General features: G+C 52.0%; 35 protein-coding genes (2 of these 35 running past the window's edge). 14 read left to right on the top strand and 21 right to left on the bottom strand.

The window, feature by feature from the left end; genetic code table 11:
• On the bottom strand, positions 1 to 1,461 hold the 5' portion of the coding sequence (locus tag ACYVAD_RS13395; RefSeq protein ID WP_461140004.1) for a hypothetical protein. 21 nt of this gene lie to the left of the window's left edge; the window shows 1,461 of its 1,482 coding nt (coding positions 1–1,461); it begins with the start codon at positions 1,459 to 1,461; its stop codon lies beyond the left edge, outside the window.
• Positions 1,462 to 1,771: 310 nt separating this feature from the next.
• Here ACYVAD_RS13395 and ACYVAD_RS13390 point away from each other — a divergent pair, with 310 nt between their 5' ends.
• From ACYVAD_RS13390 to ACYVAD_RS13380, 3 genes are all read left to right on the top strand, one after another.
• Positions 1,772 to 4,336, top strand: coding sequence for a TonB-dependent receptor (locus ACYVAD_RS13390; protein ID WP_461140003.1), 2,565 nt, complete (start codon positions 1,772 to 1,774; stop codon positions 4,334 to 4,336).
• A gap of 172 nt (positions 4,337 to 4,508) precedes the next feature.
• Complete coding sequence (locus tag ACYVAD_RS13385) at positions 4,509 to 5,222, top strand: LolA family protein (RefSeq protein ID WP_461140002.1); 714 nt, start codon at positions 4,509 to 4,511, stop codon at positions 5,220 to 5,222.
• A 292-nt stretch (positions 5,223 to 5,514) separates the two neighbouring features.
• Complete coding sequence (locus ACYVAD_RS13380; RefSeq protein ID WP_461140001.1) at positions 5,515 to 5,682, top strand: hypothetical protein; 168 nt, start codon at positions 5,515 to 5,517, stop codon at positions 5,680 to 5,682.
• Positions 5,683 to 5,711: 29 nt separating this feature from the next.
• Here the strand turns inward: ACYVAD_RS13380 and ACYVAD_RS13375 are convergent, their stop codons facing one another.
• Together ACYVAD_RS13375 and ACYVAD_RS13370 are read right to left on the bottom strand one after the other, a co-directional pair.
• Positions 5,712 to 6,464 carry a hypothetical protein gene (locus ACYVAD_RS13375; protein ID WP_461140000.1) on the bottom strand — a complete coding sequence of 251 codons (753 nt, stop codon included), beginning with the start codon at positions 6,462 to 6,464 and terminating at the stop codon, positions 5,712 to 5,714.
• Between the two features lie 85 nt (positions 6,465 to 6,549).
• On the bottom strand, positions 6,550 to 6,996 hold the full coding sequence (locus ACYVAD_RS13370; RefSeq protein ID WP_461139999.1) for a response regulator: 447 nt from the start codon (positions 6,994 to 6,996) through the stop codon (positions 6,550 to 6,552).
• A 607-nt stretch (positions 6,997 to 7,603) separates the two neighbouring features.
• Here ACYVAD_RS13370 and ACYVAD_RS13365 point away from each other — a divergent pair.
• Positions 7,604 to 10,612, top strand: a complete 3,009-nt coding sequence (locus tag ACYVAD_RS13365) for a SusC/RagA family TonB-linked outer membrane protein (RefSeq protein WP_461140037.1) — start codon at positions 7,604 to 7,606, stop codon at positions 10,610 to 10,612.
• 62 nt (positions 10,613 to 10,674) lie between these two features.
• A complete protein-coding gene (locus ACYVAD_RS13360) occupies positions 10,675 to 12,348 on the top strand; it encodes a RagB/SusD family nutrient uptake outer membrane protein (RefSeq protein ID WP_461139998.1) in 1,674 nt (557 codons plus the stop codon).
• Positions 12,349 to 12,449: 101 nt separating this feature from the next.
• Here ACYVAD_RS13360 and ACYVAD_RS13355 read toward each other — a convergent pair whose 3' ends face one another.
• The 6 genes from ACYVAD_RS13355 to kdpB form a co-directional block, all read right to left on the bottom strand.
• Complete coding sequence (locus tag ACYVAD_RS13355; RefSeq protein ID WP_461139997.1) at positions 12,450 to 14,222, bottom strand: sensor histidine kinase; 1,773 nt, start codon at positions 14,220 to 14,222, stop codon at positions 12,450 to 12,452.
• A 99-nt stretch (positions 14,223 to 14,321) separates the two neighbouring features.
• Complete coding sequence (locus tag ACYVAD_RS13350; protein ID WP_461139996.1) at positions 14,322 to 15,452, bottom strand: sensor protein KdpD; 1,131 nt, start codon at positions 15,450 to 15,452, stop codon at positions 14,322 to 14,324.
• A gap of 79 nt (positions 15,453 to 15,531) precedes the next feature.
• Positions 15,532 to 16,692, bottom strand: coding sequence for a porin (locus tag ACYVAD_RS13345; RefSeq protein ID WP_461139995.1), 1,161 nt, complete (start codon positions 16,690 to 16,692; stop codon positions 15,532 to 15,534).
• Between the two features lie 60 nt (positions 16,693 to 16,752).
• The gene (gene kdpA, locus ACYVAD_RS13340) at positions 16,753 to 18,480 is read right to left on the bottom strand and encodes a potassium-transporting ATPase subunit KdpA (protein WP_461139994.1); all 1,728 of its coding nucleotides are present in this window, start codon (positions 18,478 to 18,480) and stop codon (positions 16,753 to 16,755) included.
• Between the two features lie 55 nt (positions 18,481 to 18,535).
• Positions 18,536 to 19,099 (bottom strand): K(+)-transporting ATPase subunit C, encoded by a 564-nt coding sequence (locus ACYVAD_RS13335; RefSeq protein ID WP_461139993.1) that lies wholly within the window; start codon positions 19,097 to 19,099, stop codon positions 18,536 to 18,538.
• A gap of 108 nt (positions 19,100 to 19,207) precedes the next feature.
• Positions 19,208 to 21,262: a potassium-transporting ATPase subunit KdpB gene (gene kdpB / locus ACYVAD_RS13330; protein WP_461139992.1), complete on the bottom strand. Its 2,055-nt coding sequence runs from the start codon at positions 21,260 to 21,262 to the stop codon at positions 19,208 to 19,210.
• 31 nt (positions 21,263 to 21,293) lie between these two features.
• Here kdpB and ACYVAD_RS13325 point away from each other — a divergent pair, with 31 nt between their 5' ends.
• Together ACYVAD_RS13325 and ACYVAD_RS13320 are read left to right on the top strand one after the other, a co-directional pair.
• Entirely contained in the window at positions 21,294 to 21,590 is a 297-nt protein-coding gene (locus ACYVAD_RS13325) for a hypothetical protein (protein ID WP_461139991.1), read from the top strand.
• Positions 21,590 to 21,931, top strand: coding sequence for a toxin-antitoxin system TumE family protein (locus tag ACYVAD_RS13320; protein ID WP_461139990.1), 342 nt, complete (start codon positions 21,590 to 21,592; stop codon positions 21,929 to 21,931). The genes ACYVAD_RS13325 and ACYVAD_RS13320 overlap by 1 nt, the downstream gene beginning before the upstream one ends.
• Here the strand turns inward: ACYVAD_RS13320 and kdpA (ACYVAD_RS13315) are convergent.
• From kdpA (ACYVAD_RS13315) to ACYVAD_RS13300, 4 genes are all read right to left on the bottom strand, one after another.
• Entirely contained in the window at positions 21,924 to 23,639 is a 1,716-nt protein-coding gene (gene kdpA / locus ACYVAD_RS13315; RefSeq protein ID WP_461139989.1) for a potassium-transporting ATPase subunit KdpA, read from the bottom strand. The genes ACYVAD_RS13320 and kdpA (ACYVAD_RS13315) overlap by 8 nt on opposite strands.
• Positions 23,640 to 23,688: 49 nt before the next feature.
• On the bottom strand, positions 23,689 to 23,769 hold the full coding sequence (locus ACYVAD_RS13310) for a potassium-transporting ATPase subunit F (RefSeq protein ID WP_106138070.1): 81 nt from the start codon (positions 23,767 to 23,769) through the stop codon (positions 23,689 to 23,691).
• 357 nt (positions 23,770 to 24,126) lie between these two features.
• Complete coding sequence (locus ACYVAD_RS13305; protein WP_461139988.1) at positions 24,127 to 26,079, bottom strand: KUP/HAK/KT family potassium transporter; 1,953 nt, start codon at positions 26,077 to 26,079, stop codon at positions 24,127 to 24,129.
• 116 nt (positions 26,080 to 26,195) lie between these two features.
• Complete coding sequence (locus ACYVAD_RS13300; protein WP_461139987.1) at positions 26,196 to 27,560, bottom strand: sigma-54-dependent transcriptional regulator; 1,365 nt, start codon at positions 27,558 to 27,560, stop codon at positions 26,196 to 26,198.
• Between the two features lie 434 nt (positions 27,561 to 27,994).
• Between ACYVAD_RS13300 and ACYVAD_RS13295 the strand changes: the two genes are divergently transcribed.
• From ACYVAD_RS13295 to ACYVAD_RS13275, 5 genes are all read left to right on the top strand, one after another.
• Positions 27,995 to 29,185 (top strand): glycosyltransferase family 2 protein, encoded by a 1,191-nt coding sequence (locus ACYVAD_RS13295; RefSeq protein ID WP_461139986.1) that lies wholly within the window; start codon positions 27,995 to 27,997, stop codon positions 29,183 to 29,185.
• 250 nt (positions 29,186 to 29,435) lie between these two features.
• Complete coding sequence (locus ACYVAD_RS13290) at positions 29,436 to 30,230, top strand: TolC family protein (protein WP_461139985.1); 795 nt, start codon at positions 29,436 to 29,438, stop codon at positions 30,228 to 30,230.
• Between the two features lie 7 nt (positions 30,231 to 30,237).
• On the top strand, positions 30,238 to 32,415 hold the full coding sequence (locus tag ACYVAD_RS13285; RefSeq protein ID WP_461139984.1) for a GumC family protein: 2,178 nt from the start codon (positions 30,238 to 30,240) through the stop codon (positions 32,413 to 32,415).
• A 129-nt stretch (positions 32,416 to 32,544) separates the two neighbouring features.
• Positions 32,545 to 39,348, top strand: a complete 6,804-nt coding sequence (locus ACYVAD_RS13280; RefSeq protein ID WP_461139983.1) for an amino acid adenylation domain-containing protein — start codon at positions 32,545 to 32,547, stop codon at positions 39,346 to 39,348.
• A 6-nt stretch (positions 39,349 to 39,354) separates the two neighbouring features.
• A complete protein-coding gene (locus ACYVAD_RS13275) occupies positions 39,355 to 43,443 on the top strand; it encodes a non-ribosomal peptide synthetase (RefSeq protein ID WP_461139982.1) in 4,089 nt (1,362 codons plus the stop codon).
• Positions 43,444 to 43,689: 246 nt separating this feature from the next.
• Here ACYVAD_RS13275 and ACYVAD_RS13270 read toward each other — a convergent pair whose 3' ends face one another.
• From ACYVAD_RS13270 to ACYVAD_RS13260, 3 genes are all read right to left on the bottom strand, one after another.
• The gene (locus ACYVAD_RS13270; protein ID WP_461139981.1) at positions 43,690 to 44,241 is read right to left on the bottom strand and encodes a hypothetical protein; all 552 of its coding nucleotides are present in this window, start codon (positions 44,239 to 44,241) and stop codon (positions 43,690 to 43,692) included.
• Positions 44,242 to 44,503: 262 nt separating this feature from the next.
• The gene (locus tag ACYVAD_RS13265; protein ID WP_461139980.1) at positions 44,504 to 45,202 is read right to left on the bottom strand and encodes a GAF domain-containing protein; all 699 of its coding nucleotides are present in this window, start codon (positions 45,200 to 45,202) and stop codon (positions 44,504 to 44,506) included.
• Positions 45,203 to 45,470: 268 nt separating this feature from the next.
• A complete protein-coding gene (locus ACYVAD_RS13260) occupies positions 45,471 to 46,337 on the bottom strand; it encodes a winged helix-turn-helix domain-containing protein (RefSeq protein ID WP_461139979.1) in 867 nt (288 codons plus the stop codon).
• Between the two features lie 240 nt (positions 46,338 to 46,577).
• On the opposite strand from ACYVAD_RS13260, the gene ACYVAD_RS13255 reads away from it, so the two are divergent.
• The gene (locus tag ACYVAD_RS13255) at positions 46,578 to 47,741 is read left to right on the top strand and encodes a ligand-binding sensor domain-containing protein (protein WP_461139978.1); all 1,164 of its coding nucleotides are present in this window, start codon (positions 46,578 to 46,580) and stop codon (positions 47,739 to 47,741) included.
• Between the two features lie 156 nt (positions 47,742 to 47,897).
• Here ACYVAD_RS13255 and ACYVAD_RS13250 read toward each other — a convergent pair whose 3' ends face one another.
• Positions 47,898 to 48,467, bottom strand: coding sequence for a PPC domain-containing DNA-binding protein (locus ACYVAD_RS13250; RefSeq protein WP_461139977.1), 570 nt, complete (start codon positions 48,465 to 48,467; stop codon positions 47,898 to 47,900).
• Positions 48,468 to 48,707: 240 nt separating this feature from the next.
• Positions 48,708 to 51,347, bottom strand: a complete 2,640-nt coding sequence (locus ACYVAD_RS13245) for a glycosyltransferase family 2 protein (RefSeq protein WP_461139976.1) — start codon at positions 51,345 to 51,347, stop codon at positions 48,708 to 48,710.
• Between the two features lie 252 nt (positions 51,348 to 51,599).
• On the opposite strand from ACYVAD_RS13245, the gene ACYVAD_RS13240 reads away from it, so the two are divergent.
• Complete coding sequence (locus ACYVAD_RS13240) at positions 51,600 to 52,931, top strand: glycoside hydrolase family 2 TIM barrel-domain containing protein (RefSeq protein WP_461139975.1); 1,332 nt, start codon at positions 51,600 to 51,602, stop codon at positions 52,929 to 52,931.
• A gap of 1 nt (position 52,932) precedes the next feature.
• On the opposite strand, the gene ACYVAD_RS13235 is transcribed toward ACYVAD_RS13240, so the two are convergent.
• The 3 genes from ACYVAD_RS13235 to ACYVAD_RS13225 form a co-directional block, all read right to left on the bottom strand.
• A complete protein-coding gene (locus ACYVAD_RS13235; protein ID WP_461139974.1) occupies positions 52,933 to 54,372 on the bottom strand; it encodes an MOP flippase family protein in 1,440 nt (479 codons plus the stop codon).
• 24 nt (positions 54,373 to 54,396) lie between these two features.
• On the bottom strand, positions 54,397 to 56,718 hold the full coding sequence (locus ACYVAD_RS13230; protein ID WP_461139973.1) for a T9SS type A sorting domain-containing protein: 2,322 nt from the start codon (positions 56,716 to 56,718) through the stop codon (positions 54,397 to 54,399).
• Between the two features lie 80 nt (positions 56,719 to 56,798).
• Positions 56,799 to 57,671, bottom strand: partial view of a T9SS type B sorting domain-containing protein gene (locus tag ACYVAD_RS13225; protein ID WP_461139972.1) — the 3' portion only. It continues 129 nt past the right edge of the window; only the last 873 of its 1,002 coding nucleotides appear in the window; its start codon lies beyond the right edge, outside the window; it ends in the stop codon at positions 56,799 to 56,801.

The raw sequence follows: 57,671 nt of genomic DNA, 5'->3' as shown, positions 1-57,671 counted from the left end.
CTTAATCAGCTTTTTCAGCTCGTCGATTTCGGCCTGCTGCTGTTGCCGGGTTGTCTTGAGTTCTTTTTCTAGTTGAATACTGTACAAGGTCAGTTCTTCGATTTTTTCTAGCAGCTTTGCATCCATTTTGGCCACATCTACCCCCTGCTCCATCACTTCAGTGGCTGATGGAACGCCGGGTAAATGGCCCTTTTGCTGGATGTGCTGTTCAACCTCAGCTAGAGGGGCCAGCTTATAACCCTTCTCAAAGACGTAGTCACTCCAATCACTGGCATTCTTGACAGCTACCTTCACTTTCTCGGTCAAAATACCATCCTGCACGTAAAGCCGGTAGCCAGCCGGCGTTTTGTTTACGTCTTCACCAATTACCACACCATTACCCGACGTGCTTTGCAGGTAGTTGCCCTTCTGTTGCCACAGATCAACGCCTAATCGACCACCACTGGTGGTGCTACCCAGTACAACATTGCCCGAGCCGTCGACGGTGAGAAACTTGCTTTGACTGGTTGCGCTGGCTGGTGAGTTACTAGTCAGTTTCTCCAGCCGTAAGCCAGACTGGTTATCCGCATCAGCAACCAGGTGCAATTTGTTACTCGGTGACGAAGTACCGATGCCAACGTTCGCACCATTGCCCAGCACTAGACTATTACTCACGTTTACCCGCGTGCCGTTTCCAATGGCTGCGGCATTAACTAGTGCCTCGGAGCCAACATTGGCTCCGAAGCCAATAAGTGTGTTATTAGTCCCAACTGTATTGGTGAAGCCACTATTCACGCCCAGAAATACGTTGAATCGACCGGTTGTATTACTGCTGCCAGCATTATCACCAACAAAGAAGTTAGCAGTACCAGTCGTGTTGTTGCTACCCGCATTAGTACCCAACATAAAGTTACTGCTACCAGTCGTGTTACTAGCCCCTGCCTGTACTCCCACAAAGGTGTTAAATACGCCCGTCGTGTTATTTCTACCCGCATCGGCCCCAATAAAGGTATTCGCTCTACCCTCTGTATTGAACACCCCTGCATTGGTCCCAACAAACGTATTTTGGGACCCAATCGTGTTATTTGACCCTGATCGATCACCGGTAAACGTGTTGCTGCTGCCAGTCGTGTTAAATCGACCAGACGTAGCGCCTACAAAGACATTGCTGCCACCTTGGTTATTCTGTCCAGCCTGAGTTCCTATCGAAACACTGGTACCTCCATCGCTATTCTGTCCGGCCTGGTAGCCGACAAAAATGTTATTGCTGCCTGCCTTTGCGTTGCTCCCCGCCTGACCTCCCAGGAAGACACTGCTATTCCCGGCGTACTGATTACTGCCTGCCTGCGGCCCAATGATTGTGTTATCTCCACCTGGCGTAAGGCTGTTAGGCGTGGTTACTACGTAATTCGATTGGCCCAGTAGATGGGTTGACGTTGCTACTAGCGTGATCATCCACAGAGTAGAGTATTTTTTTTTCATGGCTATTCACTACGGTTTAGGGGTAAATTATTGGGTTGTAAGATAGTCAAATAAGTAATGTCATTATTTTATTTGGTGACATAAACTAATTGGGTGGATGCCCCTTAGCTGGGGCACTAGACGCTGAGTCCAGTAAACCTAATACCGTACTAGCTATTTTAGTCGTCAAGATGGATTATCCATATACTTGCTTCTTTACACCGTTCATCGGGCTTTAACCGATGTCCATCCTCTCATTTACGTCGTCCATCCGGTTTTCTTTTTATGCGGTCGAAAGTGATGCCAGTTTTGTCGTGTCCAAAGCACATCTATGAAAACGAACGCTTTACTTTTTGTTAGCACCTTGTTGGCAGCTGGTGTTCTCTCCACCGCCCAAGCTCAATTCCCCGCCATGGGTGGAGCTGCCCAACCAAAAGCCCTGCCCGGCACAGCCGGTGATCAGAGTCCAAAAGGTACCGCCAAGATCACCGGATCAATTATTGATTCTACCCAGGCAAAAGCCGTCGAATTTGCCAGCATTGCCTTACTTGATAAAGCGACTGGTAAAACGGTAGACGGTACCGTAGCCGATGAGAAAGGGAAGTTTACACTGGCTAAACTCGTCGCCGGCGAGTACCGCCTGCTGATCAGTTTTGTTGGTTACCGCAATAAAACCATCGATAATGTTAAGGTTGGTAACGGACAGAGTCTGGATCTGGGGGTTGTCAAGCTCAGCTCCAACGTTAAGACTCTCGATGAAGTGACGGTAACCGGTCAGGCGGCCCTCATTGAGGAGAAAGTTGACCGTTTGGTTTATAACGCCGACAAGGATATTACGGCAAAGGGCGGTGATGCCACCGAAATCTTACGTAAAGTGCCCCTCCTGACGGTTGACCTGGACGGTAACGTATCGCTGCGAGGTAGTTCGAACATCCGGGTACTGATCAATAATAAGCCATCGACCATTGTGGCCAGCAGCGTGTCGGACGCCCTCAAGCAGATTCCTGCCGACCAGATCAAAACGGTGGAAGTAATCACCAGCCCATCGGCCAAGTATGATGCAGAAGGTTCGGGGGGGATTATCAACATCATTACCAAAAAGAACAGCCTTCAGGGACTGAACCTCAACGTCGACGGCGGGGTGGGTAACCGGGGATCACAACTTTCGCTTAACGGTAACTACCGCAAAGGAAAAGCGGGCTTCACGCTGGGCGGTTTCGGCCGGGCCATGTACAATGTCATTACCAAGACGAACCTTGATCAGACCAGCAACGTAAATGGCGTTACCACGCTGACCCGCCAGTCGGGCGATGGCTACAGTTCGGGGCAGTTCGGCCAGTACAACCTGGGCTTTGACTACGATCTAGCCAAGAACCAGAGCATAACGGCGGGCGTTCGGTACGGCGTGCAAAACATGATCAGTCAGCAGGACCTCGTTACGCGTCTGTTTACTAATGGTACACCCGGTTCGGTCTCTAACCGGGACGTCGATGCCAAAAACCTGTCGGGTACGGTTGACGTAAACGTGGATTACCTGCACACCTTTAAGCCCCAGCAGGAATGGAGCATTTCGACGCTGTACAGCCGGAATGATCTGACCAACAACTTTGACGCGAACCTGCTGAATGGATCCAACGAATTAACGGCCCGTCAGCGGAACCTAAACAAAAACGTCAACCAGGAATTCACGCTGCAAACGGACTACCAAACACCAATCAAGAAAAACCAGCTTCTCGAATTCGGCGGGAAAGCCATCTTCCGGGAAGTAAACAGCGACTATCGGTATCTGCTGGCTGGACCAACGGGTGGTTTTTCGACGGAACGTAACGGTACGCTGGGTGCCCTGACCTACCATCAGAACATTGCGGCTGGCTACACTTCGTACACATACACCACCAAGAAACGCTACACGTTCAAAGGAGGTCTGCGCTACGAGCGTACGTTCATCGACGCTAGCACCCGCGAAGACGGTAGCCTGGGCGTTGGTAACTACGGCGTCCTGGTTCCCAGCGTCAACGCATCGAAAACGTTCAAAGGAACGACGGTAAAGCTGGGCTTTAACCGCCGGATTCAGCGGCCTGGTCTCCAGCAGCTCAACCCAAACTTTAACGCGGCCAACCCACAGAACATCACAATTGGTAACCCAACGCTGAGTCCTGAACTGACCAACAACGTCGAGCTGGGGCTGAGCAAAACGATCAAGAAAACATTTATCAACGCTACGTTATTCGGTCGGATCACCAACAACGCAATCACGCAGGTACGCCAGCCCTCCGATACACTGCCGGGAGCTATCGTAACGACGTATCAGAACATTGGTCGCCAGCATACGTACGGTACTAACCTGTTCTCGAACATCGCCATCACCTCTAAAATCAGCGTCGGTCTGTTCCTGAATGCCTTCTACACGAGCTTAACCGGCCAGGCCATCACGGCGGACGGTCTCTCAGAAACGCTGACGAATACGGGCTTTACAGCCAGTGGCGGATCGTTTTTCTCGGCGCAGTTTAAGAACGGCTGGGGTGCTCAGGCATTCGGTTTCCTACAAGGATCGCAGGTGCAGCTACAGGGACGCCAGGGCGGCTTTGGCTTCTACACGATTGGCGTGAAAAAGGAATTCAACAACAAGAAAGCGAGCCTTGGCCTGGCCGCGGAGAACTTCCTGTCGAATCGCTTCAATATTCACACAACGCTGAACTCGGCGCAGTTCAACCAGGTGAACGACGTATATCTGTACAACCGGGGCGTTCGTCTGACGTTCAGCTACAAAATTGGCAAGATGAGTATGGATGCCCCTCGCAAAAAAGCACGTTCTGTAAACAACGACGATGTTAAGAGCGAAGGTAGCGGTCAGGCGCCAGCCGGTGGTGGCACCGGTACTGGTCAACCCCGGTAACAAGTAGCAAAAGAAGATAAGCTAACGCTTCTCTGACAGGCCGCTCAGAAAATCACAGGAGGAATCTTACTCTATCCTTGCCGGAAACGTTAAGATTCCTCCTACCTTCGGAGCGACAAAAAATAGCCTTACACGCAAGTAAACCTAAACTAGCATCAAACTATAGTACCTGATGAAAGCGAATCAATTTCTGGTAGCCACGGCCGCCTTCTTCCTGTCAATTGGCGCATACGCCCAAACCGTCGATGAGATTGTCGACAAACACGTTAAGGCGCTGGGTGGCATGGACAAAATTAATAATGTCAAAACGATCGTAACCGACCGTTCTCTATCAGTACAGGGCATGGAAATCCCGACCAAATCGACACTGGTTGTTGGCAAGTCGCTCCGTACGGAATCCACGGTAATGGGCAACTCGATGATTCAGGTCGTTGATGGCTCTACCGGTTGGATGGTCCGCCCCGCGATGATGGGTGGCACCGGTGATCCAGAAAATATGCCGGCGGATGTACTAAAATCGCAGGTTTCGCAGCTTGATGCGTTTGGCCCCCTGGTTAACTACAAAGAAAAGGGCAACAAAGTCGAGCTGGTTGGCAAAGAGAAAGTAGACGGAAAAGAAAACTTTCACCTCAAGATCAACACCAAAGAAGGTCAAACGCTGGACGAGTTTGTTGACGCCAATTCGTACCTGGTAAGCAAAGTTAAAATGTCCGTCAACGGGCAGGATAACGAAATCGGCTACTCGGATTACAAAGAAGTAGAGGGCGTAAAATTCCCGAATACGCTGGAAATTACGAGCCAGATGGGAAACCTCGTTATGACAACCAACAAAGTTGTGGTTAACGGTCCGGTAGACGACGCTATTTTCAAGAAGCCAAGTAAGTAAGTATCCCCATTTATAGCCACGAAAAAAGCCACTCCGTACGGGGTGGCTTTTTTCGTTTCCAGTCTGACCTTTTACGTCGGTCACGATCTCGGGCCATGCGACAGTGCGTCTCTTTTTAACCTTCTCCAACTCTTTATCAAGGGAGCTTGTGGCACTTACACTCCGTTAAGTCAACAAACTAATTAGTGTCGTTCACATACAAAGCTCAGCAGTTCACAAACAAATGGTAAATTTCACGTAGCAATACGCTCAGAGATGCATTATGTTCGAAGCCTAATCCATACTTCATACTATGTTTATCAAGATCCTATTCCTCTTCAGTTTGCTGTGGGCAGTCTTTTTCTGCGTGTCTGCCTGGAGAATTCCAGCCGACAAACCGTCGCGCCGATCAAGTGTCGGTATCTTACTCGGTACATTTCTGTCGCTGGCAGCACTCTATGAGCTCTGGGTAATTATGTAGCCCATCATCAATCAGCTCGGTCCTCGCTTTCAGCTGATTTTACTAACCGCCACGCTGATTAGTAAGTTGGCTAGCAGCGCCAACGAAAAAGACATCGCAATCGATAGTTCCGGCAGCAGGAAGGCCTGTAAAAACAGAAAGGTCGTATATCCCAGGAACCCTAGTAAACTTCCTCTTAGCATAGCTATGACCGCCGAGCTTCCCTGTAGGTAGTGGGTAAACACAGCTAGTATCGACGTAATAACGGGAAAGGGCGTCAGGATGCCACTCCAGGTCGGTCCCACACGGTGCGCCAATTCCGTAATGGCGATGACAAACAACGTGGCAACCAACATCCGAAGTAACATATCGTAGGGTAAGCGTCGGACGGACGAAGCCTGTGCAGCTGGCGTCGGGAAGAAACGAAGGCACAGTAAAATACTTCCCATGGCTATCCCGTAACCAATCCACAGGCCAACGCGGACGTGGTTCAGCAGCAGAGCCACCATTACGTATATGGCGTACGAAAAGAGCAATGTAGGCAGCCAGCTCCACCGGCTTGACAGCCGAGCGTAGCTATAACAGAAACAAACCAGAGAAACAATTCCGGTCAGGATACCCGGCACTGACCGAATACCAAAGGTTTTCCCCTGTTCCAGAATGAAAAATAAAAGGATAGGTCCGGCAATCCACGGCATACTGGCGATCAGCCCACCAATCTTGTTCCCCCATTTTCGGCTAGCCTGCGTTACGATGGCCATCACCACAGGCATCAGCGTTACTTTGATCAGGAGTGTATTCATGTGGACTATAATGGGCCGCGCCGGGCGTCGTTTCAACCAGTAGGGGACGAGTTCTGGTTGTTAGCTCACGTGCGAGATACGTTTGCTATAGATCAATTCCGTCCTCCAGCCACAACGTAGGTATGGTTACCGTCTGGAACCAGTACTGCCGCAACTGGGAAACCAGATCCTTCCACTGCTGGTACGAGTAAGGCTTACTGATAAACGACGACGCCCCGTATTCATACGCCCGCTTTAGTTTAGCGGAGTGACTGTGACTAGACAGCATCACCACCGGTAGCAGACGCCCCGACGGATGGCGACGCAGTAGGTTTAAGAGTTCCAGTCCATCTTTCCCGGTATGGAGGTCAATGTCCATCAGGATAAGTTTCGGCGGGCGACCACCCATGTGTTCCAGGTAGTTTACGGCCCCGTTAAAATCACTTAGGTGCGTAAAAGTAGCCTCGGGAAAAGTAGTCTTGGCTACCCGGTTCAACACATCGGCAATGGCAGGTTCGTCGTCGATAACCAGAATGGGGAATTGTATTGGCATAGGTACTATAATCAGATAAAGCCGGGCCAACACATACAAAGCCACATAGCCATCGAGTGGACGAAATCCGGTACTGGAATAACAAAAAACAGCAGGGATGGTGCCAAACCACGTAAAAATGTAATAACACACAGATTACGGTTCGGACCGAAGCACACAAAGTCCGCTTTAAAGCCTCTCAGCCCGTTAATTCATGCTCTGTTTCATTTCTTAACATATACGTAACAAACAACCGTTTCAACTTTCCATCAAATTGTTTTGCCTCTACTCATAACGGCCAGCAGGCGAAACAGGCAGAACTACAATAAATTCAATTCGAATCGTCTCCAGCGAAGAGGCACGACAAAACACGGGTAAACTATAACTTACTGTCTATAAAGTATCTTAATATTACCATAAAGACAAGTGAATGCGTTACACTCATCCGGATGGCATGCATCAAAGTCTGCTCTTCTCGCTTTTATACCATATTATTTTATTTTTAAATCTTACTATCAGTTTCTTTCGATAAGTTAGCTACGTGAATTTTGTACTAAAAATTACACGCTGCACTATGACATTTTGCTACGTATCATCCCCTCCTCTTACCAATTTAAGGAGGCTATTCATGCCGCTGGTCGTCGTCCTTTCGACAACTGTTCAGGGCGCCCCAATTCCATCAACTCCCGGTAATAAGTTCTTAGTAATTGGTCATAGTGCTACCGCTGATATTACCATCAGTGGGCGCGTTACCGATGCTACGACGAACGAAGCGCTCGCGGGTTGTAGCGTTGTCCTGAAGGGTTCCACGCGTGGTACTACCACCGATGCCAACGGCGAATACCGCCTTACGGTCCCTAGCAACGGCTCCCCCGTTCTGGTATTTGGTTTTATTGGTTTTGTCGCGCAGGAAGTTCCAGTCGGCAACCGTACGGTTATTAACGTAGGGCTCAAGGCATCGGCTTCCGAACTGAATCAGGTAGTGGTTATCGGTTACGGAACCACCACGAAGAAAGACGCAACGGGCGCGCTAACGACGGTCAAAAGCACCGATTTCAACCGCGGTATAATCAACTCGCCGGAACAACTGCTGCAGGGCAAGGTAGCGGGGGTTAACGTTACGTCGGCTAGTGGTGAACCAGGTGGTCGGCAGACGATTACAGTTCGGGGACCAGGTGGTGTCAGAACGGGTAGTACGCCATTGTTTGTACTTGACGGCATTCCGCTTGATAACTCCAGCACGAGTGGATCAACCAGCCCGCAAAATCCGTTGAACTTCCTAAACCCTCAGGATATTGAGTCGATTGACGTTCTGAAGGATGCGTCAGCTACGGCCATTTATGGTGCTCGTGGCGCCAACGGGGTCATTCTGATCACCACCAAGAAAGGCAAAGCGGGGGCGTCTAACCTCACGGTTTCTGCCAACGTTGGCATATCGAATATGTCCCGTCCACTGCCCGTTTTCTCCGCTGACGAGTTTCGTCGGCAGGTTGTAGCCGCCGGAGGAACGTTAGACGACCAGAAATCATCAACCGACTGGCAGCGTCTGATCAGCCGGACCGCCGTAACGCAGGATTACAACATCGGTCTGAGCGGTGGCACGGAGAAGCTCACCTACTACGGGTCGCTGAGCGTACAGAATCAGGAAGGTATCTTGAAAAATAGCCTGTTTCGACGCTATACGGGTCGCTTCAATGCCTCGCAGAAGTTCCTCGAAGATCGGCTTACGGTGGACGTCAATCTGACGGCTTCGCAAACAACCAACAGCCGCCCCCCCATCGAAAGTATCGTTGGCGCAGCGCTTTCGGCCAACCCAACCTACCCGGCCTATGACAGTACAGGCGCCCCTATCAAATACCAGGCGTTTACGAATCCACTGGTAACGCTGAATCTGCAAAAAGACCTCACGACAACCAGCCGCATTGTTGCTAATATTTCGCCCTCGTATAAATTCACGAAGGACCTTGTTTACAAGATGAATTTGGGTGTCGATAATTCCAGTTCGACGCGGGATATACAGTCGCTGGCGAATCTGGTTCCGCAGCAGGATGGACGGCTCGAAAGCATTTACGCTAATAACCAGAACGTACTGCTCGAAAACTATTTTACTTACACCCGCGGCTGGGGTAATCACAACCTGACGGCTTTAGTGGGGCACTCCTACCAGAAGTTTCAGATTCGGGAGCGGGGCTGGAGTATCAATAAGTTTCCAATTTCGCCCGTTGAACCGATCAACAACCCTGGCCAGGGCCAGGACCTGTCGCTGGCGAACAACCGGCCCTACGGATCAGCGATTGACAACGAACTGCAATCCTTCTTCTCGCGGGTAAATTATCAGTTCCGGGACCGGTATCTGTTCACCGCAACTGTGCGGGCTGACGGATCGTCGAAGTTCGGTTCTAACAACAAATACGGGGTTTTTCCGTCGTTCTCGGCGGGCTGGCGTTTGTCGGAAGAGCCCTTCCTGCGGTCGGGTCCGTTCTCGGATCTGAAACTCCGAGCGGGCTGGGGTCAGACGGGTAACCAGGAGATTCCGTCGAAAATTACCCAGGCCCTGTTTACCTCAACCGTAAGCGCTACAACCAGCTATCCGCTTGACGCGTCAACGAACTATCCCGCTGGCACCACCTACACTCGGCTGGCAAACCCGGACATTCAATGGGAAGTATCGACTCAGACTGATTTGGGACTTGACTTTGGTTTGTTAAACGGTGCACTGACCGGTACGGTCGATTATTTCCGCAAAGTATCTGGCAAAATTCTGCTTGAGGTAATTCCAGCCGATCCGATTCAGCCAGCCTCTACCTACTGGACGAACGTACCTGCCATGACGATCACCAACCAGGGTGTAGAACTGGGTTTGAACTATCGTTACGCTAGTAAGCAGGGCTTCAGGCTCGATCTGGGTGGTAACATTACGTTCATCAAGAACGTAGTGAATAATTCCCCTTACTCAGTTATCACATCGGGTTCGGCAACGGGATCGGGGCTGACGTCGGCAACCATCAATGGCTACGTAAACGGCCAGCCGATCGGTACGTTCTACCTGCGTGAGTATATCGGCATCGATGAGAAAGGGGTGAGTAAGTACAACGACATCGACGGTGATGGAAACGGTGGTACCGACAAAGACCGTATTGCCGCGGGTAGCGCGCTGCCAACCAAGCAGTTTAACTTCAATGCCACCGCGGCTTACAAAGGCTTTGACCTGACAGCCAACTTCAACGGTGTATCCGGCAACAAAATCTATGACAACACGGCCAACGCACTCTTCTACAAAGCCCGGTTGGTTAAAAACCTGAACACGACTCCCGAAGGCATCGGCGAATCAACCGAGTCCATCAACAACTCAGCGCCGGTATCAACCCGCTTCCTGAAAGATGGCTCGTTCTTCCGTTTGAACAACCTCACCCTGGGCTATAATCTGAATCCTCGTCTGATCGGCATGAACCGGTGGATCTCAAACGTTCGCTTCTCGGTAACGGGCCAGAACCTATTCGTCATCACCAAATACAACGGCTACGATCCCGAGGTTAACACGGATCGGACGGTCAATGGTGTTTCGTCGTACGGCATCGATTATCTGAGCTATCCCAAAGCCCGTTCGGTTGTCTTTGGCTTAAATGTGACATTCTAAACAAGCTATAAAGCGCAGCTTATTTACCAAGAAAATGGTCTGTGCTTCTTCTCTCCTTCAACATGAAACGGACACTTTTGTCAACCGTAGCGCTCGCCGGGATCATGATCCTGAACAGTTGCACGAATCTGAACGAAAACGTACTGGACGAATCGTCGGCGACTGGCCTGACCGACCGCCAGGCTGCCGATGGCAATCTGGCCCCGGTTTACGCCCGGCTGCCGGACATTTTTCTGCATACCAACTATTTCACCATTCAGGAAATCTCCACCGACGAGGCTATTCTGCCTTATCGTGGGGGTACCGACTGGGGCGACAACGGGATCTATCTGGCCTTGCACCAGCATACGCCGACCAGCACCGATCCGAACCTGCGTAACACCTGGGTCCTACTGACGCAGGGCATCTCGCGGTCGGTGACGGCGCTGAATACGTTGCCAACCATCAACGATTCGAACACGAAAACGTACATTGCCGAAGCACGGGGCATGCGGGCGTATTACAACATGGTGCTGCTTGATCTGTTTGGGCTGGTGTTCGTCAAAGACGATCCGCAGGGAGTGTCGCAGATTCTGCGGGGCGAACAGGCTCTGGAATACGTAAAAAGCGAATTTCTGGCTGCTGAGCCAGACTTGGCCACCAACGTCGGACCCGGCCGTCTGACCAAAGGGGGAGTTTGGGGATTACTGGCCCGGCTGTATCTGAATGCCGCCGTTTACCAGGATCGGTACGCGACGCAGTTCACGTTCCAGTCAGCCGACATGGATAAAGCTGTCGAGTATACGGACAAGATTATCAACTCGGGTCAATACCAGCTGTCGACGGATTATTTCTCTATTTTCAACGCCGACAACCACACGAACAAGGAGCTGATTTTTGCCGTTGACCAACGCTCTGAATTGAACGGTCATAACCGGTTGGCATACTTCTCGATATCGGGCGACCAGTTTCCACTGCCAGCGTTCACGGGTGCCAACGGTACCGACGGGCCAGCGATTACGCCCGACTTTTACCGGACCTGGACCAGTGCCTACACGCAGGACCCGGCGGGCGTTGACCCACGCTTCTACAAGAAGAATCAGACCATTCCGGCTGATTCGTGCGTGGCGGCATCCAATGTCGTGATGGACCGGGGTATTCTTCGCGGGCAGCAGTATGGTCTGCTACGGGTAAACGGTGCGTTTGCGCGCTGCGGCAGCAATTACCGGGTTGGTAAGCTGTTTTACGTCACCCGCAACCGGCCAACGTTCCCCGTAAACTTCACGGAGCAGGTGGACTTCAGCGTAGCGGGCAGCAACTACAATACCGGCTACCGGGTATTGAAGTATGAATTCAGCCCGAAATCACAGTCCGGCCGGAACCTCGGCGATGTGGACATTCCAATCGTGCGTCTGGCCGACGTGTACCTGATGCGGGCGGAAGCCAAGCTGCGTAAAAGCAACGATGCTGCCAGTGCCCTGGCTGATGTAAACAAAATTCGGTCGGCCCGTACGTCCAGTACGCCAGCCCCCGCGCTGACAAGCATGACCCTGGACCTGCTATACCGCGAGCGTGGTTTTGAACTGTACTGGGAAATGGTTCGCCGGACCGACATGATTCGCTTTGGTAAGTACGAAGGCACATGGACCGAGAAGACGAACAACAATCCCCAGAAACGGATATTCCCGATTCCGCAGACGGCCATTGACGGAGCTTCTAACATACCAGGTTATCTGGCTCAAAACCCTAGCTACTAGTAACAAAGCGTTTTCTAGATAAACAGTAAGCCCCGCCCGAACAATATATTGTTCGGGCGGGGCTTACTGTTTATTACGTATCGTTTATTGATACTATCGGTTTAGGCAGCGCTCAACCGAAAATAGAACGAAGCGCCGGGTTGAACGTCATCATGCAAACCAATATGGCCACTCATCGCCTGAATAAATTCTTTGGAGATAGCCAAACCAAGTCCCGTACCACTCACCTGCCCATTGAGGCCTGGTGCGCGAAAGTACCGATCAAACACACGGTCGCGGTGTTCAGGACGCAAGCCCGGACCATAGTCGCGAACGGTAAATTCGACCTGCTTACCAACGGAGCGCGCGCTGATATCAATGACGGCATTCGTCGGACTGTGCCGTACCGCGTTGGACAGGAAATTAACCAGTACCCACGACGCCTTATCCGGGTCGGCGCATACGGCGGGCAGCTTGGGTGATAAATCGACCGCAAAACGAATCTGCTTTTGCTCTGCCTGCGCTCGTAACGCGTAGGTGGCCATCTGAACCAGTTCGGCCGGAGCGACAGCCTGAATTTGTAGTTGGATCTGTCCGGATTCGACCTGCGCCATGTTCAGCAATTCGCCGGTAAGTTTCAGCAATCGGTCGGCATCGTCCTGCACGTGTGTCACCAGCCCCTGCTGCTCTTCGTTTAAACTTCCTAGCCGCTTGTCCTGCAAGAGTTTCAGACTCATTTTAATGGCTGCAATGGGCGTTTTCAGTTCGTGGGAGACGGTCGCAATAAAGTTTGTCTTGGCCAGATCCAGCTCTTTATACGGCGTTACGTTCTGCAACACAATCACGTAGCCAGCGGGCACGGTATCCGTTTCACCGGTTGGCGTTACGTCCACCGTGTGAATTTGCTTCGTGAAGTAGCTTTCCTTCCCCTTCTCCCCCTGGCTGGCATCGTAAATTTTCAACAAATTAGCCGTCTGGTCTATTGATTCAGCCAGCGTCAGTTCCTTATTCACCTCAGGCCGCATAATGTCCTGAATTAGTTTCCGCATCAGGTCGTTACCCGTGGCTACGTCGGGAGCGTACTGCCCGATGATCCGGTTCCGATCAATACCCAATAACCGCTCAGCAACGGAGTTCACGAATAAAACACGGCGCTTTTCGTCTAGTCCAATAATGCCGTCAGCCATGATTTCCAGCAGCGTATCCAGTCGTTTTTTCTCGAACAATACCCGGGCCAGATTCGAGTGTTCGTACTCGTCGAGTTTCTGCGCCATTGAATTGAATGACTGAGCGAGTTCGCCAAATTCATCGCTGGACCGGAAGTGCAGTCGTTCCTCAAAGTTGCGACTGGCAACCTGCTTAATTCCCCTTGTCAACTCACGTAACGGATTGGCGATATAACTGGGAATATTGATAACGAACGAGAGTACCACCAGAAAACACAGTGTCCCGACGGAAGCCAGCCAACCTAGCGCGTCTTTGGCAGTTTGCTCAGCAATCCGACTCTTTCGCATGCTCGCCTGCCGGTTCAAATCATCCAGAGCGAACAGATTCTGTCGTATTTTATTGATGGTCGACGGCTCATACTGTCCCGTTTGCAACCGTTTGAATTCCTGCCGGAGGGAACTGGTCAGTTCCTGTTCTCCTATCTCAGTCTCATTAGCCTCCTGCTTCCGCAAGTTCTGATCAAAATCCGCCAGTGCGTCGGGGTCATCCAGGTCGGTCAGCGCCTTCTCCATATTGCTGACGTACTCAAGCGATATGTAATTATCTTTCAGAATGGCCTGCGAATCCGCAGACAATCGGTTCAGATAATACGCTCCCAGCCCGCCCAGTACCAGACTAATACCGAACAGAAAGACCAGTGACAGCGATATTTTTGTTTTGAGAGACATAGGCTAATGGTGAATGAGTGATTGAGCGAATGAGTGATTGAGCGACTGGTCTGCATTAACCATATTCACTCAATCACTCATTCGCTCATTCACAATTTGCTAGGATAGAATGATCAGGTCCGTGTCAGAATCGGCGAGTTTATTGAGCAGTTGATTGAACGCACTCGTGCGTAAGATAATTTGAATCAGGCTGAAATGCGGTTTGCCGATGCAGAGGGTCGTTACGTTGCGCTGTTTGAGTTCATCCATGATGCTGTTGACAATGTGATCGCTTTTGACCTGAATCACTTCCGCGCCCAGTTCGGTAGCCAGTTTTAGGTTGTTGATTAGGTGCCGCTGCACGTCGAGTTTAATGCGATCGGCGCTCTCCGACGGTGTCTGCACGTACAACACAAACCAGCGCGAGTTGTAATAAGCCGCCAGCCGGGCGGTTTTTCGGATAACGCGTCGGGCCATCTGGTGATTGCTGCTGATGGCCGCTAGGAACCGTTCGTTCTTGGGTAGCGTGCCCGGCGGCAGGATCGTATCAATTTTTCGTTCGACGGCCGACGCTACTTCGCGCAGAGCCAGTTCGCGCAGCTGCAAAATTTTCTCCGACTGGAAGAAGTTGGCCAGCGCCGTCTGCACCTTACCGGGGTCGTAAATCTTACCCTCCTTGAGCCGGGTAATCAGCTCGTCGGCCGTCAGGTCGATGTTTACCACCTCGTCAGCGGTTTGCAGCACACGATCAGGCACCCGTTCCGTTACGTCGACGCTCGTGATGGCGTGAACTTCATCGTACAGACTTTCGATATGCTGAATGTTAACCGCGCTGATGACGTTGATGCCCGCGTCGAGAATCTCGAATACGTCCTGCCAGCGCTTCTCATTTTTTGAGCCGGGAATGTTCGTATGCGCCAGTTCATCAACGATCACGATCTCGGGGTGCCGGTTCAGCACCGCCTGCACGTCCATTTCTTCCAGCTCGCGTCCTTTGTAGAACAGTGTCCGGCGCGGAATGATCGGCAAACCGTCGATCAGCGCGTGCGTTTCGGCCCGGTTGTGCGTTTCGACAAATCCAATCTGTACGTCGACACCACTTCGCAATAGCGCGTGGGCTTCCTGTAACATCCGGTAGGTCTTACCCACACCCGCACTCATGCCGATATACACCTTGAATTTCCCCCGTCGCGACTGTTGGATAAGCCGGAGGAAATTGTCAGCCGATTGATCGCGTTGGTCAGGGAGCATGGCGGTTTACAGGAATCGATTTACAGTTTACAGCGGGCGGTCTAGGTGTTGGTACAGTGACACCCAGACCGCTTATACCTTAAAAACTAATGGCCAGGCTGGTTGTCAACGAAATATTGGTTCTGCTGGCCCCTGAGTCGGTTGAAAAAATAGCGTCTTTGCTGTCGTACACTTTACCTTCGATGCGGAACAGGGCGTTGGGTAGGATTCCGTAATCGTAACCCAGCGAGTAACCCAGCGTCTGGAATCCGTTGGCCGTATTCGTGGCAATGATCACCCCATTTTTATCATCGTAGTACTCGACGCGACCGTTGAGGTAACTCTTGTCGGATGTTTTGTAGCGGGCAATGATAACGGGTGAATACCAGACATACGAGCCACTGCCTACCCGCTGATCGGTCATTGCGTTGATCACCGGTTTGCGGTCGGCACCGATATCGAAGCCGAGGATTATCCCAAACTTACCCGTAGGGTTGATGATGGCGTACAGGTTGTTGAAAAAGCGGCCCTGCTTCAGTGAATCCGGCCGGTCGCTGCCCAGGAAGCTACTCCAGTTCAGCGTCACCATCGATGACGGGCGATATTGCACCTGCGTGCTAACGGCCATGCCACTGTAGCCCGGCAGTTTGGCGATACGCTGCCAGCCGTTGAGTACCGACCCCAGCAAGGTCCATTTGCCATTTGGGCTGTTGTAGGTCAGTTTCGCGCCCGACAGGTAGTAGGGTGAGTTTTCGGCCAGTATACTGCGGGTCAACGTCCAACAGTCTTTCGAAATAGCACTTTCAAAACCGATGTGCGACGAGAAAATACCGGCGTCGAGCCACAGATTGCGGTTCTTTGCCAGCTTTACCCCCGCGTTCGCTTCGAACACGTTTTTCAGCAACCCCTGTTCAGCGGCATAGTTATACTGCGCGTAGGTACCCACCTGCACCGCCAGATTCGCCCGCACCCGCTCCGTTGCGTAGGCGGCTTTCAGAAACGCCAGGTTGACATTGACTTCCCGGTTCCGTTTGTGATTGTACAGAAAACCAGGCCGCTCCTGATCGGTTTTCGGGGCTGTAAAATCGTGGGTGTAATACGCTTCCACATAACCCGACATTGTCAGGCCGGAATTTGGCGCAGCTACTGTCGCAGCCTGCGTTGGTGCCGACGTGGTAGTCGTGTCGGTAGTTTGGGCGATCGCCGAGACCGTCAGCAACGGTACGGCAGCAAGGGAGAAAAATTGGGCAATACGTTTCATGGTTGTTGGTCCGCACAGGACAGACTCGTTGGTTTTGTTGTATTCAGTAATCCAGTAAACTTATCTCGGCTGCGTCAGGTACTCGGCAATCGGACCGATGGCCAGTGCCGGAAAGAAACACAACGCGCCGATAATAACAATGACGATAAACAGCAGCGCGCCGAAGGTATACGATTCCGTAGGCAGTGTACCGGATGAACTCGGGACAAATGGCTTTTGATACAGTTGCGCACCAATCAGCAGTGTGCCAACGATCGGAATAAACCGGCCCAGTAGCATCGCCAGCGCCGTCGTCAGGTTCCAGAACGGCGTGTTATCGCCCAATCCTTCAAAACCTGACCCGTTGCCCGCCACCGACGATACGTATTCGTACAGCATGGTGGTGAACCCGTGGTAACCGTTCGGACCAGCAGTCCGACTGCTAAGCCACCCCAGCGCTACACCGCCGTTAGGTGCCTGACTAACGATCAGTACGGCAACGGCTGTCAGACCCAGGTAGATCAGTGGCTGCGCGACGATAACGCCGACAGCCAGTTGAATTTCGGTCTGTCCGACTTTCTTGCCTAGTAACTCGGGGGTCCGGCCAATCATCAGGCTACCAATGAAAATGGCGATGATGATGTACAAAAATAGGTACATGAACCCCGTTCCGACCCCGCCGTAAAAGGCGTCGATCTGCATCCCCAGCAACATAAATAGTCCTGACAAGGACGTATAGCTATCGTGCATCGAGGTGAGTGTTCCGGCTGGAATAACGACGTTGACGCCACACCAGAAGGCCGACGCCAACGTGCCGAACCGCATTTCCTTCCCTTCCAGACTCCCCGCCGACTGATCGATTCCCAATGCGCTGAGGGCCGGATTACCCGCCCACTCCTGCTGCATGATCGGAATCGTAAGCAGAAGCCAGCAACCGGTCATCAACGTGAAGATGATGACACCCAGTTTCCGCCGGTTCAGGTAGTCCCCAACGAAGCAGACAAACGCCATCGGCAGCAGAAACACGGTAATCAGGTGCAGGCAGTAGGTTACCATCCCCGGATTCTCGAACGGATGCGCCGTGTTCGTGCCGAAGAACCCGCCCCCGTTCGAGCCCAGGTGCTTGATCGGCAGCATAGCCGCGACCGGTCCACGCGCAACGGATACCAGGTCGCCCTGCAACGTCTGGATGGTGTCGTAGGGCGCAAAGGTCATCGGTACACCCGCAAACACCAGCCCGACGGCAATCAGCAACGATAGAGGCAGTAACACCCTCGTGAGAGAACGCACCAGATCGCCGTAGAAATTACCGGGGCTCGCTCCCGACTCGCTCCGTAATGACCGCACCAGGGCTACCCCTACCGTCAGGCTCGTCGCGGCCGACACGAATTGCAGGAACATCAGCACCACCAGCTGTGAGAAGTACGTCGCTCCGCTTTCGCCCGAATAATGCTGCAGGTTCGTACTGGTCAGAAAGCTGACCGCCGTATTCAGCGCCAGCGTCCAGTCCATCGGCGCAATCCCACCCTGATTCCAGACAGGAATCTGCGTCTGTGTCATGAGCAGGGCGACGGCCAGTACCAGCCAGACCATGCTCGTTACCGCCACTGCCCCCAGGTACTGCGACCAAGGCATCGGCCGGGTAGGGTCGACACTGATCAGGCGGAACAAGAGTCGTTCAAGCGGGGCCAGCCCATCGAGTAAGCTCGCTTCGTGTCGGAACACCCGACTCAGGTAGCGCCCGATCAGCACGGCCAGACCAACAGCCGTACCGAACAGGAGCGCGAAGCCAATTAATTCACTCGTCATTTCCGATTCACCCCGGCACTGTCCGGTGAACCACCGGACAGACCGGTACGTTAGGTTAGTTGAGTTGGTCGAGCGCGACGTTCAGTTTCAGCACGTTCACGGTTGCCGGGCCGAACAGTCCCATTAATGGCCCATTCGTGTTGGCATCGACCAATTGGTTCAGCCGTTCTGCCGACAGGCTACGTACTTTCGCGATACGGGCGACCTGAATTTTAGCCGCTGCGGGCGACAGATCGGGATCAAGACCGGAGCCAGACGCCGTAACCAGTTCGGCCGGAATATCGGCTTTCTTCACCGTGGGGTTGTGGACCAGGAAGGTGTCGATACGAGCCTGTACGGTTTTCAGGTAGTCGGGGTTCGACGGGCCTTTGTTCGAGCCGGCCGAGCCAGCCGCGTTATAGTCGACCGCCGACGGACGTGAGTTGAAATAGCGATCGTCGGTAAACTTCTGCCCGATCAGCGCGTAGCCGACAACCCGGCCTTTTGCTTCGACCGTAACGCCTTTGCCGCCACCGGGTGCCAGTTTGGCAATGCCCGCCACCAACAGCGGATAGATAACGGACGTAAGAATGAGCATGACCACAGTCAGGCGTATAGCAGGAATGAGATTCGTTTTCATGACTATTGGGATGAAAGAAGAAAGATGCTTGACGAAAGAGGGGTGCATTTTACCCGCTCTTTCAGCGACAATCTTTCTTCTTTTGTCTATTTTCTTTCTTCTACGTTTTTACACAAACAACCCGACTACCATGTCAATCAGCTTGATACCGATGAAGGGAGCAATGACGCCACCGACGCCGTAGAGCAGCAGGTTCTGCCGCAGCAGCGCCGATGCACCGATGGGTTTGTATTCGACACCGCGCAGGGCCAGCGGAATCAGCATCGGAATGATGATTGCGTTGAAAATAACTGCCGACAGGATGGCCGACTCGGCGCTGTGCAGTCGCATGATGTTGATGGCCTGGAGCGCCGGAATCGACGTAATAAATAGCGCCGGTACGATGGCGAAATACTTGGCCACGTCGTTGGCGATACTGAAGGTCGTCAGGGTACCACGCGTGATGAGCAGCTGCTTGCCAATTTCAACGACTTCGATCAGCTTGGTCGGGTCGTTGTCGAGGTCGACCATGTTGCCAGCTTCCTTGGCCGCCTGCGTACCCGAGTTCATGGCCACACCTACATCGGCCTGAGCCAGGGCAGGCGCATCGTTGGTACCGTCGCCCATCATCGCCACCAGCTTACCGCCGGTCTGTTCGTGGCGGATATACTGCATCTTATCTTCCGGCTTGGCTTCGGCAATGAAGTCATCAACGCCCGCTTTCTCCGCGATAAACTTGGCCGTCAGCGGGTTGTCACCCGTTACCATCACCGTCTTAACACCCATCTTCCGCAGGCGGTCGAAACGTTCGGCGATACCGGGTTTGATGATATCCTGTAATTCGACTACGCCTTTCACTTCCTCGTTTTCCGTCACGACCAGCGGTGTACCACCGTTAGCCGCAATCTCCTTGGCTTTCGCCTCTGTCTCCGCCGGAAAGTGATTACCGGCGCGCTCAACGATGTTCCGAATCGAATCGGTCGCCCCTTTACGGATACGCTCGCCGGTTACTAGATCAATGCCTGATGAACGCGTTTCGGCGGTAAACTTGATCAATTTTGACCCTTCCGTATTCAGATGCCGCGTGACATCCTGTCCGGCCAGTTCGACAATCGACTTCCCTTCGGGGGTTTCGTCGGCCAGCGAACTCAAAGCCGCAATCCGTACCATATCCGCCTGCTTGACACCCGGTGCGGGGTAGAAATTGGTCGCTTTCCGGTTACCGATGGTAATCGTCCCCGTTTTGTCCAGCAGCAACGTATCAATGTCACCCGCCGTTTCTACCGCCCGTCCCGACTTCGCAATTACGTTGGCCCGCAGTGCCCGGTCCATACCGGCGATACCGATGGCCGACAGCAGTCCACCGATGGTGGTGGGGATCAGACAGACGAACAGGGAGATCAGGGCTGCGATGGTGATGGGCGTATTGGCGTAGTCGGCGAACGGTTTGAGCGCGACGCAGACGATGATGAAGATCAGCGTGAAGCCCGCTAGTAAGATGGTCAGCGCGATCTCGTTCGGCGTTTTCTGCCGAGACGCGCCCTCGACCAGCGCGATCATCTTGTCGAGAAACGACTCACCCGGCTGCGTCGTCACCTGTACTTTAATCCGGTCCGACAGCACTTTCGTACCACCCGTCACCGACGATTTGTCACCACCCGCTTCGCGAATAACCGGAGCCGATTCACCCGTAATCGCCGACTCGTCAATGGTAGCCAGCCCTTCGATAATTTCACCGTCCGACGGGATGATATCACCCGGCTCGCACAGGAAAACGTCGCCTTTTTTGAGCTGCGCCGACGAAATTGTCTGGACCTCATTCGTGTACATATTACCCACGGGCCGAATTACCTTGGCGGGCGTTTCCTGCCGGGTTTTGCGCAGCGATTCTGCCTGTGCTTTCCCACGTGCTTCGGCAATGGCTTCGGCGAAGTTGGCGAACAGCAGCGTCAGCAGCAGAATCAGCGTAATGGTGATATTATAGACCAGCGAGCCCTGCGTCTGATCGCCCGATACGCCGATGTATATCGTCACCAGCACCATGATCAGCGTGCCGACTTCGACGGTAAACATAACCGGGTTCTTGATCAGAATTGCCGGGTTTAATTTGACAAATGACTCCCGGATGGCCGTTCGAACGAGGTCGCCCTGGAACAAACTGGGAGAAGAAGATTGGGTTGCCATTTTAGTTATCTTTGAAAAACAGATTTTGGATATGACCGTCGAACAGGCTTCTATCGAGCAGGTATTTCAGAAAGCAGGGTACTCATCGAGCACTGATTATGCCATCAAAAAGATGCAGGAAGAGTTACTGCGAGAACTCAAAGTCTGCAGCGACCGGATCGACGCATTTGAAGCGAAATACGGGATGCGCTATGAGGAGTTTGACAAGCGTTTCAACGACCTGACCCAGTTTGGTTTGTTTGAACGGGAAGACGACATCATGGACTGGCGGGCTGAACTGGCTGAACTTCGCGAAATCGAAAGACGGCTGGCAAAAATTGTATCCTGATGCACGACCTTTCTCCATTTGATCAGCTTATTGCGTTCTCAACTGACCAACAGATTCAGCAGGGACGAGCCACTCGTAGGCTTCGTATGTCGATTACCTTCAAAGATTCGTCGGTGCTCCACGTGCGCGAGAACTACGTAACGCTGTCTAGTTGGATCGATTATTCTTACCATTGGCAAACCGCCGATAACCAGCTTATTCACCGTTGGGATAACGCCCATGAAGTTCCCTTTCCCACCTCGCCCCACCATCAGCATGTCGGCTCGGAAGATAATGTGCAGCCGTCGGAGCCGATGACGCTGACCGACGTGCTGACCATTATCGAACAGCGCATCACTTAAGGCTGAAATACTCGGCCAGCGGACCCAGCGTAAGGGCCGGGAAGAACGACAGCGCTGTGATAATCATGATGACTGCGAAGACCATCAGCCCAAACGTACCATTGTCCGTTGGCAGCGTACCACTCGACTCCGGTACGTATTTCTTCCGGGCCAGCAAACCCGCAATCGCTACCGGGCCGATAATGGGTAGGAAACGACCCAGCAGCAAGACAATTCCCGTCGCGTAGTTCCAGAAAAAGTTATTGTCGCCCAGTCCTTCAAAACCCGATCCGTTGTTGGCATTGGCGGACGTGAACTCGTAGAGCATCTCCGAGAAGCCGTGATAGCCGGGGTTGTTCAGCCAGGCCGACGGCTTTACTGCCCAGTCGGCATTCGGGTAATTAACGAATATCCAGGCCGCCAGCGCCGTACCACCTTTGACGAGCAGCGTGCTGACAAGTGCCACAATCGACGCGATCTTGATTTCCCGCGCTTCCACTTTTCGACCGAAAAATTCCGGCGTCCGGCCGACCATCAGACCCGAAATAAAGACCGCGATTATCAGGAAGTAATAGAAGTTCAGAATACCGACCCCGCAGCCACCGTAGAACGCGCCGGTCATCATACCCAGCAGTTGCATCATACCCGATACTGGCATCGACGAATCGTGCATGGAGTTGACTGAACCCGTCGAGATAACAGTCGTCAGGATACTCCAGTAGCCCGACGCCACCGGTCCAAAGCGAACTTCCTTGCCTTCCATCGCGCCGGTTGGTTGCGCCACACCCATACGGGCAATCGCCGGGTTGCCGTGTAATTCACTGATAAGCGTCGGCACCAGTAGCATCAGCACACCGATGGTCATGACGCCGTAAATCATTAGGGCAAATTTCTTTCGGTTGATCAGGAAGCCCAGTGCGAAAATCATCGCAATCGGAATGATGACCTGCGCGACCATTTCGGCCATGTCGGTCAGGTAGTTGGGGTTCTCTAGCGGGTGTGCTGAGTTGGCACCGAAGTAGCCGCCACCATTGGTACCGATGTGTTTAATACCGATCATAGCAGCCGCTGGTCCTCGCGATACACCGACGGTATCACCCTGCATCATGACAATACTATCTTTCCCGTCGAAGCTAGCGGGCGTACCATTGAACACCAGCACAAGAGCTAACACCAATGACAGCGGCAGCAAAATCCGGGTGATGGCTTTCACGAAGTAGACGTAAAAGTTACCAACCGTTTCAACGCTTTTTGGGAGAAACGACCGCACAATTAGTATTAGCGCGGCAATACCCGTTGCAGCCGACACAAACATCAGGAAGTTAAATACCCCAAGCTGTGTCAAATACGTAGCGCCCGATTCGCCGGAGTAGTGTTGCAGGTCGCAGTTGACCAGAAAACTGATGGCCGTGTTGAACGCCAGATCTGGAGACATCGATGGGTTACCATCGGGATTGAGCGGTAGGCTTCCCTGCACCAGTAATAATACAAAGGCGTAAATCAGCCATACAGCGTTGATCGTCAGCAAAGCCAGCAGGTTGGCCTTCCAGCTCATGTCTTGCGTTTCGTCGATACCACCGAGCCGGTAAATCAGCCGTTCGACGGGTCGCATAAAGTCAAGTATAGTAGGCTTATCAGCGAACACGTTCGCGATGAATTTGCCCAGTGGAATCGCCAGCAGCACGGTCAGTCCGTACATCACTGCGATACCTATCCATTCAGAAAACATATTGAGCGAATGAGTGAATTGTGAATGAGCGAATTGATAGCTTCACTCGTTAGAATTGTTCAGGTTTGATGAGGACGTAGAGCATGTAGGCGAATACCAGCAGGGCTACGACAAACAGGAGCGTGATCATGGGATGTCAGATTTGCAATTGACTTAGATATGCTCGAACCACTCAATGGCTTTATAGAACGCGATAAAGCAGAGCAGTGCCGAACCAATCAGAATCAGAAGAGTACTCATTGTTTTGAGCTTATTAGTTTGATTTGCTCTGGTAATGCCAAAAAGTAGTCCATCTTTTCACCGACCCTGAATTTCACAGATAATACCCTAACTAACAAATACTTACAAATAAGCTAGTCCTTCTCAGGAGGCCAAAATGAAAACGGACCTTACCATTTTGGTAAGGTCCGTTTTCATTTTGGCAAACCAGATTGGTATCTGCCTCCGGTGTTTCAGGTTGCTGAACTGCCTTATCTTGATCAAATGATTACTGCAGGTGAGAGGGAATCCGACTCATAGGCAAGTGTTTGGGCGTACGAATGACGAGTGGAACGGCTTCGGTTACGACATTACTAGTGTCAAGCCCGTACGCTTCCTGAGTCGACAGCGCGATGCGTTTCAGCAACAGATAACCCGTCATGATCAGGCGTTGCACGATTGTTAGGTCATTGTCGTACGAAATAAACTTGCGAAATAAGACAAACCGGAAATCACCACCGATGCGGTGGATGTTTAGCGAGCGGTATTTGGTTTCAATAGTCACCTCCTTGTTGGCTACCATGTCCTGTACTACCTGTCTGAACAACAAGTTCAGTCGGGGTTCGATCCGAAAACCAAGGTAGAACGTAACGAAATACGCATCCTCACGGGCCAGCGTATCAACCTTGTACCGCATTCCGTAGGGTTCATCTTCGACGCAAACGTGAATAAACCAGTACATATCAGCGCGTTTGGGAGCGCGATTCAGGATAGAAAACAGGGTTTCGTTCTCTATCTGGTTGTAGTCGTCAGCGGAAGTCAAATACACCAGATGCGTTGAATACTTAGGAATGCTGGTGTCGTTACTTAGTTCTTTGAGTGCAGGCAAGTTGCCCGGTAACGTATCGTACCGTGTCAGGCTGCTGGTCAGCCGTTCGCCCTGGTACCAGAATACCATCATGGTCATCAGCAGCAATCCCAACGTAACCGAAATCCAGCCTCCCTCCTCAAATTTGACCAGATTAGCAATCAGGAACGTAATTTCAACGGTCAGAAAGACAGCCGTTATAGCTATGATAGCTACTTTGTCTACCCGTTTCACGAGCAGATACGCGCTGATCAGGAGCGTTGACATAAGCATAGTCAGCGTCACCGCCAGCCCGAACGCAGCTTCCATATTTTTCGACTCGCGAAAGTGAAGCACGATCAGGATACAGCCTATCATCAGCCCCCAGTTAACAAAAGGAACGTACAATTGCCCCCGCTCGTCGGACGGATAGGCCACGCGCTGTCGGGGCCAGAAATCCAAACGCATGGCCTCGCCCACCAACGTAAAAGCCCCGCTAATCAGCGCCTGCGACGCGATGATTGTCGCCAGTGTGGCGATGATGATACTGAATATTGTCAGCGAAGGTGGTACGGTACTATAAAACGCACCCGACTCGCTGATCTTTCCCCCCAAGTGCTGCATCAGGTAAGCGGTCTGTCCAGCGTAGGATAACACCAGTGTCGTTTTTACGTACACCCAGCTCACCCGGATGTTACCCCGGCCACAGTGCCCCATATCCGAATAAAGTGCTTCGGCCCCCGTCGTACACAAGAAGACACTACCCAGTAGCCAGAAACCGCCTGGATAGTCGTGCAGAAACCGGTAGCCATAGTAGGGATTTATTGCTTTCAGGACCGAAGGTTCGCTGAGCAGCGCGTACAGCCCAATGGCTCCGATAAACGTAAACCAGACCAGCATGACAGGACCGAATAACCGACCAAGCTGCTGGGTGCCAAACTGCTGCCCTACAAACAAGGCAATCAGAATACCAACAACGATGGGTACCGTGTCGAGCTTGGGATAATAGATGAGTAGTCCTTCAATGGCTGATGCGACGGAAATAGGCGGGGTGATCAGCCCATCGGCCAGCAGGAAAGCGCCCCCCACGATGGCCGGCACCATAAGCCAGCGCCCCGAATACCGCCGAACTAAAGCGTACAGCGAAAAGATGCCTCCCTCCCCTTTGTTGTCAGCCCGTAGCGTAATAATGACGTATTTAATTGTCGTCTGTAGGGTTAGGGTCCAGATAATGCAGGACAAGGTTCCCAGCACCAGGGTTTCGGATAACGCGTGACCGCGAACAACGGCAGAAATGGTATAGAGTGGCGACGTTCCAATATCGCCGAACACAATACCAATGGCAATCAGCAATCCCTGGGGTGATACTTTATCAACTGTGTGATGCGAAGTCATATGGGGAATTTTTCCTTACGTACTACTTCCAGCACAGCTTTGTGTTCAAAAAAATGTGACAGGCGGTTCGGTAGGTTTGTATTCCCCGTAAAGGATCAGGTGGCGGGCCTATTGTGCTAGACTTGGGAATTGTTATCGGCCAGCTTGCGATACAGGCTCGTCAGACCAATACCCAGTAGCCGGGCTGCCTCGGCTTTGTTGCCCTGCGTGTGTTGCAAAGCCCGTTTGATCTGCCGCTGTTCCAGCTCAGCCAAATTGAAGGTATTTTCATCCGATGTTCCTTTTCCCTGCCTTTCTCCCGACAGATCCTTCCGTTGCATGTCGTACGGCAGGTCATCGGGCAGTAGCGTCGACTCATCAGCCAGGATAACAGCGCGTTCGATGACGTTTTTCAATTCCCGGATGTTTCCTTTCCAGGGTTGTCGCTGCAAAACCTGAACGAACTCGGGACTAAGTTGCAGGTTTCGCTTGCCTAGCTTAGCGGCCTGCTGTGACACAAAGTAGCGGACTAGTTCCGGAATATCGTTTGGGCGACTACGTAACGGCGGTAGCTCAATCGTGAAAACGGACAGCCGGTAATACAGATCCGAACGAAATAGCCCCGCATCGGCCTCCTGGGCCAGCCCCCGATTGGTAGCCGCCAGCACGCGTACGTCCACCTTTGTCGGCTTGGTGTCACCTACCCGCAAAAATTCGTGGGTTTCCAGCACCCGCAGCAGCTTGGCCTGTAGTTCGAGTGGCATCTCACCGATCTCGTCCAGAAATATAGTGCCCTTGTTCGCTTCAGCAAACAAGCCTTTCTGATCGCGACCAGCCCCCGTAAACGCCCCCGCCCGGTGACCAAACAGCTCACTCTCCAGAATATCTTTTCCCAACGCCCCACAGTTAATTGCCACAAAGGGACCGGTTCGACGCGGACTGGCGTAGTGAATCGCCTGCGCAAACACTTCTTTTCCTGTCCCGGTTTCGCCGGTTAGCAGCACCGTGGTGTCCGTACTGGCCACTTTTCGTGCCAGATCAATAGCGCGATGAATCGCCGGTGAATCGCCAAGAATACGGTCAAATCCGTAGCGCTGGCTGACCTGAGCCTCTAGCTGCTGAATCCGGAATTGTAGGTTGGCTTTTTCGACCGCCCGACTCACCAGCGGAATGATCCGGTCATTATCGTCTCCCTTGGTGATGTAGTCGAACGCGCCATTTTTGATAGCCGTCACGCCGTCGGCGATGGTTCCATAAGCGGTCAGCAGGATGATTTCAGTAGCAGGGTGGAGTTGCTTGATCTGCGCCGACAACTCAATCCCGTTCTTGTCCGGCAGTTTTACGTCGCAGATAACCAGCTGTACTTCCGACTGCTCCAGCAGTTTCAACCCGGACTTCGCGTCGCCGGCTTCCAGAAGCGTATACCCTTCCAGTTGTAGAATGCGCGCCAGTAATTGTCGGAGCTTGGTTTCGTCGTCGATAATCAGAATAGTAGCAGGCATAGCCAATCACTCAGTACGTGGGCGACAAACTTACACCAAACCGGCCTTGTCTGTTCGCCAATCGACAAATTGATCACCGGTGCAGTGTCCTTTCTCATCGATGTCGGCCAGGAAGTATCTCTGCGCATACCAGATCAGGCGGTCGCAGAACGCCATCGGATCCCGACGAGCCGGTGGCGTTTTAGAAAAAATTTAAAATATAAGTATACTTGCCTTTCGAAAACCCTTAAACGGCTAACAGTCACATACTGAGCATCAATGATTAGTCTGTTTTGAATCCGACAGCCGATTAATAAACATACCAACAATCAACCTACTCATTATTTTTCTCAATCCAGCCCGCACCGAAAGACCTAAAGTAACTTTATGCGTCTAACGTAATACGTAACGCGATTGGGTAAACAGCCCGTTCGATCTCGTTCTCTATTGCAGCTATGTATATACTATACGTATTCTACCTCCTGTTCCTTAGTTACATTGGCCTTACGGTTCTGTACGTAGCCATTTTTTCCGCAGCCAGCCACACAGGTGGCACGGACGATAATTATCCGGCCCCAGTCCAGACGTTTCGTAAAATAGGCGTGCTGATACCAGCTTATAAGGAAAATGCGGTCATTGTTGATTCGATCCGGACAAACCTACAGCAAACGTACCCAAATGATCGTTATGATCTGATTGTCATTGCCGACTCCATTCACCCCGACGTACTGGCCCAGTTGGCTACGTATCCCATCCGGATCTTTGAGGTGTCATTTGCGGTATCTACCGTTGCTAAGGCTATTAACGAAGCCTTGTCGCGCATTACGGATAAGGAGTACGACATCATTGTCGTTTCTGACGCTGACAATCACATGGCTCCTGATTTTCTGGATCGCATCAACACGGCCTTTTCACAGGGTTGGCGAGCGGTGCAGGGCCACCGGGTAGCCAAGAATACCAACACCAGTGTCGCCGTGCTGGACGCCATCAGTGAAGAGATCAACAATACCATCGTTCGGAAAGGCAGCCGGGCGCTGGGTCTTTCAGCCTCAATTATTGGTTCGGGCATGGGCATTGAGCCGACTCTGATGAAGGAAGCGATGGCTCATCTACGGACGATGGGCGGTTACGACAAAGAGCTGGAAATGAATCTGATCTTGGCCGGCCACACGATCGGCTATCTGGAGCAGGCGTTTATCTACGATGAAAAAGTAGCGCAGAAAGCCGTTTTCGAAAATCAACGCACCCGCTGGATTGCCGCTCAGTGGCAATTTCTGCGTTTTTACTTCCGCCGGGGTATGTCGGAGTTTGCGAAAGGGCGGCTGGCCAGCGGCTTCAAATACGCACAGGCTTTTGTCCTTCCCCGGGTTCTGCTAATCGGCATACTGGCTATCTGCACCGCTCTGGGTTTGTTCAGCAGCAATCCAGTAATCTGGGGGTTTCCGCTGGTACTCCTGACCATCCTGATGATTAGTTTGATAACAGCGGTACCATCTTATCTACGAAAACGCTTAACGGTACGAGAATTGCTCCTAGTCCCGGTACTTATGTTCAGCTTTGCGAAGGCGATTTTCAACATGCGCAAGGCGTTCAAAAGCTTTTTACCAACTCCTCACACCAGTTCCCCCGACCGGCAGGTGCCCTGAGGAACCATTTTTTTCAATCGAGTTAAGTTTACTTTGTGACAAAGAGAGGAAATACTAGTCAAAAGATAGCACTCATTTGACGACAAGAAGGGTAAAAGACAGGACAAACAGTATTCTCAAACTGATAAAGTTACATAAACCGTTCAGGAATACCATACTTGTTACCCCCAAATTGTGTCTGATGGCTATCTGGCTGTTACGCCCTCTGCAAACGGCAACAAGGATGCATTTTTTCGTTTACGCTTGTACCATGTTTAGTACTATTCGGATTAACCTACTGGTTCTGGTCGTCGTTCTTTCCACGGTGGTAAGTTTCGGCCAGACGCGGAGTGCCAGGGGGTTAGTTTCCTTTGGTCAGTCTTCTGGAGTAGGGAATGACTCGCTGTTTCTCGATATCGATAAAGATATTGCCGTCCAGTTGATGCCCTTCGACGATCTGGTAAAGATTGCCGTATCGTCTTCGCCCCTCATCAAGTATCAGAACGAAATAGTAAACTCCCTCGACGCCGTTAAAACACTGGCTAAGTTTCAGGTTTTGCAGAACGTATCGGGTTACGCCAACTATTCGGGAGGTAACCAATCGCTGATTTCGTCCTCGGCGACGTTGCCACAGGGTGACTTTCTGGGACAGATTGCCAACGGATACCGGGTCGGGGTGGATGTCCGCGTTACGCTTTACGATATTTTTGGTCGTAAGTATCAAGTTCGTCAGGCTCAGTCCAACCTGAAAGCGGCCGCCGTACAGAAAGATATTATCGAATTACAGATTCGTCGGGAAATGATCACGATCTACCAGGACATGATCACGGCGCAGCAGATGCTGAAAATTCGCCTGCTCGACGAACAGTCATCACTCACCGCCTTACGGGTTGCCGAAGCTGAAAGCAAAAAGGGGAATGCCTCGGCAGAAATCTTGGCGAGTGCGACAAACAGATACGTGCAGACAAAATCTGTATCGGAACAGGTTAAGGGTGATTTTTTGAAAAGCGTACATCAATTTGAGGCACTAGTCGGTGTCCCTATCCAACGACTGAAACGTTATTAAGAGCCTTATGAATCTTGAGGTCTTTCTTCGTCTGCTGAAGCAGCACATAGTTTGGTTTATCGTTATCCCCTGCGTCACCGCTGGCACGGCCTGGTATTTTACCCGGAACGAAGTAAAGGTCTATAAATCACAGGCGACCATCTACACGGGGCTGGTTTCCCGTCCTTCTCTCCTGTCCGATCAGCAAAACAGTTTCATGGATCGGTCGTCCGTTGCGCTGGATAACCTGCTGACCACACTTACGTCGAAAGAAACGCTCACCCAGATTAGTCTGAGCTTGCTGGCGGACCACCTACTGCTACAGCAGCCAGATAGTTTGGTGCTATCGTCAGCCGGTTTTGAAGCGTTACGTAACGATATTCCGTCAGAATGGCAACCATTGCTGATGGACGAAAGTGATCCTGTCAAACTACGTAAGACGCTGGATAGTCTGGCAAAATCTCAGTTTGACAATCCAATCAAATCTCTATTGCACACCTCGGATTCGTATTATTCGCTGCAACGCATCAACGACAATCTGAAAGCAACGCCCCGCAAAGCAACCAACGACGTCCTTTTGATGGAGTACGAAGCTGGTGATCCAGCCGTGGCAAAGCAGACCCTCTCCTACGCCATTGAAGCACTTAACAAGCGGTCGTCATCCTTCAAGACATCAGAGAGTAATTCCGTAGTTACCTACTACGAAGACAAACTGAAAGAAGCCAAACAAACGCTTGATCAGGCCGAGGCCAACCTGCGGGCTTTTTACGTAAAACACAAAGTACTGGACTACGACGAAGAAGCTCGAAACGTAGCCTCCTCGCGCGAAGAAACCATCACCGAGTACAACCAGGAGCTTATGCGCAGAAATGCGGCTAAAGCGTCGCTGGATGCCCTCGACAAGAAACTTAGCCAGCAGGGCAACCTAGGCTCGGCGAACTTCGATCTGAACGAGAAACAGCGCAAGCTCACCGAAGCGGAGAGCAAACTGGCCAATGCCCGCGCCTACGGCCAACCTCGCGTTGTGATCAATCGGCTGCAGGCCAGCGTTAATCAGGCTTCGGAAGAGCTAAAAGTCAGTGCGCAGAAGTACGACGCGGCTTCTACCAATCCTGACGCCCTGCCCGTACAGACCCTGGCCAACGACCGGCTGGAGAAATCGCTGGAATTCGAAGAATCGTCGGCTCGTTTGGAATTGTACAAAAAGCGGATGGACGAGTTTCAGGCTAAAACTGACGAGTATAGCCCACTGGGTTCGCAGTTACGCCAGCTTAACCGGGCACTAAGCGTAGCCGAAAAAGAATACATGGCGCTGCTTGATAACGTTGATCAGTCCCGTACCCGCCAGCAGGATATCTCGGTAACAGGGTCGATGGAAATCGTCGATGCCCCGGACTTCCCGACGGCCCCCCAGCCCTCCAAGCGCACCCAGCTGATCATCATTGGCTTTGGCGTAGGGTTGTTCCTAGCGCTGTTGCTGACGGCTCTGCGGTTCTGGCTTGACAAGCGGATCTACTCGCCGGAGCAGGCCGAACAACTAATCGGTTTACCCGTTACGGCAATGTTCCCAACGGTTCGAAAGCCACTGGTTTACTCAAAAATCACGCGGGCTGCGCAAAGCATGTTCGAGCAACTGTTCAACGCGATCAACGTCGAGATTGCGCAGGTGACAACCAAACCGTATCCGCCCATTATTACCTTGTTCAGCATCCGTCCGAAACAGGGAAAGACCTGGGTAGCCAGCGGCCTTATTCACTTGTACACCGGTGCCGATCAACAGGTAGCTTACTGCTATCCCAAGACGACCGGCCGGGAACGGCGCGAGGATCGGATTGGTATTACGTTCTTTCCGTACACGATTCGGCCCGATTTCATGAACGTAACGAGCGTAGACTACCTGATCGATCACGAAATGGGTTTCGACTCGTCACAATATGACCGAATCATTCTCGAACTGCCCCCGCTCATCAACAATCAGGTACCCACGTTCCTGCTAAAAGGAAGTGCGTTGTCGTTGCTCGTTGTTGACGCGAATAGTACCTGGGCGCGAGCCGAGAAGCAATTATTGAGCCTGTACATCCGGATAACGAAACAACCGATTCTGGCTATTTTGAACCGGGTAAGCGTCAATCTGATCGACACATCGGGGCAACCCACAAAAGGAGGACCAGAGCCTGTCCGGCCAGAGCGTTCACTTCAGCAATAACCATCGACTGAATCTGGCCTGCTGAGCATCCGACAACCATCATGACCGGTAATCGGATGGACTATCCTATCTATTGGTGGGGTAGTTTAGCTTTTACGTAGTCGAACTGATCCGTAAACGAGAAGTAGTATGCAAACCGTTAACAACCATGACTTAGGGACGGAGTTCACCACTCCATTACTTCATCATCTCGTTGACGAAGTGGCCCGGCGCTATCCTGAGCAGACAGCGGTTGTGCACGGTGATCAGTCATTGACGTACCAACAGTTGGTTACGCAGTCAGATGCGTTAACCCAGACTATCCTGCATCAGGACACTGCCAGTCCGCTTGTCGGCATCAGTACCACCCGCGATTTGTCCATGATCGTTGGTGTGCTGGCCATTCTGAAATCGGGCAAAGCCTACTTGCCGATTGACCCTGCCTACCCGATTGCCCGCCTGAAGCAGATTGTTGAAAGCGCCGGTATTCAAACCGTCCTCACTACAGATGGTGACGACCAAGTACTAGAAGCATTACCCCTTCAGCGTTTATACCGTAATCAGTCGCACTCTCTTTCGGACAAACCGATCCATCACCAATACAGTACGGCTTACGTGCTGTTCACCTCGGGCTCGACGGGTACGCCCAAAGGAGTTTGCCTCGGCCATAGCGCCCTGATTAATTTGTTGAACTGGCAGAAAGGTCAGTCAAGTGCTGGTGTCGGTACGCGCACGTTACAGTTTGCTCCACTCACGTTCGACGTATCGTTTCAGGAAATTTTTGCTACCCTCAGCACCGGCGGCACCCTCGTCCTGATTGACGATAGCCAGCGTCTTGATCTGAATAATCTATTGCCGTTCATTGGCAAGCAACAGATTAATCGGCTCTTCCTGCCCTTCGTTGCCTTACAGTATCTGGCCGAAGCAGCCGTTACGACCAACTATTTCCCCGCCAGCCTACGCGAGGTTATGACGGCAGGTGAGCAGTTGAAAGTTACCCCGCAGGTCGTTACGTTCTTCTCCAGTATACCCGATTGCCTCCTGTTCAACCAGTACGGTCCGACTGAGTGTCATGTCGTTACCCAGTTACGACTGGATGGCGACCCGGCTCTATGGCCAGCCTTACCGTCCATTGGTTCTCCTATTGACAATGTACAGGTGCATGTGTTGAATGACCAATTAAAGGCCGTTCCCGAAGGAGAAGTTGGAGAGCTCTGTTTCAGTGGTGCTTGTCTGGCCGAGGGGTACCTAAATCAGCCTGATCTAACCGCCGAAAAATTCACTTATCTATCAGTACCGGGCGAGTCTCATCCCGTCCGTATCTATCGCACAGGCGACTTGGGCCGTCTGTTACCCGATGGGAGTATTGATTTTCAAGGTCGCCGGGACGATCAGGTTAAAATCCGGGGGCACCGGATTGAACTGGGCGAAATTGAGGTTGTTCTGAACCAGACTCCAGGCATCAAACAGGCGGTAGTTATGGCCCGTAATAGCGTTGCGGGTCAGCAGCTAGTGGCCTATTTGATTTCGTCGGACGGCCAATCCGATACGCTGGCGGTTCGTAAAGCGATCGACCAGCGGTTACCGGATTATATGCTCCCATCAGCTTTCGTCTGGCTGGACGATTTCCCCAAAACGAGCAGCGGAAAGGTCGACAAGAAACGCCTTCCCGCTCCCGAGCGGAAACGCCCGGAGTCGGCAGGTCCTTACCGAAAGCCCCGAACGGAGCTGGAAAAGGCCATCGAACGTATATGGGTGTCGTTGCTGGAGCTGGACAGCATTGGTCTGGACGATAACTTTTTCGAGTTAGGCGGAAACTCGTTGCTTGCTCAGAAAACCGTGGTCGGCCTGAAGCAGGTAAACCAAACATTACCGATTACGAAGCTGTATCAGTTTCCTACCATCGCGGGAGTAGCCAACTTTCTGCAACCCGCCCCTGAGCCAACGCTAAAACCACAGATAAATCAGCCGAGTAACACCACTGATGCATCGTCAGACATTGCCGTTATCGGTATGTCCGGTCGGTTCCCGGGTGCTGGCAGCATTGACGAGCTCTGGCATATTCTTAGTCAGGGTATCGAAACAGTTCGGTTTTTCACGGAGGATGACTTGGACCCAAGTGTTCCGGATAGTCTTCGCAGTGATCCGCGTTACGTAAAAGCACGGGGTATCGTGGATGGTGCCGATCAGTTTGACCCCGCTTTTTTTGGCATTCCACCAGCACTGGCGCAGCTCATGGACCCGCAGCAGCGTTTGTTTCTGGAGATCTCCTGGGAGACCCTGGAGCAGACAGGCTATCTGCCCGTGCATTACGCCGGACGAGTCGGAGTTTTTGCCGGTAGCGGGAACAACTCCTATTTTCTCAATAACGTCCAGTCCAATCAGGAGCTAGTCAACCAGGTGGGCACCTTTCAGGTGATGACGCTCAACGAGAAAGACTACATTGCTTCCCGCACTGCCTACCAGCTTAACGTAAAAGGGCCGGCGGTCAGCGTCTATTCAGCCTGTTCGACATCGCTGCTGGCGATTGCACAGGCCGTACAAAGTATTCGTAATGGTCAATGTGATGTAGCATTAGCGGGCGGAGCCAGCATTACGGCCCCTATCCATAGCGGTCATCTTTATCAGGAGGGCGCCATGTTGAGCAAAGACGGTCATTGCCGTTCGTTTGACGCTCAGGCCCAGGGGACAACGTTCAGCGATGGTGCCGGCGTTGTCTTGCTGAAAGATGCTGCAGCAGCCCGGCGCGATGGCGATACCGTTTACGCTGTAATCAAGGGAATCGGCGTCAATAATGATGGCGGAGGAAAGGGAAGCTTTACGGCACCCAGCGCCGAAGGCCAGGCCAATTCTATTGCGATGGCGATTGCGGACGCGGCCATTTCTCCATCTACGGTAAGTTACGTGGAAGCACATGGTACGGCGACCCCACTGGGGGATCCCATCGAGATTGACGGGCTGACGATGGCGTTTGGCGAACAGGAGCAGAAGCAATTCTGCGCCATCGGCTCCATCAAAAGTAATATGGGGCACCTGACCGCAGCAGCCGGGGTGGCCGGGCTGATCAAGACTGTTCTGGCCTTACATCATCGGCAGATTCCACCGTCCCTGGGCTTTACGTCGCCCAACCCCGCTATTGATTTCGCGAACAGTCCTTTCTACGTCAACACCAAACTAACCGATTGGCCGTCTACGTCTACTGTTGGAGCAGATGACGAAAGTACGACCCAACAGTCCCCACGATGGTCGAGTCCACGACGCGCTGGGGTGAGCTCGTTTGGCGTGGGCGGCACGAACGTTCACGTCATTCTGGAGGAGTTTGTTTCCGACTCTGGCCAAAAGAAAATAGATACAACACCAGCGACCAAAGACCGAACTGTGCAATTGGTTACGTGGTCGGCCAAAACCGCTAAAAGTCGGGAAGCTTACGCACGGAAGCTGGCTGATGCGTTGCCACAGGCCAAAGAGCTAAATCTGGCAGATATAGCCTTTACGCTACAAACGACGCGGGCTCCTTTCCGACATCGGCGGTTTGCCGTAGCGGCCACAACTGACGAGTTGATCAAGCAATTACTGGCTGCTCCTGCGGCCAATAGTATCAATCCGGTGGGGCTACCGACTCCTGACGAAACAGTCTTCCTGTTTCCAGGTCAGGGAGCGCAGTATTTGAACATGGGCCGGGCGTTGTACGAAAACGAAGTCGTATTTCGGACTGCCGTCGACCAGTGTGCTACCTTGCTGACGGATTACTTGGATCTAGATATTCGGCAGGTGTTGTATGCCGGGAAAACAAATCCCGAAGCAGAACAGCGGCTCAAGAATACGCGGTACACACAGCCAGCCCTTTTCGTGACTGAATACGCCCTGGCGTCGCTCTGGATGAGCTGGGGCATCGAACCGTCCATTTTTTGCGGACATAGTGTCGGCGAGTTCGTTGGCGCTCATCTGGCCGGAATATTTTCGCTAGCTGATGCCCTTAAGCTGATTGCCATTCGTGGAAAGCTGGTGAGCGAGACGCCCAGAGGTAGCATGCTTTCCGTCCGCCAGGGAGCGGAGCTCATAGTACCAATGCTGCCTGATACGCTGTCACTGGCAGCTGCCAACAGCCGTAATCTGTGCGTTGTCGCTGGACCGGATGAGCATATTGCTGACTTTGCCCGGTTGCTGGACGAGCGACTTATTCCCAACCGTCTGTTAATAACCAGTCACGCCTTCCATTCAGCGATGATGGACTCCGTCGTCGACACCTTTACCCAGGCAGTCAATGACGTAAGCTTGAATCGCCCCCAGAAACCGATCGTTTCGACGTTGACCGGTACCTGGATAACCGACGCGGAGGCAACCGACCCAGCCTACTGGGGCAGACACCTGCGCGAAACCGTGCGGTTTGCCGATGCCCTCGATACGTTATTGGCGCTGGATAATCCCTTATTGATCGACCTGGGTCCGGGTCGGGGTCTGGCCACCCTCGCCCGGCAGCAGGCAGGCAAAAAAGCCGTTCCTATTATAACGGGTCTGGTCGACCAGCTTGACTGGGCAGACTGCAACCAGGCCTTACTGACAACGCTTGGGCAGCTTTACGTGCACGGCCTGAACCCAGACTGGCAGGCATTTTACGCTGGTCAACAGCGGCAGCGGATTCTTTTACCGACCTACGCTTTCGAGCGCAAACGCTGCTGGGTTGATCCTGTTTTGCCTGACCCGATCAGGCAAGCTCCGGTACGTGCAGAAGTTAGCGTACCGATCGCTGCTCCCTCAACTACTCACCTGTCTCAACTAACAACAAACTTGGCCGTATCCACACAGCCGCTCCAAGTGACTATGCGTAAAACCGTCCTGATTGGTCAGATTAACGACCTCATCGAAACCGCTTCCGGCCTGGATATGGCCGATGTAACGCCGGATATGAGTTTTCTCGAGATCGGTCTGGATTCTTTATTATTGACGCAGGTAGCGTTGACGTTGAAAAAAGAATTTGACGTTCCCATTACCTTCCGGCAGCTGACAAACGAATTCACCAGCCCGGCCCTACTGGCGGATTATCTCGATCAGCAGTTACCCGCCGACGTAGCTCCTCCCGCTGCGGAGCCGATACTAGCTCCGGCGCCAGCACCAGCAGCGGCTCACACGGCGACCCCGGCCTATACGCCCCCGCCGGTTTCGATGCCGCCCGTTTCTGCTGCCACTGACGGCGACTCTGCGTTAAATCTAATTGCGCAGCAAATGCAATTGCTGGCCAGACAGATCGCTTTGTTGCAGGCGGCTGCGCCAGCGACTCAGGCTCCTGCCCCAGCCCCAGCCTACGTTGCGCCGGTAGCGCCAACGCCTGTTGCAGGGCCAGCCTCTGTTCCTTCACCAGTATCCAAGCCACCGCAGTCTTCTTCGCCGGACATAACTGCTGAAGAAGCGGTTGAACTCAAGAAACCGTTTGGTGCAACCGCGCGCATTGAACGGCAAAGCACGACGTTAACCAATCAGCAACAGGCGTTTCTGCAAAAACTCACCGATCGGTACACAAAAAAGACGGGGCGCAGTAAAACCTACGCGCAGGAACACCGCGCTCAAATGGCCGACCCACGGGTTGTGTCCGGATTTCGCCCGCTAACCAAAGAGATTGTTTATCCGCTGGTTGTCAATCGGTCGAAGGGGAGCCACTTGTGGGACATCGACGGTAACGAATACATTGACGCCCTGAATGGATTTGGATCCAATATGTTTGGCTACCAGCCCGACATTATCAAGCAAGCCCTGCTCGATCAGATTGAAGATGGCTACGAGATTGGTCCCCAGCATCCACTGGCCGGCGAGGTTAGCGACCTGATCTGTGAACTGACGGGCAACGACCGGGCTGCACTTTGCAATACCGGTTCCGAAGCCGTATTAGGGGCGATGCGCATTGCTCGTACCGTAACTGGCCGGTCACTGATCGTGGCGTTTGCAGGTTCCTACCACGGCATTGTCGATGAAGTAATTGTCCGGGGTACGAAGAAGCTCAAGTCGTTCCCGGCCGCCCCCGGTATCATGCCGGAAGCCGTTCAGAACATGTTGATTCTGGATTACGGCACCGACGAAACCCTGGCGATCATTCGCGAACGGGCCCATGAACTGGCAGCCGTCCTTGTCGAACCCGTGCAAAGCCGACGTCCGGAGTTTGTGCCCGTCGAGTTTCTGAAAGAAGTCCGGGCCATTACGGCGCGATCGGGCACGGCGCTGATTTTTGATGAAGTAATCACCGGTTTCCGAATGCATTCCGGCGGAGCTCAGGCGCTATTCGGTATAAAAGCGGATCTGGCTTCGTACGGTAAAGTAGTCGGGGCTGGCATTTCGATTGGCGTCATTGCCGGGAAGCGCGAGTTCATGGACGCGCTGGATGGCGGCTTCTGGCAGTACGGTGACGGCTCAGTGCCCGAGGTTGGCGTTACGTACTTCGCGGGCACGTTCGTACGGCACCCGCTGGCCCTGGCGGCTTCGAAAGCGTCGCTGGCGTATATGAAACAGAAAGGCCCCCAGCTTCAGGAATCACTGACCCGTAAAACCAAGCGGCTGGCCGACGCACTCAATGAAGTGCTGACGCGGCATCAGCTACCAATTTATGTGGCCCAGTTCGGCTCACTCTGGAAGATCAAGTTCAAGGAAGACATTCTATGCGGAGAGCTGCTGTTCACGCTGATGCGCGAAAAAGGCATTCATATCTGGGATAATTTCCCTTGCTTCCTCACCGAAGCGCACACGGATGCTGAAGTGGATACCATCGTTCGCTGTTTTACCCAAAGCATTCAGGAGTTGATCGAAGGAGGCATATTTTCGGGCGTGGAGCCCGTCGTTGAGCACCAGTTCATTTCGACGCCCCCTACCCCGGGAGCCCGCCTGGGACGTGACCAAAATGGGAATCCGGCCTGGTTCGTTCCTAACCCGGATCAAGCGGGTAAGTATCTTAAGGTTGAGCTAAATTAAGTTCGAATGCAGGACAGCAACACCAACATTCGCTTTATTGAAGTCGATTTCGATCCATTCAGCGGCCCGTCCATCGATCGATTAGCGCCTACTACTGAACCCCAGCGTGAAATCTGGGCTTCCTGCCAATTGGGAGGTGACGATGCCAGTCGGGCGTATAACGAATCCATTTCGCTGGCTTTTTCCGGCTCCGTCGATCGCCAGGCGATGGCCAGTGCTTTCACCGCGCTGGTACAACGTCACGAATCGCTTCGTTTGGTTTTTAGTGGTGACGGACTACAGATCTGCGTCTTTGAGCAGTTTCCAATCCAGCTTACGTACCTAGATTATTCCGGCATTGACAGTAATACGCAGGAGCAGTACGTAGCCCGGTACGCACAGCAGGATGCTATTTACACGTTCGATCTACTAAATGGTCCGCTGATCAAGGCAGCGTTGCTCAAACTTTCTGACACGGCTTACCATTTCATCCTGACCGCCCACCATATCATCTGCGATGGCTGGTCACTTGGTATCATCCTACAGGACCTGGGTGCGCTCTACTCGGCTTCCGTTCAGCAGCAACCAGCTTCACTCCCTGCGGCTCCCCTGTTTACTCAGTACGCAACGGAGCAGGTAGCGTTTACCGACAGCAGCGAATACCAGACAAACGTACAGTTCTGGCTGGACCGGTTTCGGGATAACGTACCCGCGTTAACCTTACCAACGGATTCGCCCCGGCCCGCTATTCGGACCTACAAAAGCACCCGCCAGGATTACAAGCTGGATAAAACGCTGGCGCAGGCTGTCAGAAAGTTGGGCGCGAAGGCTGGTTGCAGCTTTGTCACAACGCTCATGGCAACCGTTGAAGTATTGCTGCACCGGCTGAGTGGTCAGACTGATATCGTACTAGGCTTGCCTGCATCAGGTCAGTCGGCTACGGGCTACGATCGGCTGGTGGGGCACTGCGTCAACCTGCTACCGCTCCGGAGTTTCCCTAAGCCGCACGATACCTTTACCCAGTTTCTACTTCGCCGGAAGGAAGCGCTGCTGAATGCCTATGAACATCAGCAGCTTACGTTCGGCAGTCTGCTTCAGAAACTAAATATTATCCGTGATCCGTCGCGGGTTCCGCTGGTTCCGGTTATTTTCAATGTGGACATGGGCCTCGATAACGATGTTCATTTCCACGGTCTCGATTACCGGCTTATCAGCAACCCGCGGCAGTTTGAAACTGTCGAGATTTTTCTGAACATCGGCGGATCGGTTTCGGACCTGACGTTGGAATGGTCGTTCAACACCCAGTTGTTCGAAGGCACGACCATTGACCGGATGATGCAGGAGTACGAAAGTATTCTCCGCGCCGTCGTAGCCAACCCGGCTATTCAGCTCGATCAGATTCCGCTGACCGACGAACGGCAGCTATTAAAAAAGCTGGCTCGCTGGAATAATACGGATGCTGACTATCCCCGGATGGAACCGCTCCACGCCATTCTCGAAAAAACGGCCAACGAGTTTCCCGACAAAGTTGCGCTTGTGACCAAGCAGCAGGACGTAACGTATCGGAAGCTGAACGAATCAGCCAATCAGCTAGCGCATACGCTCTGCAATCAGGGCGTTCGCGTGGGCGATATTGTTGGGGTCGTACTAGACCGGACCCCCGAACTACTGATTTCGCTCTTGGCCATTCTGAAAGCCGGAGCGGCTTATTTACCCATTGACCCTGAGTATCCGCAGGATCGAATCGCGTTCATGCTCAGCGATTCCTCGGCCAGTACGGTCATTACCTCCCGGAAATATCAACAGGGACTCTCCAGTCTGGAGCTATCCAGCCCCGATCAAGCCAGTTTTGCCACTCAGACCAAGACGTTATCGGTAGAAACATTACTTAATCAATCAGCCGCCAACCCCGTCAGTGCGCCGAACGTAACGATGTCGAGCCGCGACCTGGCGTACATTTTGTACACCTCCGGGTCAACAGGGCGCCCGAAAGGCGTGTTGATCGAGCACCGGAATATCGTCAATCTGCTGTATAGTATGCTCAATTTTCCGGGCATGACGGCTGATGATCGGCTGTTGGGAGTCACGACCGTTTCCTTCGACATTGCCGGGTTAGAGCTATTTCTACCTCAGTTGGTAGGTGCTACGTTGGTACTGGCCGACGCCGAAACAGCCCGGGATGGCAGGGCGCTGCTGAAGATGCTGGTTGATCAGCACATTACGGTTATGCAGGCAACGCCTGTCACCTATAAGATGATGCTGGCGGCCGGCTGGGACGATACGATTGTGCCCGAGCTTCAGGAATCACTGAAGATTCTTTGCTGTGGCGAGCCCATGTCCAACGATCTGGCGCAGAAACTTACGGTTCGCTGCGCATCACTTTGGAACATGTACGGCCCAACCGAAACGACAATCTACTCGACGGGGAAACAGATTCTTGCCACCGACGAACTGATTACCATCGGCCGGCCGATCAACAACACGCAGGTGTATATCCTGGACGAGCAGTTCAATCTACTGCCCGAAGGCATTGCCGGGGAAATTTACCTGGCGGGTGATGGCGTTGCCCAACGGGGCTACCTGAACCGTCCGGAGCTGAACGAGGCAAAGTTTGTTCCGAACCCATTTAGCCACGTTCCCGGCGAACGAATGTACCGCACCGGTGACCTTGGCAAGTTTACCACCACGGGTGAAATTCATTGTCTGGGCCGGATTGACCACCAGGTTAAAATCCGGGGATACCGCATTGAGCCAGGTGAGATTGAGCAACTGCTTCTTAAACAGGCAGGCGTCAAGGAAGTGCTGGTCATAGCCCGCGAGGATCGCCCCGGTGATCAGCGGCTGGTAGCTTACGTCGTGACGAATCCACCTCTGGCCGAGCCAGCCTTTCTGAACGAAGTCGTCAAATGGCGGGCTACTCTTGCGGAAACCCTGCCTACGTACATGGTGCCAGCGGATTTCGTCCGTCTCGACCAGTTTCCGGTAACACCCAACGGAAAAATTGATCGGAACGCCCTGCCCAAACCAGCTTCAGCCCGGGACACGCAGAAACGGCTTAAGCAGCCGGAGACCGCGCTGGAAAAGCAAATAGCGGCTATCTGGAGCGATATACTAGGGCTTGATACGGTTAGTATACAGGACGATTTCTTCGAGTTGGGAGGTCATTCCATGATTGCCGTTCAGGTAATGGCCCGCCTGGAAAAGGAAACGGGGAAACGACTGCCTCTATCGACGCTGCTAACGTACCCAACTATCGAAAAACTGGCGGCTTTACTGGAAAATGATAAGCCTACCAACCGCTGGAAATCCCTGGTACCGATCCGACCACAAGGCACCAAAGCGCCTATTTACATTATTCACGGCATTGGCCTTAACCTACTGAACTTCAGCAGCCTAGTATCATACATGGATCCAGATCAGCCCATTTATGGACTACAGGCCCGTGGACTGGATGGTACAACTGAGCCGCTCGACAGCATGGAAGCCATTGCGGCCGCTTACAACGAGGAACTGATTGACCAGAACCCGGAAGGCCCCTATGCTATCGCCGGGTACTCGTTCGGTGGTTACGTAGCGCTTGAGATGGCCCGCCAGTTGAAAGCCATGGGCAGGGAGGTGAAAATGCTGGCGATGTTCGACACCAACGCCGAAGAATCATTGACCTTCCGGTCGCCGATGTACCGGCTGGGACGGAAGATTGCGCGTCAGGTCCCCAAAATGATCTGGATTGGTAAATCGTTTCTGAAGCACCCGGTCAACACGCTGCAATACCAACGCGAATTTGTCGAACGGCAGGTTCAGCAGTTTATGCAAGCCATCGGCCTTCGCGAAGAACCGCAGCCGGAAGCTGGCTTTGAACAGTTAAACCGGATTATGGAAAAGCATGAAGTAGCCTATCAAAACTACATCATGCAGCCGTATGACGGCATTATCGACCTGTTTAAGGCGAAAGAACGGCTTTATTTCGTGGACGACATCAAATACTTAGGCTGGAAGAAATACGCACTTAAAGGTGTCCGAGTTCATGACGTACCAGGCGACCACCAGTATATGCTCTTACCGCCTAATGATAAGGAATTTGCTCGTACGCTTCAACGGGCACTGGATGCCTGCTAACCTAATGGGCTAATAAAACGCTCATCGCCCCTGTGAATAGAGGTTCACAGGGGCGATGAGCGTTTACCCGTTCAGTAGATTTTGTAAGCGGCTTTGCGTTGCGCTGTACTTGATAACGGTCTATCCGTTTCTTTGAGGAGAGTTTTCTGACACGAAATCATTCAAGCTTACAGATTGTAGGTACGATCAGTGAGCAACTACGACGGAGTAACCGGTTTACTAAATACCCCTCTCACAGCATAAGCCTCAATCAGTTGATTTGGTATCGCCGGATTCGCGTTGCTTAAGCAGTTGACCCAGCCTAGTCAAGTAGGTCACTCGTTGTTGTTGATAACGCTGCTTGCTGAGTTGGAGCTGAGTAAGTACCGCCTGGTAGTGCTGACTTAAGGCTACCGCTCCCAAGTGGCTTCGCTTCAGCAGGGCTTCTATCCGGCCAATACTGATGTCGATAAGATCAATCTTACGCTCGTAGCGTTGAAGTTGCTGTTGAGTCAGATCAATACGGCTCTGAGCCCAACGAGTTCCTACCAAAGCGCGTTTCGTAGGTTGTGCTTTTACTGGCAACAGAGCCTGCCACTGCTGCTCGAGGTCCTGTAGGGCGCCTGTCATCGACTGGCCATCAAAGGCATCGGCGGGCAAGCGAATGTTGCTGTGTTGGTCAACCAGGTATGCACTGCAAAGTTGTTGGCCAGTTGCTACCAGCGCGTTGAGCCAATCCAGTCCTTCTTCCAGGGTGGCTACGTTTGCGCGGTGGGTTTGATGTTGGCACTGCTGCAAGGTGGTGAAGACAATCAGCATGGCTAGCAAATGGTTGTTGTTTGTAAAGTCTATTCACCAGGCAGGTATACTGCTCTGGGTGGTTGCTGTCAGTTTAATCGTATTGGTTTCGAAAGCCCGGTAATAATCCAACCAAGTTATAAAACAGTATTTGGCATCTCAAGAAACGCCCGAATAAAGGATACGAAAATATCTCTTCGTCTCACGGGGGGAGCTGAATAAAATCAGGCGAGTTATTGCTAGATGGACAAGAACCACTCTCTTTGGTCCTAGCGATTGCGCCCTACAACTTGGGAATGGCCTGGTGCAGGGTTTTACCGATAACGGAGAGATCTTTCCCCCAAATAGCCAGCATTGGTGCATTGACCTGCTGAATGCGCATATCACGTTCGGTAAACACCGCCGTCGCCACCGGGCTGGCCAGCACCAAGTTCTCAAAGCGAACTTCACTACTAGCCAGTTGTTGGCTCAGCAGCCTATTCTGAATCGTCTTTCGTCGGGCCGTCAACAAGGAGACTACCTGTCTGTCCAAAATCCGCAAGGCATTCAGTTGCCCCTCGTCCAGCCGGCGCACCTGCGAGTCGATGACGCACAACGAACCCAGGGCCTGCCCGTCTTCATCAACCAGGGGCTCGCCCGCGTAAAAGACAATATGCGGATCGCCTGTCACCAGCGGATTGAGCCGAAAGCGCTCGTCCAGCCGCGCGTCGGGCACAATAAAGGGCGTAGCGGGGCTGATTAGATTGTGAGCACAAAAGGAGTATTCGCGCGGGGTTTCTCGAAACGAGAGTCCCCGGTTGGATTTGAACCACTGGCGCTGGCTATCAATCAAACTGATGAGGGCCACGGGAGTACCGCAAATTTGAGCAGCCAGCTGGGTAATATCTTCGTATTCTTGCTCGGGTAGTGAATCTAGGATGGCATAGCGATCAAGAGCAGCCAAACGCTTCGTTTCTTCGGGGGAAGAAAGAGGAGAATTCATCGATCAAGAAAGTGGTAAAAATGGAGTACATCGGATAAAGCTACTCAAAAATAAGCAGCCTGAGGGCTGGTCAAAACGAACAAGCGTTACCAGCGATAGAAAAAAGGACCAACTTCATTGTTCGCAGTCCACGCCTGCTCCGGTGAGCTCACTCTCAAACGCACCCAAAGTCCGCTTAAGAAACAGGTATATAAACGTACCATCGTCTAAACTACCATACCGGCGGCTTGGTTAAATGCGCCAACTTCAGGCTCCACCGTGATTTATCCTAAACTGGTTCTTTTGACGAATCAATCTCCAGCTTATACCCTTTCCCGTGGCTGTTAACAATCCGAACCGTAGGCGCAGACTGTAGCTTTTTCCGTAGTCGGGAGACAAACACATCCAGGCTGCGGCCAACAAACACGCCTTCATCCTCCCAAACCTGCTTCATAAGTTGATTCCGATCGATTACTTTATTTGGCGTACTAGCGAACACATTCAGCAATTTAGACTCCTTAGCTGATAGCTCAATACGTTCCTCGCCCAACCGCAGAATCTGCTTTTCCAGGCAAAACGTAAGCGGACCCAGATGAACCAAAGTAAGTGGAGACGCCTTTTCGACTATGATTGGGGAGGGTGCTTTCCGATTGCCTAAACGCCAACCAACTCCGGTTAGGAGAACTGGTAAGAGAAGCCAAGTCAACCTCTCCGCACTGCTGATCGAGGTCATCTTAACCAGCGGCCGGGCAAACTGAATTTGGATGCTGTAGGCCCCCCGGGGAGGTGTTCTGGTTAAACAGGCAATCGCCCCCCTAGTCAACGGTTGACGGACTTCATAGCTGTAGGCTACCGCATTCTGCTCTTCCTGCCTGACTTCCACCAGGTAGTCCAAAGACCCATGATTTTGCAGCAAATGCCGGTGGATGATCTCAATCAGAGATTCTGGCGTGAAGGCAAAGGAATTTTGAAACCGAATCAGAAACGTGCGGGAGTCCACCTGTTTGATGGGCAATACCCAGGAAGTGGAATCGCCCGAGGCCAGTAATACTTCGTGACCAATTTTGCGCATGGTCACCAGCACGTCCCTTTCATCGCTGTAGCCTGGCAGGTCGATAAGTAGCAGGAGCAGTACGGTGAATATTACGTTTTTCATCGACCAAAAGTAGGCCTTGATAGGTGATGATTTTCACGTTTTACATTCCGTTAACACTTTTTTACAGGCGATTAACTCTATTAAGATAATCACCAGATAGGTTTGAGTCGGATTTGATACGAACGCATCTGAGAACCGGTTCATGTTCGCTCGGCATTGGGGGACGTAACGATTCATTCTCCTTAAATCCCAAGATAGCCCACGGTGAAAGGTGTAGCCTGGTCGGTTAATCATTCATGAATGATTAACCGACCAGGTCTTACAACGGATGTAAAAGCAATTCTTTACTACTTAAAAAAGAAGATGGTGAACTGTATTCGTGTATTTGCTTGGTTCTTACTAGCTGTTTTTCTCATCTGCTGTGGGCACGATCAACGAGAAGAACAAAAAGACAGTCTCAGGTCCGAACCCAAAGATACAGTTACCGCCTACGGACCTAACACAATGGTTCGGAATGTAAAGCAAGATAAAAACGGAAACATTTTGATTGCGGCATCCTTTGCTGGCGTTTTTCGATACGATCCCAGACGGGCAGTTGGAAAATCGTTTACCAATCTCACAAGTAGTAAAATAGGTTCGCGTAGATTCTGGGATGTTCTGGAAGATCGACGTGGAAACCTTTGGGTCTCGACTACCGATTCAGGTGTTTATCGCTACGATGGGAAGTCTTTTCAACATTTTACAACCCAGGAGGGGCTTGCCAGTAATGCGGTTGGGGCTATTTACGAAGATCGAGCCGGTACTATTTGGTTCGCAACCGGAGGAGGACTAAGCCAATATGATCCCAGACGGGCATTGGGGAAATCGTTTCGAAACTTCACAACCAAGGACGGGCTGCCCCATAATAGTGTCAATACTATTCTGGAAGACAAAACCGGGAAATTCTGGATTGGTACAAGGGGTTATTTAAGCCTTTACGATGGCACCGCATTCACCACGCTCGTCAACAAAGATGGTAAAGCCTTCTACAACGTTTGGTCGATCATCGAAGACAGAAAAGGCAGTATTTGGTTCGGGGGCGCGATAATCAAAAATAGAAAGGACAATGTGTTGTTCATCGAAGATGGTCTGTGGCGCTATGACGGCAGTAGTTTCACTAAAGTATCACAACGAGGTGCCTCGTTCATAATCGAAGATAAAAAAGGAAACATCTGGACAACGGGCAGCGTAAATCCTCCTAACGGGCCGGTCTGGGCCCTTTCCCGTTATGATCAGAAGTCCCTGTATAATCCAAAGCCCACTGTAACCGAAATAATGTCAATAAAAGGGCCGGGAATGCTCTGTGGGATTTTGGAAGCGAACGATGGCAGTATTTGGTTTGGCGCTTTGGGTGCAAAGAGTGGTGTGTACCGTTATGACGGAAAGACAATCACGGACTTTAGGCGTAAAGAGGATCAGAAATGATGCATATGCTGTCCCGTCAAACGCCCGTTTTCTTTTGTGGGAATTGAAGAAATGGGCAAAGAAATTCTCGTGGTACCACCTCACCAATCAGTGTCTCGTCCGCTGCTCCTGGCAAGTTTGTGGGAATACGTACAGGCGGCCAAACTCATCGACTGTCTACTTATTCAGCGAGGGATCAATGACTGCGGCATCAAATTCGGGATTAAGCCTCTTGTAAAGTGGGGTGGGTTCAACCGTAACAAATACTTCCAACGTAGGACCAACCAGTAGTTCCAGCAGGTGACCGCCATGACTGATACCATCTTCGGTTGCCAGGTTAAGGTGCGTGTGGGCAACTGGTTTGCCATTAAAAACCGCAATATCACCAACCATTGACGTAACCTCAGCTTCGCCAATGGGAATTACCTTAAACTGCTTACGCCCATAGTCATACCAGCCTACCTTGGCCGACTTTGCATCACCAATAGCGGTATAGTGAGCGCTTTTCACGTCGTATTTTTGAGCAAATTCGGTCAAACCCGATACAACCTCATCGCCGGTAGAAAAAATGACCGCGTAGGTTTTAACGTTTCCGCTGGTACTCAGTAGTTTCACTTTTACGCCCGGCGAGCGGCCTGTCTGTGCGGGTTTAGTGGGTGACACGTATTCCTGAGCCTGAGCTGAGAAACTGATGCCTGCGATCAGTAAAGCCGCGATTGCGCCCAGCTTGATACAAGATATTTTCATAACGTCTGATTTATTGAGTTAACCCAAAACACCAGCGTTAGTTTGTGGCAATCAGCTCGAACACGTAGTGCTAAAACGAGTGTCGGGTCTTGGCCGGAGGGCTTAGGTAACGTCCCTTCACTGCCAAACTAATACGAGTAGCAACCTGCATCAGCTTACAAGCAGATAACGCCTGCGGTCGGGCGTCGAGCAGTCATGACCTAAACCATTAATGGGTCATTTCTTGTATTTTACGTATCGCTACTTTCCAACACCCGAAGCTTTAGCCTGCTCCCGACTAAAGATAACACCTCGAATTTCAGGATAACGTTCGCGAATAATATCCCGCGCGTCCAGCAGCCATCTTCTTTGCTCAGCATTCTCGATTTGGCCCGTCGGCTGGCCAAGCTGCGTGATCAGAATTGGTTTCTGGCGAATACCATACGTTACGTGCGTCCGGATGGTACTGTGCATCAACTGATACAGGGAGGCAAATGAATGGCTCTGGTGGTCTTCGGCGCGCGCGGAGTCATTAACGGCCTCGACGCCAATCCAGTCAATACAGCCCGAGCCGGGATAGTACGAAATCACCGTCGAGGGTTCTACCGGGCACCACACCCACGTAGCATTGGTTACGTTTCGTTTTTGGCTAAACCGAACAACATACTGCCAGGCCTGTCGGTAAAGCAGGAGTAGCTTCTCATTGGCGGTCCCCCACTGGCGGGTTGTGTCATCAAACCCAGGGGCAAACGATACCAATACCGGTCGGCGGTAGCGCTTGATCTCGTTAAAAAAGTCGGTCAGTACCGTATCGCGCTTCCCCGTTTTAATTGCCTGTAACCAACGTTCCAGCGTTCGTGACCTTTCGGTCGCGGGTAGCGACGGTTCCAGATAGAGCAGTGGCAGTTGGTTGGACGCCACCGACCAGACCGGTGGTACGATGGCCGATTTTAGAGATGTTTCTTGGCGTAACGTATCAGTCCGCGACGAATCGACCGACCAGCTTGTATCTGACACAACAGCATCGGTAGCCGCCCCCTGTCCGCCGGTTGACCAGGCCAGGTGCTGCGGAGCAATAACCATGTCCGGCAGAAAGATTCGTTTCAGATCAGCCTCCGTGGTTGTATCTCCGGGTAGCAAACCGTAATAAAAAGGCTGCGTGGTGGCGTGCTGAATATCATGCGTAATCTTGGCCGATCGTCGTTGCTGATCATAGGCAATCAGGCCCGTAGTCAACAACAGCACCAAAACGGCGAGCGGGATGGCCGACATACGCAGCCAGCCATAGATCCCGTGCCGAATGTACCAGACCGCTAACCGAATCATCCGCATACTTGAGCGGGGAAAGGTCTGTCGTTGTACCCATTTTTTTACGGTAGCCAGGGCCTCTTCCTGACCAATTCCCACATTGATGGCTAAAATAAAAACATTCAGTAAGGCAAAGCCGATCATCAACTGCGAATAGAAGTTACTGAATGCAAATCGCCCATAATGATGGATACTGTACCCCAGCGCTCCCAGGGTCAGCAGTATCATCAGAATATTGGGCAGGCATAACAGGAAGTTGTTCCGCATCTTATCCTGTTTGGGCGTAGGTAGGTACGGAACCTCAATACGAAAGATCGTATATACCAAGCCCAGTACGTACACCCACCAGGTACCACTACTCAGAATTCCTCCGAAAATATGAAAGCCGGCCTCGTGCTTTTCAATCAACCACCGCTGGGCATATTGGCGGATTAGCAATGTAGTCGCAAAGAGCGGCAGGAAAGCGGTGGCGAAATCAGTGAGATCGAGTCGTAGTGGCAGCCGCATCATTACCAGCGCCACTATGGGAATGAGCAGATCAATCAGTTGCGCTACGCCCATCAGGTAATGCATGGGCATAGTCAGGTAATGCAACCGCTGTCGCCAGCTGAACTTGCTGAATAACCGGGGATACGTAACAAACAGCAGTTCGAAGGTCCCGCGTGCCCATTTCAGCTGCTGCTTGTAATAGGCCGATAACGTAGCCGGAACCAGCCCATAGGATAGCGGTAACGGTACGTAGACCGATTTCCAACCTCTGGCATGAAGCTGCATAGCCGTGTGCATATCCTCGGCCAGCCCAGCCGCGTGCCCCCCAATCGAATCAAGTGCATCGCGCCGGAACGTACAGTTCGCACCAATGGCCTGGGCGGTACCATAGCTTCCCATCGTGGTCATCATCGGCCCGTAGAACGTGTAGGTCTGCTCTGTAGCGCCGTACGAAATCAGGCTTTCCTTCCGGTTGTAATAACCTTGTACGCACTGCACGAAGCCCACTTTGGGATCTTGAAAATACGGCAGGACGTGATCCAGAAAATCGGGAACAGGAATATGATCAGGGTCCAGAATCAGACAGATATCCCCCTCCGCTACCTGAAGGGCATTGTTAATATTACCGGCTTTGGCGTCCTTTTTATCGTAACGAACGATGTGTTCAACCCTCAATTCTTCGCAGATCATGCTCAGGTAAGGGTCGCCTGCTTCGTCGCATAGATACGTTGTGTGCGGGTAGTCGATGCGCTGAATGGCCCGCAACGTATTGATGACCATTTCATAAGGCTCGTCGGCGCAGTAGGTTGTAAAAATATCGACGTGCCAACGTTTGTTGATCTCCGCCGGCTTTGGGGGAATCACCTTCCAGTAGTGATACCATTCGTGCAACAGCCGAAGCAGTTTCAGGCAGATCGATACCGACAGGAGTACAAACAGTAACGTATACCCCCGATTCTGGGGCTGAAAATACTTCCACAGAAAAGCGGCCATGAACAAAAGGCCAACCAGAATCAGCAAGCGGCTTGGCATGCGATCCTTCTTTCGGTACGAGAAATTATAATTCCCGTTGGGAGAAGTTTCCGTAAAAACAGGCCAGTTCATAGACTAAATCCGTTTGAATACCGTCGTTTCGCTGAATTCTCCAGCCCGCTCCTGCCGCGCCCTTTTGTCATTAACAGTTGCTTTACGGATGAACAAATATACGTTTCGGACAAACTTATGACGACGAATTGTTGCATTCGTCAGTGACGAATTGTAAGAATAACGTATCAAGTAAAGATACGCCCTGCGCGCCTAGGCGCGTCTGCGTACTTTTTGCACGTTTTCATTACGTACTAAGCTCTCTTTTGCCGAATGCGCGTAGTACATTTTTTTCTATTTTTCCCCTTTACCTGGCTTTTTGAATCCTGTCTACAGGACCGCACGGCCGACTACTCCGTTTACGACCGGGCCAAGCCTACTTCGATCTATCACAATGGACAGGCCTACAAGCTGCTACGCTACGGAAAGCCTTATTTTATTCAGGGGGCAGGTGGCAAAAGTCATCTGAAACGGCTAAAACAAAGTGGTGGAAATTCCGTACGTACCTGGGATGACATTGATGGCGAACAGCTACTGAATCAGGCCCAGCAGCTGGATCTTACGGTTCTGTTCGGTCTTTGGGTCGAGCGGGAAGCGGACGGGTTTGATTACAACGATCAGCAGGCCGTCGATCGGCAGTACGAGCGGATTCGAAAAACTGTTCTGAAATATAAAGATCATCCCGCTCTGTTAATGTGGTGCGTGGGCAACGAATGGTCACAGGATGCGACCAATTTCGACGTTTTTGACGAAGTCAACCGACTGATTGAGCTGGTTCATGAGCTGGACCCAAACCATCCCGTTACCACGGCCATCTCGCCCGATAGTGAGCGTTCGATCTGGCTGGTCCGAGAACGCTGTCCAGCGCTTGATATCTTATCCGTTAACTCCTATGGACTAATGCCCGAGTTGGCTGGATACCTCCAGAAAGGTGGCTGGAACAAGCCCTACCTGATTTCTGAATTTGGCGCCAAAGGCTACTGGGAAGAAACTACGACCCTCTGGGACACGCCCATCGAGCCCAATAGTACCCAGAAAAGTAAGTTTATCAGCCAGACTTACCGCCAGTATATTACTTCTCAGCCGGGCGGAGGTTCCCGGCCGCAAAACTGCTTTGGCTCGTACGTCTTTTATTGGGGGCAAAAGCAGGAAGAAACGCACACCTGGTTCAGCCTCTTCGACGAAAAGGGGCGCGAATCCCCGCAGGTGGCTCTGATGCAACAGTTATGGACGGGTCAAACGCCCGCCAACACAGCCCCCGTTATCCAGAAAATGATTGTCGATGGTTCTGATGCGCTTAGTCAGGTTTTCTCGAAATCAGCAGGACGGCATAGTGCTTATATTATGGCCATCGACCCTGATGATGATACGTTATCTTATCGCTGGGAGATCAAACTAGCGGCAAAAAACACGTCCGATTACATAAATACCGTCCGGCCTGCCATCAGTGGTTTAATCCGATCAACCAACGGTCCTTTTGTTGACTTTGTACTACCTAGTCAGCCAGACGCCTATCGTTTGTTTGTTTACGTATACGATACCCACAATCATTTCTCAACGATGAATATCCCGTTTCGCATCACCGCTAACGGAATGGCGGAGTAGTTTAGAGTAACGCCTGTCGATATGTCTTCAACTCAGTGAGAGAAATTTTGTAAGCGAGTGTCAGTATAGCGTAAACGCCCCCACCCAACACTACCTCGGCAATCGTGTTTACCAGCCCTTCGTAGCCGATGAAGGTTTTATAGAGCGTCACCACCCCTACCATAATCAGGCAGAAAATAAGCGGCTTGGCAATGTTTTGAAGAAAAACGCTCATAAAATCGCCAATCAGCATGTGCACGATGACGAAGTTAGCGATCAGGTTCAGTAGTGTTGCCAGTAAGAATGCCATCGCAATTCCCGTAACGCTCCAGTACGTTCCTAGCACGTACACCAATGGAATTTTGACAATCAGCGTACCCAGGTTCAGATAAAACAACAGGTTTGGTTTGCCTTTGGTAAACGCCAGCGTAAAGAGCGGGTGGCTCAGGCACGTAAAAATCCCCACGAACACGAAAATCCGGATCAGGTCAATCGTTTGTTCCCAGCCTGGCCCATAAAACAGTGGTACGATACTTTCGGCGGTGACGAACAGACCCGCCAGCAACGGCATGTTGCAGTAGCTGATAAAATCCAGGATCTTCAGATACGAGTTTTTCAATCCGGCCGTGTCCTCTTTCATACGAGCCAGAATCGGATAGGCAACCTGGAGAATAATCGGATTGAGTTTCGTAATGGGGAAAATCGCCAATTGGTAAGCAATGGTGTAATACCCCAATAATTTAACCCCCAGCATTCCCCCGATAAAGATATTGTCGGAGTTCGACTGGATGAACCCCAGTAAACCGTCGCCCAGATTGTACATGCCAAAACGCAGGTGCTCCCCCGCTTCGCGCAGGTTAAAGGTTAGCATGGGTTTGAACAATGGCCGTCCCAAAATAACTTGCAAAATCGTCCGGATAGTCTGTCCAACCAGCGAGCCGATAATCATCGACAATTCTTCAAAGCCATTGAAGGCCAGCGCAATTGTTACTGCTGATCCGATCACCGTCCCCAGAATATCGATGGTGGCGACCGACTTGAACCGGAGCTCCTTCTCCAGCAGAAACATATACAACTGCCCGAAATAAACGATCAGGAAGTAAAAAGCGGCCAGCTTGACAACGCCTTCCAGCTTCGGCTCGTCGTAGAAGGATATAATGTAGGGCGAGCTGACATAGACGGCAACGAAAATGACCGCCCCTACCAGTAGATTGAGCAAGTACAATGTCGACAATACCTTCCGGTCACTCTCCTGCTTATAGATAATCGAATTGGAAAACCCCAGATTAGAAAAAATCTGAAAGAAGCCAATAATCAGGTTACTGACGCTCACAATACCGAAGTCGGACGGGTCCAGCAAGCGGGCCAGGATAGCTACCTGAACGAATTGAAAAACGGTGGAAATAGCCGTCGAAATGGTAATCCATTTCCCCCCGTTCATCGCCTTCTCTTTGTTACTCATTTACGCGCAGTAATTACGGCTTTCTTAATTCGTTCTGATAACTTTCTTCACGGTTCGGTGTTGATCCTGCCGTATATCGAGCAGGTAGACACCACCGGGCAGATCACTTAAATCCAGTCGCTCGCGGAACTGACGAGCGGGCTTGGCAAATCGGATAGGATCACTTTGCTTGCTGCCTTTACTATCCACAACAATAATGCTAACCGGCGTAAAAACACCATTTTCCAGAGCGATATCAACGTAACCAACCGTCGGATTCGGAAAAATCTGAACGGAGGCCAGACCACTGTCGGTTGTTCCCTCCCCTGATCCGGGCAGGACGAAAATCGGCTTTTCAGTTATAGTCAGCGGAATTACGCCTGTAGTACTTACCCGCGTTTCCTGCGTCATGGTCTCACTGCCCATTTTGGGCGTACAGATCCGCACGGTATCTCCCCTCGGTATGGTCAGATTATACGTGATGGTCCGGTTACGTTCGTCAGGAACGACCAGCACATAAGCCGACTTTCCTGACAGCTCGTATCGGTCCACAACAGCCCCGGTCGTCCGCTCCGTTGGTAAGGTTTCCTGGTATCGATAATCGCCGAGCAGATTTCGTACCTGATACAGATAGTCAGCAGCTGGCTTACGTGTTTTATCACTGTTGATCAGTCCCATGGACGAGAACTGGGTTGGATTAGCAGGATTATCGTCGTACAGCTGATAAAAAAACAGCCGTTCGATTCCGACCCGGGCGTACAACAGTGCCGTTCGCAAAATCCAGTCCGCCTGGGTTTCCTGTACGCTCTTATTGCCAACAGCAATTGCTTTCAAGGGGCTACCCTGGTTCAGGTCGTAACCGGCTTCCGTAATCCAGACCGGCATATCCTGCGCAGCCTGATGCGCCAGTGTCACGAACGCTTTTGCCTGTTTGCCAACGCCTGATACTTCCGGTGCTGCCCCCCGCGACGAGCCGCCCCCCTGCGACGAGCGCGCATCATTAGCATACAAATGTTGATTCATAACATCCCAGCATAGATCAACTTGTCCATCGGGTTTTAAACCGCGAAATTCCCGGCACCAGTCGATCATTCCCCGCACATAGTCGGTTGAGGAGGCTGCCAGCCCGCCAATTACGACCTGCATGGATGGATCCGCGTTCTTTACGCCGACGCCCGGCCCAAGCGTGTTTTTGTGTCCATCATAAAACGCCGACAAGTTAGCGGCATATTCGCGGGCGGTCTGATACGCTTTACGTCCTTTCCAGGTTTTATCCCGTTCGTTTTCGCACTCAATGTAGCGAATCAATCCAAGCCCGATCTTTTTGGTGTTAATCCCGGCCCATGTTTTCGTCGAGCTAACCTTCACCAGGGCTGGATCAACCCGCTGATTATACCCATACCGGGCCGCAAACTGAAAACCCACCCGGGCCTGTTCAATGTACGACGCGGGTTTGGATAAGTTACGCCCATACGGTGCTGGCACGTTTTCGTTGTCCCGCTCCCCTACTGGATACGTATTTTCCATCCATTTGGGAATGGTTTTTAGACAGGATAACACCGTAATGCCTTCGGTTTTACAGCGCTCATAGAAAGCGTCATAATTCCAGCTCCCCGCTCCGGTGGGATTAAATGTATACTGGCCCGGCTCAGATTCCAGCTTTTCCCAATCCATGTAGTGGCGAATGGCCGAAAACGTTTTGACCGCAGGCATCCGACTTTCATCGATTTTCCAGGGTGCGTTACTCTCTTCCAGGTTCCACTCAAAAGCGTTCACGCCTACCATCTGCCGAAAAGGCGTCTTTCGTACGGGTGTAGCCGTAGGCGCTGCTCCCGCCTGATAGGTCCCGTATAACTCTAGTTCGTTGGGATAAGCACCGGACGTATTCAGCACCAGGTAGCGGGCACCGGTGATGGGAGTTTTCAGATTAAAGTTATCCAGGTCTTTGGGATCAGGCCCTACCCAGTTGTTATAGCGATCACCTATAAAGCGGGCAATGGGTATTCGCTGCCACCGGTCGTTGATGATATAGAGCGTTAGGGGTTCGTCTTTATTTTCGCCCTGTCCGTCATACATCCGGATTCGTTCGATGGTCATTTGTTCACCATCCAGCAAGGGGTAATACGCATCGTAATTGGCTACTAACTTATTCCAGCCCGTATTAACGGCCTCCTGCGTATTACCATCAAAGAGCCCCTCTAACCCGCTGGTTACGTTATTTAGCTGGTACCAGCGTTTGGCCTCGATCGGAATCTTTCCCGCCGTTTGCTGCTGATTGGTGTCGACCAGCAGCGTATGCGTTTCGGCAGGACCGATGAGGTAAAATATGCCAGCACACACGACCAACGTCGTTAGTAAGCTCTTCATGAGTATCATATCTGTTCAGATCATACTGTTTTTCACTTCCTCACCCTTCTCTCCAGTACTATCTGCTTATGGAAATAGCCCTAACGTAGTAGTAATACCCGCCCTTCTTGTACGTATTGTCGAACTGTATTTTCTGAACTAGGAACCTCGTACTTGACAACCCAAGTGTAGTTCCCCGATTCGCAGGGACTCCCGGCTAGCTTGCCATCCCACTGTTGCGTCAGTTTGTCGCTATAAAAAACGGGGGTACCCCATCGGTTAAAAATGCTCATGGAAAACGAAACGGCGTTCTGTAGATAAACCCCTAGCTGGTCGTTGACCCCGTCGCCGTTGGGCGTAAATACATCAGGAACGTAAGCTGGTTCGGGTGGACATACATCGCACTGCCTCAACTGAATATCATCCAAGGCCAGGTCATTGCCACAGCCACCCGCTCCCTGGTTGTTGATCAATCGTACGACAACAGGTTCAGCTACCTTAGGGGCCGCAAACGTAGTAGAAAATCGGCGCCAGACCGGCGTCGCGGTTACGTCGATAGACCCAAAGTTGATTGTTTGCAGCACCTGCCCGCTCCGGGTTTCAATTTGAATCGTCAGGTTGGGTAGCGCGTAATCAGTGCAGATTCCTGGTTTGAGTAGATTGACTCCCCAGAGCGAGAATTCGTACTGGGTTCCTCCGCACAGCCCCGTTAAGATTTGCTGATAGAAAGCCCCTTTCTCATCAGCTGCATTGATCACGAGCATATTTCCCCGCACATCGCCAGGGGTGTGGTCCTCCGAAATGTTGTGCCAGGCATTGTCAAAGCAGTTTCCGGTTATGCTCGGCATGATACCGTATTCACCGTTTTCCGGACAGGCCGACGTCGCGAGTCGATACGTTGTTTCGTCAACCAGCGGATTACCACCACTCAGGGTACCGAATGACTGATTTATAGGCGGTTCACCAGAAACACC

It is taken from the genome of Spirosoma pomorum (assembly GCF_054776615.1).
Note: the sequence above shows the minus strand (reverse complement) of the source record. Positions and strands in the feature narration are given on the sequence as shown.

What these genes read in the sequence shown, in the direction of transcription:
- ACYVAD_RS13270 (WP_461139981.1), bottom strand. Translation starts at nt 44,241, where the DNA reads ATGCTGATTGTCTTCACCACCTTGCAGCAGTGCCAACATCAAACCCAC.
- ACYVAD_RS13355 (WP_461139997.1), bottom strand. Translation starts at nt 14,222, where the DNA reads ATGTCTCTCAAAACAAAAATATCGCTGTCACTGGTCTTTCTGTTCGGT.
- ACYVAD_RS13280 (WP_461139983.1), top strand. Translation starts at nt 32,545, where the DNA reads ATGCAAACCGTTAACAACCATGACTTAGGGACGGAGTTCACCACTCCA.
- ACYVAD_RS13335 (WP_461139993.1), bottom strand. Translation starts at nt 19,099, where the DNA reads ATGAAAACGAATCTCATTCCTGCTATACGCCTGACTGTGGTCATGCTC.
- ACYVAD_RS13365 (WP_461140037.1), top strand. Translation starts at nt 7,604, where the DNA reads ATGCCGCTGGTCGTCGTCCTTTCGACAACTGTTCAGGGCGCCCCAATT.
- ACYVAD_RS13325 (WP_461139991.1), top strand. Translation starts at nt 21,294, where the DNA reads ATGACCGTCGAACAGGCTTCTATCGAGCAGGTATTTCAGAAAGCAGGG.
- ACYVAD_RS13300 (WP_461139987.1), bottom strand. Translation starts at nt 27,560, where the DNA reads ATGCCTGCTACTATTCTGATTATCGACGACGAAACCAAGCTCCGACAA.
- kdpB (WP_461139992.1), bottom strand. Translation starts at nt 21,262, where the DNA reads ATGGCAACCCAATCTTCTTCTCCCAGTTTGTTCCAGGGCGACCTCGTT.
- ACYVAD_RS13320 (WP_461139990.1), top strand. Translation starts at nt 21,590, where the DNA reads ATGCACGACCTTTCTCCATTTGATCAGCTTATTGCGTTCTCAACTGAC.
- ACYVAD_RS13295 (WP_461139986.1), top strand. Translation starts at nt 27,995, where the DNA reads ATGTATATACTATACGTATTCTACCTCCTGTTCCTTAGTTACATTGGC.
- ACYVAD_RS13285 (WP_461139984.1), top strand. Translation starts at nt 30,238, where the DNA reads ATGAATCTTGAGGTCTTTCTTCGTCTGCTGAAGCAGCACATAGTTTGG.
- ACYVAD_RS13380 (WP_461140001.1), top strand. Translation starts at nt 5,515, where the DNA reads ATGTTTATCAAGATCCTATTCCTCTTCAGTTTGCTGTGGGCAGTCTTT.
- ACYVAD_RS13310 (WP_106138070.1), bottom strand. Translation starts at nt 23,769, where the DNA reads ATGATCACGCTCCTGTTTGTCGTAGCCCTGCTGGTATTCGCCTACATG.
- ACYVAD_RS13290 (WP_461139985.1), top strand. Translation starts at nt 29,436, where the DNA reads ATGTTTAGTACTATTCGGATTAACCTACTGGTTCTGGTCGTCGTTCTT.
- kdpA (WP_461139994.1), bottom strand. Translation starts at nt 18,480, where the DNA reads ATGACGAGTGAATTAATTGGCTTCGCGCTCCTGTTCGGTACGGCTGTT.
- ACYVAD_RS13275 (WP_461139982.1), top strand. Translation starts at nt 39,355, where the DNA reads ATGCAGGACAGCAACACCAACATTCGCTTTATTGAAGTCGATTTCGAT.
- ACYVAD_RS13235 (WP_461139974.1), bottom strand. Translation starts at nt 54,372, where the DNA reads ATGAGTAACAAAGAGAAGGCGATGAACGGGGGGAAATGGATTACCATT.
- ACYVAD_RS13265 (WP_461139980.1), bottom strand. Translation starts at nt 45,202, where the DNA reads ATGAATTCTCCTCTTTCTTCCCCCGAAGAAACGAAGCGTTTGGCTGCT.
- ACYVAD_RS13230 (WP_461139973.1), bottom strand. Translation starts at nt 56,718, where the DNA reads ATGAAGAGCTTACTAACGACGTTGGTCGTGTGTGCTGGCATATTTTAC.
- ACYVAD_RS13345 (WP_461139995.1), bottom strand. Translation starts at nt 16,692, where the DNA reads ATGAAACGTATTGCCCAATTTTTCTCCCTTGCTGCCGTACCGTTGCTG.
- ACYVAD_RS13375 (WP_461140000.1), bottom strand. Translation starts at nt 6,464, where the DNA reads ATGAATACACTCCTGATCAAAGTAACGCTGATGCCTGTGGTGATGGCC.
- ACYVAD_RS13250 (WP_461139977.1), bottom strand. Translation starts at nt 48,467, where the DNA reads ATGAAAATATCTTGTATCAAGCTGGGCGCAATCGCGGCTTTACTGATC.
- ACYVAD_RS13350 (WP_461139996.1), bottom strand. Translation starts at nt 15,452, where the DNA reads ATGCTCCCTGACCAACGCGATCAATCGGCTGACAATTTCCTCCGGCTT.
- ACYVAD_RS13240 (WP_461139975.1), top strand. Translation starts at nt 51,600, where the DNA reads ATGCGCGTAGTACATTTTTTTCTATTTTTCCCCTTTACCTGGCTTTTT.
- ACYVAD_RS13360 (WP_461139998.1), top strand. Translation starts at nt 10,675, where the DNA reads ATGAAACGGACACTTTTGTCAACCGTAGCGCTCGCCGGGATCATGATC.
- kdpA (WP_461139989.1), bottom strand. Translation starts at nt 23,639, where the DNA reads ATGTTTTCTGAATGGATAGGTATCGCAGTGATGTACGGACTGACCGTG.
- ACYVAD_RS13385 (WP_461140002.1), top strand. Translation starts at nt 4,509, where the DNA reads ATGAAAGCGAATCAATTTCTGGTAGCCACGGCCGCCTTCTTCCTGTCA.
- ACYVAD_RS13370 (WP_461139999.1), bottom strand. Translation starts at nt 6,996, where the DNA reads ATGCCAATACAATTCCCCATTCTGGTTATCGACGACGAACCTGCCATT.
- ACYVAD_RS13305 (WP_461139988.1), bottom strand. Translation starts at nt 26,079, where the DNA reads ATGACTTCGCATCACACAGTTGATAAAGTATCACCCCAGGGATTGCTG.
- ACYVAD_RS13390 (WP_461140003.1), top strand. Translation starts at nt 1,772, where the DNA reads ATGAAAACGAACGCTTTACTTTTTGTTAGCACCTTGTTGGCAGCTGGT.
- ACYVAD_RS13255 (WP_461139978.1), top strand. Translation starts at nt 46,578, where the DNA reads ATGATTAACCGACCAGGTCTTACAACGGATGTAAAAGCAATTCTTTAC.
- ACYVAD_RS13260 (WP_461139979.1), bottom strand. Translation starts at nt 46,337, where the DNA reads ATGAAAAACGTAATATTCACCGTACTGCTCCTGCTACTTATCGACCTG.
- ACYVAD_RS13245 (WP_461139976.1), bottom strand. Translation starts at nt 51,347, where the DNA reads ATGAACTGGCCTGTTTTTACGGAAACTTCTCCCAACGGGAATTATAAT.